The sequence below is a fragment of the Pseudoalteromonas sp. 120-MNA-CIBAN-0494 genome (genome assembly GCF_040308885.1).
Classification (GTDB): Bacteria; Pseudomonadota; Gammaproteobacteria; order Enterobacterales; family Alteromonadaceae; genus Pseudoalteromonas; species Pseudoalteromonas nigrifaciens.
Map to the genome: position 1 here is coordinate 57,672 of NZ_JBEOOE010000010.1, position 57,671 is coordinate 115,342.

The following is a 57,671-nucleotide window of genomic DNA, read 5'->3' on the forward strand; positions in this document are numbered from 1 at the left end:
AAAGCGCTAAAGGCTCAAGGTTTGGTGAGGCAAATGCATCAAATCCATCGGCATGGGCTTTAGTGGCTCGATTACCACGAAACAACTGATTATTAAAAAATAAGCTTACTTCAGCAATAGGGTAGTTTGCTGCTAAGTACATAGCATTGAGTAAATTCACTTGCCCGTCTGAGCGCAATTGCGACAAGGGAATTTGTGAGCCGGTAACGATTACAGGCTTAGTTAAGTTTTCAAACATAAAAGATAAGGCGGCGGCGGTATACGCCATAGTGTCGGTGCCGTGGAGGACAACAAAGCCATCATAGTCTTGATATTTGTTTTTTATATCATCTGCTATTAACTGCCAGTGAGCAGGCGTCATATCAGAGGAATCAATTAAAGGGCAATACTCGTGAATATCAAAAAGTGGCATTTCTTCACGGTTAAATTCTGCATTATTGACCACAGTCTGAGTTAAGAACCCTTCTGCAGGAATATAGCCGCGACTCGATTTTTTCATCCCAATTGTACCGCCAGTGTAAGCGATGTAAATGCGTTTACGTTTCATAAAAAAAGCCCAGTAAAATAACTGGGCTTAGTATAACTTTAAATACAACTGCTTATAAAGGCAGATGCACTTTTATTGTGCGACAGAGCAAGCTAAACAGCGCGCATAAACACCTTGTGGATCGTTATAATCTTTAAGGTTATCTATTTCACTACTTAAACGCTTAACCACACTTTGTAAGTTAGCTTGCGTTGCAAGCACCGAGGTTGTTGCGTTGTTACTGCCAAGCATAGATTTAACCGACGCATTACCTAAAATATCTTGAATCATTTTTTGTTGCGGGCTCAAGCTTTGTTTAATCGTTTTAACATCGTAATGATTTAGTTTAGCAAGTGCTGCTGCCGCTTTAATTGCGTCTTGCTTATCACCTAGTTTATCGATTAAGCCTAGCTCTTGTGCTTTTGCTGCGATCCATACACGGCCTTGCGCAATATTATCAACTTGCTCAGGTGTCATGTTACGTGCATCTGCAACCACATCTAAAAAGCGTCCGTAGGCCTCCTCAACACTCATTTGAATTACTTGCGCCATTTTGTCATCAAGCGGGCGAGTAATAGAAAACCCAGCCATGTCGGTTGTTGCCACGCCATCTGAGTAAACACCAAGGTTAGATAAGGTGTTTTCAAAGGTCATAAAGGTGCCAAATACGCCAATAGAGCCGGTAATTGTGCTTGGCGCAGCCCAAATTTCATTCGCTGCTGAAGCAATCCAATAACCGCCAGAAGCTGCAACAGAGCTCATTGAAGCAATAACAGGTTTACCTGCTGCTTTAAGTGCTAACACCTCAGCGCGAATAACTTCAGAGGCAAACATACTGCCGCCACCCGAATCAATGCGCAGTACTACGGCTTTAACTTTGTCATCTAAACGTGCATTACGCAGTAGTGCAGCTGTAGAGTCGCCGCCAATTTCGCCGGCTTTGCGCTCACCATCTACAATTGTACCTCTAGCAACAACTACCGCGACTTTTTCTGTCATTGGGTTATCAAATACAACAGGGGGCTTAACTAGGCTTAAATATTGACGAAATGAAACTTGTTTAAAAGTTTTGCCTTTTTCATCAGCGCCAACTAAATCAATTAACTGTTGGCGAACTTGTTGATTGGTTTTTAATGTGTCGACCCATTGATTATCTAGCGCATATTGACCCGCGTCGCCATTTGCAGCTGTCATTTTTGCTAAAAATACATCCATGGTTTCGTCAAAATTTGATTCATCAAAAGGACGTACTGCAGCAACATCTTGTTTGTATTCATTCCAAAGTGCAGTTAACCATACGCGATTAGCTTCTTTAGCTGCATCCGACATGTCATTGCGAATAAACGGCTCAACTGCCGATTTAAACGTACCAACACGGAATATATGCTGCGTTACTTTTAACTTTTCAAGTGCTTCTTTAAAGTACAGTGGGTACATACCAAAGCCTTCAATTGCTACACTGCCATAAGGGTGCATAGCGACTTCATCTGCATGTGCTGCAATGTAGTATTGAGCTTGAGTGTAGTAATAACCAGAGGCAATAACCTTTTTACCCGTTTGTTTAAATGCTTCAAGTGCCTTGGTAATTTGTTTTAATTTATTTAAATGCGCTTTTGGCATTTCTTGTAAATCTAACAGTATTACGCTGATACGGTCGTCTTTTGCGGCTTCGTTAATAACCTCAACTATATCATCGAGTAAAATTTCACCCGGTGATTCAGCGTTTGAAGTAGCATCACTAATTGCTGCTTCAATAGGATCTATATAGGTTTTTTCTTCAACAATAGGGCCGTTAAGGTTTAGTCTAAGTACTGAGCCATTTTCTACAATTATTTTATCGCCGTCACTTGAAAGAGACACAATAAAAACAATAACCAGTAATAAAAATAAAATGTTGAGTATTAAACGACGAGAAAAATTTATCCCAGTCCAAATACCTTTAAATACTTTTGCAATCAAAATAGATCCTTAATTTGGTACAACTAATACATTACAAGCATCTTAGCTCAGAATATAAATAAATTTAACTGCTAAATCGTAACGAAGTATTTATAAAGCTAATTATGCCACTGTTGCTATTCACATTTTTATCAATATAAACTTCAGTTGCACTTTTTGAAATTAAAAAAGTAGGCTTGTAATAGCCGAAAAATGGGTATTGTTAGCCTAATGTGCAACAGTTTATTAAAATACTAAGTTCAGATATTGCTTATTGGTCGGTATTAAAGCAGAATTGATCAATGCACACAGGTTAGACCAGTTAATGGGGCACAGGATGTTAGAACAACAATTACAATTAAAACACACACAATTACGTAACCGCTTAGTAATGGGCTCAATGCACACCGGTCTTGAAGAAGGTTGGCATAACCGCAAACGCCTACGTGCTTTTTACGAAGCACGTGCTAAAGGTGGTACTGCCATGTTAATTACCGGGGGCTATAGCCCAAATTTGCGCGGTAAATTAACGCCTATTTCGTCATCCTTTAATAGCTATTACGATGTTTTTAAACATCGTGCTTACACCAATGCAGTACACAAGCATGGTGGTAAAATATGTTTGCAACTACTTCATGCCGGGCGTTATGCGTATCACCCTTTTAATCAAGCTCCGAGCGCAATTAAAGCACCTATAAGTCCTTATAAGCCAAAGGCAATGTCGTTAAGCTCAATTAAAAAAACTATTAAAGACTTTGCACATTCAGCCTACATGGCTGAAAAAGCAGGCTACGATGGCGTAGAAGTAATGGGCTCTGAAGGGTATTTAATTAATGAGTTTATGGCACCGCATACGAATAAACGAAATGATGAGTTTGGTGGCAGTTTAGAAAATAGAATGCGTTTAGCCGTTGAAATAGTTAAAGCGGTTAGGGCTAAGGTATCGGAGCAGTTTTTAATTATTTTTAGACTGTCGGTAATGGATTTAATTCCTAATGGTTCTACCCCTGAAGAAGTAACTATTCAAGCGCTTGAACTTGAAAAAGCGGGTGTTGATATTTTTAATACAGGAATAGGGTGGCACGAAGCGCGCATTCCTACAATTGCAAGTATGGTTCCGCCTGGGGCGTTTAAAGAAGCATCAAAACGGTTAAAAGATGTAATTAAAGTACCCGTTATCGCGGTAAACCGTATTAACACCCCAGAAATAGCTAACGAAATACTAAACGCAGGCGATGCCGACTTAATTTCGATGGCGCGGCCATTACTGGCTGATCCGGAGTTTTTTAATAAATATAATAATCAGTTATCAAAGCATATTAATATTTGTATAGGGTGTAACCAAGGGTGTCTGGATCACGTATTTAAAGGCAAGCGTGCTACTTGTTTAGTTAACCCACAAGCTGCTTTTGAACTCGACTACCCACTAGAAAAAATTACTAAAGCTAAAAAGGTATTAGTAGTTGGTGCAGGGCCTGCGGGTTTATCATCAAGTTGTTATTTGGCAGAAAAAGGCCATACGGTAACGCTGATAGATCAAAAAATGCAAATGGGTGGGCAATTCAATTTAGCCATGCAAATACCTGGTAAAGAAGACTTTAATCATACCTTAGCGTATTACACTAATGAGCTTGAACGTTTAAACGTAACGGTTGAGTTAGGTAAAGCATACGACGACAGCATGCTTGCACACTATGATGACATTGTATTTGCCACAGGGGTAAGGCCGCGTGAGGCAAGTATTGAATGCAGTGATGGTAAACGCGTATTTGCCTACGATGAAGTTATTCGTGGTGAAGTAGAGTTAGGTAAGTCAATTGCTATATTAGGCGCCGGTGGAATCGGGTTTGATATGGTGGCTTTTTTAAGCGAGCAAAAGTCGCAAAGTATTAGTGACTTTAAAAGCCAGTGGGGTATTGAGTGCGAACCTAAACCCCATAAAGATGATCGCCAACTGTACATGCTAAAACGCAGTGCAGGTCGCTTTGGTAGTGATTTGGGTAAAACAACAGGCTGGATCCATCGCCAAGTAGCTAAACAACATAGCGTTAAACAAATTGCTGATTGTCAGTATCATAGTTTTGATAAAAATGGTTTAACCATTACGGTTGCAGGAGATAAGCAAGTATTAGCAGTAGATACTGTGATTGCCTGTATTGGTCAGGTTTCTAATAATGAAGTATTGGCAAAGCAAAGCGACAACGCCAAAGTGCATGTTATTGGGGGCGCTAAGCTTGCCACCGCAATTGATGCTAAACGTGCTATTTATGAAGCGCTGCAAATTGCCAGAGAAATATAACATTTTGGCTTAGCCAATAGGCTAGTCTAACTTGTTATAACCAATTGGCTACTGCATACTATACCCCGCTATTTAGGCGGGGTATAAGTTTATCCCGCCTGTTAATATACAGCTTAGGCTGTTTATCTATTATTCTCGCTAAAATAAGCACTGATATTACAGCGCTTTATTTTTCTATGTTAAATCAATGCTATGCTAGCTTTTATTTTGAGAGATGGTTATGAACGCGATTGAATTATTATTGACCCGTCAATCTGACGCCAAATTAACAGAGCCAGGCCCAAATGAAGAACAACTCGCGGTGATCCAGCAAGCCGCGCTACGTGTTCCCGACCATGGTTGTATTGCACCTTGGCAATTTATTGTTGTAGAGGGTGATGCGCGCCATAAATTAGGCGACATTTTTCAGCAAAGTGCAATTGCAGAGCAACAAGCCGAAAAAATGATTGAGCGCACTAAAGAGCACCCGTTGCGCGCGCCTATGATTATTATTGCTATAGCAAAGTATCAAGAACACCCAAAAGTACCGCGAATTGAGCAAATACAAAGCGCAGGGTGTAGCGTATTTGCTATGCAACAAGCGGCTTTTGTACAAGGGCTTAGTGGTATTTGGCGAACTGGTTTTTTTGCGCAAAGCCCTGCAGTTAAACAGGCATTAAAATTAAATGAGCAAGACGAAATAGTGGGCTATTTGTATTTAGGCACACCGGCTGTTGATTGTAAAAAGTCGCCTCGTCATAAAGCTGTTGATTTTTTCAGCTACTTATAAAATAAGATGAACTTTTTGCCCTACTTATACTCATACACCATTAACGCTTGTATGTTAGAGTGGATGTGTAAGTAACCAGAACTCTTGATAATAAATCTATCTCTAGCAGCTATTTTCAACGCTAGAGAAAATAAGTTTAAATATCATTATTATTAAATGTGTTAGTAAATACCTTAACCAGAGTTCAGGTTAAGTAGTTTAGCTGTGAGAAGTGCTAGGATGCGTAATCTATAAAACTCCTTCTGCAGTTTGTTTTTTAATCGATTGTTTTTTGATAAAGTATGGAAAGTCTTAATAAAAACAAAGATAAAGAAGACGAAATTAATGGGAAATTTATTTTTACGTGAAAAAGAAAGTTGGCTAGCCTGGTCTTTTTGGGGCGCCATAGGTGCTTTTATAACCCTTTATGTTGCAATGAGTACCAGTAAAGCACATTTTATTGTTGCCTCATCAATGGGGGTGTTAGTTGTTTTAACCTGGTGGATGCAACAATCTAAACGCTATGACTTTGGTCGTGCATTTAAAATATGTTGTTATGTGTTATTACTCACCGTATTGCCTGCATTTTTGGTTGTAGTAGTGCCTAGTGATGATTTAAATCGATTTGATTTAATATTTCAAAGTGCAACATTTTTAACTTTAAGTTTATTTGTGTGTTTGCTTTGTTCTTGGATTGCACGCAGGCCAAAGCAATATTACTAAAATAAACTCCTTTGTTAAATTTAGCAGTCGCTAAATTAATAACCGTTGGTATTTTAATAGATTGCTTTAATTTTAAGCATAAAATTATTTTTAACGATTTTATGCTTTTAAGCCTTTACAAGTTTGTCATTTACCCCTATTATTCGCGCCGTGCGGAGAGATGGCAGAGTGGTCGAATGCACCGGTCTTGAAAACCGGCATGGGTTTATAGCCCATCTAGGGTTCAAATCCCTATCTCTCCACCATTATTTAAAAAAACCGCCTTATTGGCGGTTTTTTGCTTTGTGGAACTTGTATGTCAAAATCAACTAACCTTTCAACCTCACAGCAATTAATTAAACACGTTTTATTATGGATTGTGTTTGCTTATTGTTATCAAAGTGCAATAAGTTTATTAGTCAAAATGGCACTTGATGCGCAACCAAATAACCCTGTTATTACCGCCTTTGTTTATGCCCTCGGTTTTAATATTTTAGTGGCTCATTTAATTACTAAATACGATAAATTTTGGCCAGTTATTGGCTCAGTATTTATAGGTTTAGTTGGGCTTGTGGTAATTCCATTTTTATTATTTGGTGCTAGTGGATTACTCACTTTAGCGCTACTTGCTGGAATTTTATGCAGTTTACCAGTGAGTACCTATATTGTTGGCCTAATTAAAGTAAAACACAGCAAAAACTAGCCCCAAAGCGGGTTTATTTTGTGATAGCATAGTCGCGTCTTTTAACTAACAAAACGTGAAAAACACATTATGTCAGATAATTTTACTACAGATGCTGAAAAAGCAAGTTACGGTATTGGCTTACAAATGGGTGAGCAACTTAAGTCTAATCCTTTTGAAGGCTTAAACCTAAATTCAGTGTTTGAAGGCATGAAAGATGCGTACGCAGGTAGCGCTTTTCAAGTTGAGATCCCTGAGATCCAAGCTGCTTTTGAAAAAATCAATGAAGAAATTCAAGCTCGTCGCGAGCAAGAATCACAAGTACTTGCTGCTGAAGGCATTGCATTTCTAGAAGAAAATGCAAAACGTCCTGAAATCACAGTGACTGAATCAGGTCTTCAATACGAAGTAATTACTACAGGTGAAGGCGACAAGCCAACAGCTGAGTCTACAGTACGTGTTGATTACCACGGTACATTAATTAACGGTACTGTTTTTGATAGCTCATACGAGCGCGGTCAACCTGCTGAATTCCCAGTAGGTGGCGTGATCAAAGGCTGGACTGAAGCATTACAAATGATGCCAGCGGGTACTAAATGGCGTCTTTACGTTCCTCATGACCTTGCTTATGGTGAACGTGGTGCCGGTGCTGCAATCGCACCTTACTCAACACTAGTATTTGATGTTGAGTTACACGAAATTATTGCTTAAGTATTCTTAAGCAATAAATAAAAAACCGCATTCATTAAATTGAATGCGGTTTTTTTGTGTCTTACCGGTATATTTAACTTTTTATCTGCTCATTTATGCTTCTTCTTTTCTTTTTGTGAAAAGTATTTAAAGTGAGATATGTATAAAGAGGATATAAAACACTGCACTTTAGCAAGCAATAAATACGCCCCAGCATAGCAAGGGGCTTATTAATGATTAGCGGTAATTAAAGTATATTGTTAAAAGTAGCCGCGAATACCAAAGCGGAAGTTTCTACCTGGTAATGGGGCGGTGTCTTTAATAAATGAGCTATGTACAAAGCCAAGCTCATCAGTAATATTATCAACGTTGATGTACAGTTGTGTATCAAGGTTACCTAAATCTAGCTGATAGTTAGCTTGTGCATCAAATAAAGTATAACCATCGGTTTTAGTCTCATAGGCGGTAATATCGGTTTGTGAAAAATAATGGGTACCGGTTAATGCGAATTGCCAATTACCTAAGTTGTATTGCAACTCAGAGCCTAATTTATTAGCAGGGATACGAGGTAAGTTTTCATCGTCTTGCTTGAGTTTTGCTCGCGTAGAGTCACCAAATACTTTAACCAAGGTGCTTGCGTTAACTTTATAATGCGCATCAAACTCTAAGCCATACAGCTCAGCGTCTTTACTGGTAAACTGATACACCGCCACACCATGGTCGTGGCCGTTATCAGCCGCTTCTAAACCATGTTCTTCATCAAATACTAAGCCAGTATTTTCTTGAAAGTAAAAGTTTTTAATATCATTATAAAAAAAGTTTACAGAGTAACCAAAGTCACCGCTAAAGCGTCTAAAACCTAAATCAATATTGGTTGAGGTTTCTTGTTTGATATTCTCGGGTTCAAAATGCGCTTCACCGTCTTCAATATGATAGCCTAGGCCAAGCTCATAGGTACCAGTTGCAATGTGTAAGCCATTAGATAATAGCTCTGCAGAGAGCGGGGCACGTTCTGAGTGTGAAAGACTCATTGCCATACTATATCCAGGGGTATATTGCCAAATAGCACCCATTGAAGCGCTAAGGTTAGTAAAGCTTTTAGTGTAGTCAAGTACTTCAGCATTGCTTGTTTGCGTGTCATCATGGCTATGCTGATGCGTTGCTATTTGGCTTTTTATTTTATAGTCTTCAACTCGCGCACCTAACTCAATAGTTACATCACCAAACTCACGTTCTTCTAATAAATATAAAGCATTAGTGGTCGTTACACTGGCTGGCGTAAATGCTTCTTCGCCGTTGGCATCATAATCAGAATCACTGTAGTGATAACCCACCATGCCGTGCCAATCAGCTAATTTATGTTCTATGTTTAAGCGTGCTTCAGTGGTTTTGTTTTTAAATGTAGTGCCTATTTCACCATTTTCAATTTCACTGTGTAAGTAATCTGTATAGCCTAAGCGCAAATTAATGGTTTCAATCCAATTATTATGTAGCGCATAGCTTAATAGACCTTGCCAGCGATCTTGCTCTAACTGGGCAAAAACAGGTGTTTCTTCATGTGCTTCATCACTATGGGCATCGCCGTCGGCTGCATGATCGTGTTCATGTCCGTGATCATGCTCATGACCTGGAATACCATAATCCGTTTTTATTTTACCGTAAGAAAACCCAACCGTTAAATGCTCACCTACGTAGCTAGTACCAAAGTTAACGGTTTCACTGTCGATAAAGGTGTTTTCTACAGAATCTTTACTTTCAACATCACCATCTTCGTGAAGCTGGTTAAATCGTGGTGTTTGATAGTCATCGCCGCTGCGTTTAGTGCCATCAAAATGAAAGTTAAAATTATTATAACCCGTCTCTAACTTTGCAGCGTAGGTATTCGCGTTGGATACCGAATCGTGACTGTATTCTACTGCACCGGTTAATTCATCTATATTACTCGTAGGAATGCGGTTATCAACTACGTTTACCACACCACCAATAGCACCAGAGCCATACAGTAGGGTACTTGGGCCACGTAGTACTTCTATTTGTTCAGCAGCTAAGCTGTCGCTAGAAGTAGCATGATCAGGGCCAATACGCGATGCATCACTGCTGTCTAAGCCATTTTGCATAATTTTAACCCGAGGGCCATCTAAGCCACGAATAATTGGGCTTGATGAAACAGGGCCAAAATAACTCGCGTTAACTCCCGGTAAGCCTTTTAGGGTTTCGCCAAGCGTTGGCTTTGACTTGTTTCTTAGCTCATCACCAGAGAGTACATTTACCGGAGAAATCATTTCTAAGCTACTTTTGTGCAAGGCTGATGCAAACACAACTACAGTTTCAATAGAGGTTGGCTTTAAAGCAATTGCAATATTGTTTGATGACTCGGTTACCGTAATGCGTGAATCGCTATAGTTATCTTTGCTAATATGCAGCTGGCCGCTCGCATCAAGCTCAATGGCAAACTCGCCAAGCTTGTTAGTTTTAACGCTTTGAGATTTACCGTGTACATGAATAGTGGCGTTTTCAATAGGTTGATTTTTTTCATCTGTTACTTTGCCATTAACAGTAGCAGCAAGTGCAGAGTGAGAGCATAAAACAGAAAAAATTGCAGAAGAAATTAATGTTAGCTTAGTCATGAGTCTTTAAGTTCGTGGTTGTTATGTTGTGATATAATATAACACTACAAAAGCGACGGTTCAATGATGTTATAGTATAACCTTATCGATTTTAGTAATTAATTAGCAGGGAAATCTGCAAGGCTTTGATTGTTAACAATTTATAAAGGTTAATTAATTTGGTTTATGAATATGCTTTTTATAAAGGGCTAAAAAGTACTTTTAAACTAAGTGGTTTAAAAGTACTTAAAACTGATTAGAGAGTGATTTTTAGACTGTTTGGTTTAAATGAAGTTAAAGTTTAATATGTATGTCGCCATTAGGTTTGCAGCAGCACAACAGTATTTCGCCGTCGCGTACAAACGCTAGAGGCTCTTCATTATAATCAACTTTACCTGACACTAAAGTCGCTCTACAGGCACCGCAATAGCCTTCGCGGCATTGAAAGGCCACTTCTATCTGTTGAGATTCTAGGCAGTGTAAAACAGAAGGGCAGCCAGTGCTAAATTCTATGCACTGGCTGTTATCTGCAAGCGTAATGCTTGCAGTAGGTCGATCAGTCATTATAAATCAAAGTCACCAAATTCAGAGGCATCAACTTGCGAGTCTATTTGACCAACAAGGTAGGAGCTAATTTCAGCTTCTTGTGGTGCTACTTGCACGTTATCTGACACCAACCAAGAGTTTATCCATGGGATAGGATTACTGTTGTTTTTAAACTGTGCAGGAAAACCAATGGCTGTCATTCGAGCGTTGGTAATGTATTCAACGTACTGACATAAAATGTGTTTATTTAAGCCAATCATTGAGCCATCTTTGAATAAGTACTCGGCCCATTCTTTTTCTTGCTCTGCAGCGTCCACAAACATTTTAATTGCTTCGTCGCGGCACTGCGCGGCAACAATCGCCATTTCTGGATCGTCTTTACCGTCTTGCATAATATTTAAAATATGCTGAGTGCCAGATAAATGTAGCGCTTCATCGCGGGCAATAAGCTTGATTATTTTAGCGTTACCTTCCATCAATTCACGCTCAGCAAACGCAAACGAGCAGGCAAAGCTGACATAAAAACGAATCGCTTCTAAAATATTTACCGACATCATTGCCAGGTAAAGTTTCTTTTTCAGCTCAAATAAATTAACAACAACAGATTTACCGTTAATCTCATGTTTGCCTTCACCGTATAAATTGTAAAGCGACACTGAGTTAATTAAATCATCGTAGTATTTTGTTACCGCATCGGCACGTTCACTAATTTTGTCATTGCTAACTATGTCATCAAAAATAAGTTCAGGTGCTTGGGTAACATTACGAATAATATGCGTGTACGAGCGGCTATGAATCGTTTCACTAAACGCCCACGTTTCTATCCATGTTTCTAACTCTGGTAGCGATACAATAGGTAGTAGGGCCACGTTTGGTGAACGCCCTTGTACGCTATCAAGCAATGTTTGATATTTTAAGTTACTTAAAAATATATGCTTTTCATGATCAGGTAATGCTTGAAAGTCTAAGCGGTCTTTGCTTACGTCTACTTCTTCTGGGCGCCAAAAAAACGAAAGCTGCTTTTCAATTAGTTTTTCAAAAATAGGGTATTTTTGTTGATCATAACGAGATACGTTAACGGTTTGGCCAAAAAACATTGGCTCTTCCATTTGGTTATTATGTTTACGACTAAAGGTAGTATAAGACATGTTTATCACTCAAAAAACTATCAGAATAAAGCGGGCTTAGTGCCCGCTTAAAATAAAAACTCAAAAATTAAATTTTACACGCGCCGCCTGCGCAATCATCATCTTCAAGATCCGGTGTATCTTCTTGTGCATCAGATGCACCATCGCGGGTATTGTGATAGTACAAGGTTTTAACACCCAGTTTGTAGGCGCTAAGCAAATCTTTTAATAAGACTTTCATCGGTACGCGACCGCCTTCAAACTTACCAGGATCATAATTTGTATTGGCCGAAATAGACTGGTCAATAAATTTTTGCATTATACCCACAAGTTGTAAGTAACCATCGTTTGAAGGAATATCCCACAGTAACTCGTAGTTATCTTTTAAACGTTCATATTCAGGTACAACTTGCTTTAAAATACCGTCTTTACTTGCTTTAACGCTAATATGACCACGTGGTGGCTCAATACCGTTTGTTGCGTTAGAAATTTGCGACGATGTTTCTGATGGCATTAGCGCACTTACTGTTGAGTTACGCATACCGTGCTCTTTAATGCTGGCACGTAATGCATCCCAATCAAGGTGTAGTGGCTCATCACAAATTTTGTCAAGATCTCGCTTGTACGTATCTGTTGGCATTATACCTTGAGAGTAGGTTGTTTCGTTAAACTTAGGACATGCACCACGCTCTTTAGCAAGCTCGTTTGATGCTTTCATTAAGTAGTATTGAATCGCTTCAAATGTTTTGTGCGTTAGTGCATTTGCGCTGCCATCTGAATAACGCTTACCGTTTTTAGCTAGGTAGTATGCGTAGTTAATTACGCCTATTCCTAGAGTACGACGACCCATAGTGGCATTTTTTGCAGCCGGTACTGGGTAGTCTTGAAAATCAAGTAAGTTATCTAAAGCGCGTACAGCAAGCTCAGCCAATTCTTCAAGTTCATCTAGTGACTCAATAGCCCCTAAGTTAAATGCAGAGAGTGTACATAGCGCAATTTCGCCTTCTTCGTCGTTTACGTTATCCAACGGCTTAGTTGGTAATGCAATTTCTAAACATAAATTAGATTGGCGAATAGGTGCCACTTTAGCAATGAACGGGCTGTGCGTATTACAGTGGTCAACGTTTTGTAAGTAAATACGACCGGTACTTGCACGTTCTTGCGCAAACATTGAGAACAGTTCAATAGCTTTAATGCGTTTTTTACGAATTGATTCGTCTTGCTCGTATTTTACGTAAAGCGCGTCAAACTCGTCTTGGTCTTCAAAAAATGCATCGTAAAGGCCTGGCACATCAGAGGGGCTAAACAAGGTAATGTAGTCGTCTTTAATTAAACGCGAGTACATTAGTTTATTAAACTGTACGCCGTAATCTAAATGACGCACGCGGTTGTCATCAACCCCGCGGTTATTTTTAAGTACTAACAGGTTTTCTACTTCTAAATGCCAAAGCGGGTAGAACAAGGTTGCTGCGCCGCCACGTACACCGCCTTGCGAACAGCTTTTAACCGCTGTTTGAAAGTGCTTATAAAAAGGAATACAACCCGTATGGTACGCTTCGCCATTGCGAATGTGGCTACCCAGTGCACGAATGCGACCTGCGTTAATGCCAATGCCGGCACGTTGCGATACGTATTTAACAATTGCAGACGAGGTGGCGTTAATTGAATCAAGGCTGTCACCACATTCAATTAATACACACGAGCTAAACTGGCGTGTTGGCGTACGAACACCTGCCATAATTGGCGTAGGCAGTGAAATTTTAAACAATGAAATCGCATCGTAAAAACGTTTTATATACGCAATCCGTGTATCGCGAGGGTAGTCAGCAAACAAGCTAGCTGCGACTAAAATATATAAAAACTGCGCGCTTTCATAAATCTCACCGGTTACACGGTTTTGAACTAAGTATTTACCTTCAAGCTGTTTAACCGCAGCATAACTAAAGTTAAGGTCACGGCTGTGATCTAGGTATTCGTCTAATTCGTCAAGCTCTTGCTCGGTGTAATCTACCAGTAGGTGAGCGTCGTAGCGTTTGTCGCCAACCATTTTTGTTACATGATCAAATAAACGTGGTGGCTCAAATTGGCCATACGCTTTTTTACGTAAATGGAATACAGCTAAACGTGCTGACAAATACTGATAATCAGGAGATTCTTTTGAAATCTGATCGGCTGCAGCTTTAATGATGGTTTCGTGAATATCTTTAGTACGAATACCGTCGTAAAATTGAATGTGTGATTTTAATTCAACTTGCGAAACCGAAACGTTATTTAACCCTTCGGCGGCCCATTCAATAACGCGATGGATCTTGTCAAGATCAAGTGGCTCTTTACGGCCGTCACGTTTGCTTACAGATAACTGTTGGTTCATAGTTTTGCCTGTATTCCTTGGAAATTAAGTATTTTGACCAATGATTAATACTCCAAAATAACAGAGTATCTATTCATTTATTATTGTTTACACCAATTCAGGCGATTTTATTGAATAACATTTAGCCACAATATCTGGTGTTGTTCAAATTAGAGATCACAAGATAGTGTGGTCCGCGTTGTTTTGCAAGGGACAGAATTGCCCCTAATTGTGGATAACGTCGGGATAACACATTTGTGTTAGTAAGCATTAACCTTCGAACATTCGGTTAAGTTGAAATTTACAAAAATCAACTAAGGATCTACTAAATTTACGCTTTTTAAAAATATATTTTGACTGCTTTTTTTATCAGCAGGCTTTGTGTGAAAACTAACACAATCACAATATATAGTGTTTAATAATTAACATAGCACTATATATGGTTAAAACCTTCAATAGGGCTTTGCCAATTAAAATCGGCCTGCCAGCTCAAAACTTCGGTTAAGTTAGGCACGTAACCCCAAAGTGCGGTTGCGGTGTGCATACCTGCCGCTTTACCTGCTTGAATGTCACGCAAAGCATCGCCAATGTACAAGCAACGATTAGGCGCAACGCCCATTAGCTTGGCACAATGTAGTAAAGGTAAAGGCGAAGGTTTAGCTTCAGCTAAAGTATCGCCACTGATAACCACGCAGGCATTTTTTAAAGCAGGGATCGCGGCTACTAAAGGGGCGGTTAAAAATCCGGGTTTGTTAGTCATGATCCCCCATTTGATGTTTTTTCGCTCCAGTTCGATAAGTAGTGGCTCAATACCAGCAAAGCACCTGGTGTGTTTGGCTATGTTAGCCGCGTAGGCATCAATTAATTGCTTAACGAGTTGTGCTTGCGGTTGCTCACCCCATTTATCTTTAAAACCGACCTCTAACAAGGCTGCTGCGCCATTAGATGCAGCAGCGCGATATACCTCACGACTTACTGTATCTAATTGCTGCGAACGCAGTACGGTATTTAAAGCTGTACCTAAGTCATCAGCGGTATCGAGTAAAGTGCCATCTAAGTCAAATAAAAAAGCATCGTACTCTATAGTAGGTGACGTTGATTGAGAGCTGACCATTACGCTAACTTCTCAAAATGCAGAATATAATTTACGCTTACGTCGGTATTAAGCGAGTACTGCTTAGATAATGGATTATAAGATAACCCAGCACTGGCGCGCACTTTTAAACCCGCTTGTTCAGCCCAGGCAATTAACTGTGCTGGTTTAATAAACTTTTTGTGATCGTGAGTGCCTTCAGGCACCATTTTCAATAACTTTTCTGCACCAATAATGGCGTACAAATAGGCTTTAGGGGTTTTATTAAGTGTTGAAAAAAACACATCAGCACCGGGTTTTGCAAGCTCTGCAACAGCATGAATAATAGAAGCCGGATCGGGTACATGCTCCAGCATTTCCATACAGGTTACTACATCAAAGCGAGCAGGGTGCTCGGATGCATATTGTTCAGCAGGTACTTTAATATACTCTACATGTACGCCTGTCTCTAGGCTGTGTAATTTGGCAACAGTTAAAGGCTCTTGGCCCATATCTATGCCGGTTACCTTTGCCCCCATGCGCGCCATGCTTTGGCTTAAAATACCGCCGCCACAACCTACGTCTAGTGTTTCTTTGTCAAATAGACCGCCAGTTTTATTGGCTATAAAGTCTAAACGTAAGGGGTTTATTTCGTGAAGCGGTTTAAATTCCCCGTCTAAATCCCACCACCGCTCTGCGATGGCCTCAAATTTTGCAATTTCTGCGTGATCTACATTTTGATGTTCGGTCATAAAATACTTCCTCGTCAATCTGGGGGCATTATATAGGGCTAAATTGGTAAATCGCAAAGTTTTGCGCCTGTAAATCTAAATAAATTGTGGTAGCATGTTTCTTTAGCAATAATAACAAATTCTCTTGATACCTAATAGTGGGTGTTTAAGAGCTGATACTGAAGGAATGTGATATCAATGACTGATCTCGCCCATGGCATTCTGCCAGTCAATATTGAAGACGAGTTAAAAAACTCCTACTTAGATTACGCAATGAGCGTAATTGTAGGACGTGCATTACCAGACGTGCGTGATGGCTTAAAACCTGTTCACCGCCGCGTTTTGTTTGCAATGAACGAGCTTAGTAATGATTGGAACAAGCCTTACAAAAAATCGGCACGTGTTGTCGGTGACGTAATCGGTAAATACCACCCACACGGCGATAGTGCTGTTTACGACACTATAGTACGTATGGCACAGCCATTCTCACTGCGTTATATGCTAGTAGATGGTCAAGGTAACTTCGGTTCGGTTGATGGTGATTCAGCAGCGGCAATGCGTTATACAGAAGTACGTATGGCAAAAATGTCGCATGAATTATTAGCCGATCTTGAAAAAGAAACGGTTGATTTCGTTCCTAACTACGACGGCACTGAGCAAATCCCTGACGTTTTACCAACCAGAGTTCCTAACTTATTAGTAAACGGTTCATCGGGTATTGCGGTAGGTATGGCAACAAACATTCCACCTCATAACTTAACTGAAGTGGTAAATGGCTGTTTAGCACTCATTCAAAACCCTGAATTATCTATTTTAGAGTTAATGGATTATATCCCGGGCCCAGATTTTCCAACTGCTGCAATTATCAACGGTAAAAAAGGCATAGAGCAAGCCTATTTAACTGGCCGTGGTAAAGTGTACATGCGTGCCCGCGCTGAAATAGAAGTAGATGAAAAAACGCATCGTGAAACTATCATTGTTCACGAAATACCTTATCAAGTTAACAAAGCGCGCCTAATTGAAAAAATTGCCGAGCTGGTTAAAGATAAAAAAATTGAAGGTATTAGTGCGCTACGTGATGAATCAGATAAAGACGGTATGCGTATCGTTATTGAGATTAAACGTGGTGACGTAGGCGAAGTTATTTTAAATAATTTATATGCGCAAACGCAGTTACAAACTGTGTTTGGTATGAATATGGTTGCGTTAATTAACAACCAGCCTAAGTGCTTTAATTTAAAAGAAATGCTTGAAGAGTTTATTATTCATCGCCGTGAAGTAGTAACTCGTCGTACTGTTTTTGATTTACGCAAAGCGCGTGACCGTGCACATATGCTAGAAGGTTTAGCAATTGCACTGGCAAACATCGACCCAATTATTGAGCTTATTCGTAATTCACCAACACCTGCTGAAGCAAAAGTTGCTTTAACAGCGCGTTCGTGGGAATTAGGTAACGTAAAAGCCATGCTTGATAAAGCAGGCGAAGACAACGTTGCCCGCCCAGATTGGTTAGCTGCTGAGTTAGGTATTCGCGATGGTCAATACTTTATTTCTGAGCAACAAGCTCAAGCAATCCTAGATTTACGCTTACATAAGCTAACGGGTTTAGAACACGAAAAGATTCTAACTGAATACCAATCGTTATTAGATTTAATTGCTGAGCTTTTACATATTTTGGCAACACCAGAGCGTTTAATGGAAGTTATTCGCGATGAGTTAGTTGAAATTAAAGCGCAATATGGTGATGAGCGTCGTACTGAAATAAATGCCGCAGCACACGATATCAGCCTTGAAGATTTAATTACCGAAGAAAACGTAGTAGTAACGCTTTCTCACGAAGGTTATGTTAAGTATCAGGCTCTGTCTGATTACGAAGCGCAGCGTCGTGGTGGTAAAGGTAAATCGGCAACGAAGATGAAAGATGAAGATTTCATTGAACGTTTATTAGTTGCTAATACGCACGATACTATATTGTGTTTCTCAACGGCTGGTCGTTTATATTGGCTTAAAGTGTATCAGTTACCACTTGCAAGTCGTGCAGCGCGCGGCAAACCAATTGTTAACTTATTACCACTTGAGGCAGATGAACGTATTACCGCTATATTACCAGTACGCGAGTATGCAGAAGATAAATACATCTTTATGGCAACCGCATTTGGTACAGTGAAGAAAACACCACTAACGGCATACAGTCGTCAACGTGCAAGCGGTATTATTGCGGTTAACCTAAATGAAGGCGATAGCCTAATTGGTGTTGATGTTACCGATGGCAGCAACGAAATTATGTTGTTTACCGATGCAGGTAAAGTAGTACGCTTTAAAGAAGCAGAAGAAACAACGGTTGTTGATGAAAACGGTAACCCAGTACTAGACGAAGAAGGTAACCCTGAGATTCGCTTCAAAGGTGTTCGTCCTATGGGCCGTACAGCTACAGGTGTTCGTGGTATTAAAATGCCTGAAGGACAACGCGTAGTATCGTTAATTGTGCCTAAAACAGATGGTGCTATTTTAACCGTGACTGAAAACGGCTACGGTAAACGTACTTTACTTGAAGACTACCCAGCGAAGAGTCGTGCGACTCAAGGTGTAGTGTCTATTAAAGTAAGTGAGCGTAATGGTGCGGTTGTAGGTGCTGTACAAGTTGACGATAACGATGAAATAATGATTATTTCAAATCGTGGTACCTTAGTACGAACTCGCGTTAATGAAGTTTCTACGGTTGGACGTAACACGCAAGGTGTTATTTTGATCAGAACTATTGACGAAGAGCAAGTAGTTGGTTTACAACGTATAGAAGAGATTGAAGTCACCGAAAGTGACTTAATTGATATCGAAGACGTCGAAACAGTTGATACGGTTATTGATGAAGTAGCGGATGATAATCCTCCTTCAGAATAATTGAGATTAAAAAAGCGGCCTTGGCCGCTTTTTTTAATGGTGTTGAATAAAATTAATATTAATAATACTGCGCAATAAAATAATTTTTACAATAGCAAAAAGACTCAATTGAAAGACGTTAATTTATATATATAGTTGTTCTCAGTAATTGTTTTATATTGCTCTGTTTGCTGCATTAATGCAGCCTTATAGGTAATGAAGGCTTTAATACTATGAGTGAGGCTACAGCCCACTTAATGATCACAGCTTTAATTTAATGTGTATAACTTGATTGAATGGTAATTGGGTGTTTAATTTTTTAATTACTGGAATGAGGAAAAGGTAATGAGTAAGTATAATTTTTGTGCGGGGCCGGCCATGTTACCGCCAGCAGTAATGAAAAAAGCACAACAAGAATTTATAGATTGGCAAGGTTTGGGTGTATCGGTGATGGAAATGAGTCACCGTAGTAAAGAGTTTTTAGCGCTCACTAAAAAATGTGAAGCGAGCCTGCGTCGTTTAATGAATATTAGCGATGAATTTGAAGTGCTGTTTATGCATGGTGGCGGTCGCGGTCAATTTAGTGCTGTGCCATTAAATTTACATCAGGAAAATAAATCAGCGGTTTACTGCGAAAACGGCGTATGGTCAAAAAGTGCAACGGATGAAGCAAATAAGTTTACCCAAACTACTGCTATCGATGTTCGTAACGATACCGATGGTCAATTTTCGATTAAAGCAGTGGCAGACTGGCAGTTGCCAGCAGATGCGTCGTACATTCACTATTGCCCTAACGAAACCGTTGATGGCTTAGAGATTTTTGATGTACCGAGTCATCCAACAGCGCCAATTATTGCAGATATGTCGTCAACTATTTTATCGCGTGAAATTGACGTTAATCAATTTGATTTAATTTACGCTGGCGCACAAAAAAATATAGGTCCTTCGGGCATTGCAATCGTTATCGTACGTAAAACATTACTAGCACGTGAAGGGCTTCCTAAACCAGGTATTTTAGATTATGCACTAGAGGCCAAGCAGGGCAGTATGTTTAATACGCCACCAACATTTGCATGGTATTTAGCGGCTGAAGTATTCCAATGGCTTGAGCAAAATGGTGGTGTAAAAGCCATGGAAGCACAAAATATTGCAAAAGCTGAACTACTTTATAATTTTATCGATAATTCTGATTTTTATTCTAATAAAGTAGCTAAGCATAGTCGCTCGCGTATGAACGTCCCTTTTTGGTTAAATGATGAAAGCTTAAACAGTAAGTTTGTTGCTCAATCAAACAAAGCGGGCTTGCTAGCACTCGAAGGCCATAGAATTGTAGGTGGAATGCGCGCCAGTATTTACAACGCAATGCCACTTGAGGGCGTGCAAGCGCTTGTTGATTTTATGGCTGCTTTTGCAAAGGAAAATAGCTAATGGAACAATTACGCTTAGAACCTATTTCGCGTGTTAATGGCAGCGTCACTCTGCCGGGTTCAAAAAGCTTATCAAACCGTATATTGTTATTAGCGGCATTAGCAAATGGCACTACTGTTGTTGAAAACTTACTTGATAGCGACGATATACGCCATATGTTGGGCGCGTTACAATTATTAGGTGTTAACGTTAGCTTAAACCAAGAGCGAACAGTTGCTACAGTACAAGGTGTTGGTGGGGTATTTAAAACCCCAAGAGAGCCTTTGTTTTTAGGTAATGCAGGCACAGCTTACCGTCCTTTAACCGCTGTACTTGCTGCGGTTGCAGGTGAGTACGAACTGATTGGCGAGCCACGCATGGAAGAGCGCCCAATAGGGCATTTAGTCGATGCGCTGCAAGCACTTGGCGGTGATATTACTTACAGCAAAAATAAAGATTACCCACCGCTTAAAATTATAGGTGGGCAAATTAACGGTGGTGAAGTTGCAATTGACGGCAGTATATCAAGTCAATTTTTAACTGCATTACTAATGGCTGCACCACTGTTTAATGGTGATACCAAAATAACGATTAAAGGCACTTTAGTATCTAAACCCTACATTGATATTACCCTTGATGTAATGGCACGCTTTGGAATAGAAGTTGAGCATAGTAATTATGCAACTTTTACCGTAAAAGGTGGTCAACAGTACCAGTCACTTGAACGTATTATGGTTGAAGGCGATGCGTCTTCTGCATCTTACTTTGTAGCTGCAGCTGCAATTGCCGGTGGCGAAATTGAAATTAAAGGTGTCGGTGCTAAATCGGTGCAAGGCGATATTGGCTTTGCTAAAGTAATGGAACAAGTGGGCGCTAAAATAGATTGGTATGATGAGCGTTTAGTTGTTCGTAAAGGCCAATTAAACGGTGTTGATATTGACGCAAATGCCATACCTGATGCAGCAATGACATTAGCCACTGTGGCTCTGTTCGCTAAAGGGCCAACGGCTATTCGTAATATTTATAATTGGCGCGTAAAAGAAACCGATCGACTACACGCTATGGCAACTGAGCTCAGAAAAGTGGGCGCAGAAGTTGTAGAAGGGCACGATTTTATAGAAATCACTCCCCCGAAACACTTTAACGATGTGGCAATTGATACTTACGATGACCATCGCATTGCCATGTGTTTTGCTATGGTTGCCGTAGGTGGAAAGCCAATCACGATTAATGATCCTAAGTGTACTTATAAAACATTTCCGACATTTTTCAATGTATTAGCATCAGTTAGTGAGTAGGTTTTTGATGTTAATTAATAAAAAGTTACACACTAATAGCGATCTATTTAAATAACTGACGTATAATATTGCGGTTTACTTAGGTGTGCATTGTAGGAGGTTTAAATGCAGGCGTTATTAATGCCCGTGATCACCGTAGATGGCCCAAGTGGTTCAGGTAAAGGAACTGTTTGTCGCTTGTTAGCCGAAAAGTTGGGATGGGATGTACTTGATAGTGGCGCAATTTACCGCGTTTTATCTCTAGCGGCACTTCACCATCAAATCGCATTAGATAACGAAGATGCATTAGTTCCCTTAGCTGCTAACTTAGATGTGCAGTTTTTGGTAGATAGTCAAACTAATGCAGCAAAGGTTGTTTTAGAAGGTGAGGATGTAACCACCACAATCCGTAACGAAGAAGTAGGGGCTGCAGCATCAAAAGTAGCAGCACTACCTCGCGTACGCGAAGCGTTATTACGTCGCCAACGCGCATTTAGAACTGAACGAGGTCTAATTGCTGATGGTCGTGATATGGGTACTGTGGTTTTTAAAGATGCACCGCTAAAAATATTTTTAACCGCCAGTGCACAAGAACGCGCCAAACGACGTTTTGTTGAGTTGAATGCTCGCGGTCTTAATGTTACACTGAGTGGTCTATTAAAAGACATTCAAGAGCGTGATGATCGCGATATGAATCGTGCCGTTGCGCCACTTGTGCCTGCAGAGGATGCTATTGAGCTTGATACTAGCGAGCTTAATGCACAGCAAGTATATGATAAGGTATTAACTTTATTGGATACGGCTATCTCTGAAGGTCGGCTTCCTAAACGAAGCTAAACACATTTTATGCACCAGCAGGATGCCAGTGCTATTTTAACAACCCCATGCAGCATGGTTGCTTATTGGTATAATATATAGAGACGTATATTCGTATGTCAGAAAATTTTGCGCAGTTATTTGAAGAAAGCTTAAAGGGTTTTGAAGCAGAGCAAGGCTCTATCGTTAAAGGTACAGTAATCTCAATCGAGAACAACATTGTACTTGTAGATGCTGGTCTTAAATCAGAAAGTGCTATCCCTGCTGAGCAGTTCAAAAATGCTGCTGGTGAACTTGAAGTTGCTGTTGGCGACGAAGTAGATGTTGCACTAGATGCAATTGAAGACGGTTTCGGTGAAACTATCCTTTCTCGTGAGAAAGCGAAGCGTCACGAAGCGTGGATCCGTCTTGAGAAAGCATGTGAAGAGCAAGAAACTGTTACTGGTGTTATCAACGGTAAAGTTAAAGGCGGTTTCACAGTTGAAGTTGATTCAATCCGTGCTTTCCTACCTGGTTCACTTGTTGATGTTCGTCCAGTACGTGACACAACTCACCTTGAAGGCAAAGAGCTTGAATTTAAAGTAATCAAGCTTGATCAAAAACGTAACAACGTTGTTGTTTCACGTCGTGCAGTTATCGAATCTGAAAACTCACAAGAACGTGAAGAGCTTCTTGCTAACCTTGTTGAAGGCCAAGAAGTTAAAGGTATCGTTAAGAACCTTACTGACTACGGTGCATTCGTTGACCTTGGTGGTGTTGATGGTCTACTACACATTACTGATATGGCGTGGAAGCGTGTTAAGCACCCTTCAGAAATCGTTAATGTTGGCGACGAAATCGCAGTTAAAGTTCTTAAATTCGACAAAGATAAAACTCGTGTATCTCTAGGCCTTAAACAGCTTGGCGAAGATCCATGGGCAGCTATCGCTGGTCGTTACCCAGAAGGTTCTAAACTTTCTGGTCGTGTTACTAACCTTACAGATTACGGCTGTTTCGTGGAAATCGAAGAAGGCGTTGAAGGTTTAGTTCACGTTTCTGAAATGGATTGGACTAACAAGAACATCCATCCTTCAAAAGTTGTTAGCCTTGGCGACAGCGTTGAAGTTATGGTTCTTGAAATCGACGAAGAACGTCGTCGTATTTCTCTTGGTCTTAAGCAATGTATTGCTAATCCTTGGCAGGAATTTGCTCGTCTACAAAACAAAGGCGACCAAGTTACTGGTAAGATCAAATCAATCACTGACTTCGGTATCTTTATCGGTCTTGACGGTGGTATTGATGGTCTTGTACACCTTTCAGACATTTCTTGGAATACACCTGGCGAAGACGCTGTACGTGAATTCAAGAAAGGCGACGAAATCACTGCTATCGTATTGCAAGTTGACCCAGAGCGCGAACGTATCTCTCTAGGTGTTAAGCAAATCGAAGCTGACCCATTCAATAACTACCTTGATGCAAACAAAAAAGGTGCTATTGTTAAAGGTAAAGTGACTGAAGTTGATGCTAAAGGCGCAACTATTGAACTTATCGAAGGCGTTGAAGGTTACATCCGTGTAGCTGATATCGCTCAAGAGCGCGTTGAAGATGCAACTACTGTTGTTTCTGTAGGCGACGAAATTGAAGTTAAATATGTTGGTGTTGATCGCAAGAACCGCACTTTAAGCTTATCTGTTAAAGCTCTTTTCGAAGCTGAAGAGAAAGAAGTAATAGAAAAGCTTAAGAAAGACGAGCCAGTGTTTGAAAACGCAATGGCTGCTGCTTTCGCAAATGCACAAAAAGACTAATTAATCAGTCTTTAATTGGAAGGGCAGTTTATGCCCTTCCATTATTTCTTTTAAGGAAATGCTATGACTAAGTCAGAACTGATAGAAACACTTGCACAGCAACACGCACACGTTCCAGTGAAAGATGTTGAAAATGCAGTAAAAGAAATTCTTGAACAAATGGCCGGCTCATTATCTTCTTCAGATCGTATTGAGATCAGAGGTTTTGGTAGTTTTTCTTTGCATTATCGCGCTCCACGTACCGGTCGTAACCCTAAGACTGGCGAAACAGTAGAGCTAGATGGTAAACATGTACCACATTTTAAACCAGGTAAAGAATTACGTGATCGTGTAAACGAGAGCATTGCCTAGTTAACTTATTGGAGTAGGGTACTTGTTTAAGGTATTAAAAATTATTCTGGTTGCACTTTGCTTGATCAGTGCATTTGTATTGGGTTCTCAAAATCCACAATTAGTACAAATAAACTATATTATAGCCAGCAATACATTGCCTTTAGCCGTTATAATAAGTATTTGCTTTTTATTAGGTGTTGTAATTGGTTGTTTTGTAAGCTTTAAATTGTTTTCACAACTTAAGTGGCAAAATTATCGTTTAAAAAAACAGTTAGCACCTGAACAAAATAAAAAAAAGCCTGCTGCTGATAAAGACTCATAATTATGATTGAGCTGTTATTTTTACTACTTCCTGTGGCTGCCGGTTACGGCTGGATAATGGGAAAAAACAGTGCTAAAAATCAAGCTCATCAATTTAATCGGCAGATCACCTCTGAATATAGTAAAGGCTTAAAGTTTTTACTCGACAGGGAAGAAGATCAAGGCCTTGAACATTTAATTAATTTACTAGAAGTTGCAGCTGACTCGGTTGAACATTATTCAACGCTTGCAACTATGTTTCGCCGCAGAGGCGAGCTAGACCGCGCAATAAAAATTCACGAACTCCTTTTAAAACATCCAAGCCTTAATGAGCAACAAGCTGCTGCTAGTCGTTTAGAATTAGCAGAAGATTATGTTATGGCTGGGCTATTAGATAGTGCCGAAGAGCATTTAGTTTGGCTTGTTAAAATGGACCACAGTGAAGCATTAGATCCTATTATCACTCTATATTCGCAAACCCGAGAGTGGCAAAAAGGGATTAATATGTTTGAAGCGCATAGTGAATTATTTTCAAAAGAACAACACTTTAAAGCCATAGCTAACTTTTACTGTGAGCTGGCGTTAAGTGATAATAACCCCTCATTAATGCGCAAAGCCATTAGTTTGAATCATAAAGCGATACGTCCTTTATATGAACTTGGTTTGTCTGCATATACTAAAGAAGACTACGTAAAGGCAATTTACTATTGGCGCGAATTAATTTGCCAATTTACATTTTTTGCTCCTTTATTTGTCGATAAATTAGCACATTGTTATAAGCATCTAAATTTAACTCATCAATTTCATCAGCTGATCAGTGAGTTACTCGACAAAGGTGGAGTGCTAATAAAAATACAACATTGCCAAGCTTTATTAGAGCAAGGTAATACAGAGCAAGCTTTTGAGTTTTTAACTGATAGCTTAAAGCGCCAACCAACCATACGCGGGTTTAGTTTTTTATTACAACTAATGGGCGCTCAAGATAAAAATACTAAAGAGGTGCTCGACCAAATAGATAAACTGGTCACTTCTTATATTGCCACAAAACCAGACTTTCAATGTCAGCATTGTGGCTTTACTAGTTATACAATTTATTGGAATTGTCCTTCTTGTAAGCATTGGGAAACTACTGTACCAAGCAAGGGCTTAGACGGATTTTAATCTTTTAGTTTTCAAATAACACTTTCGCTATAAAGTAGGATAGTTATGCCTTTCGAAAAATCAAAAAAAATTCTTATTGCACTCGATTACGATGATCAGCAAGCCGCTTTAGACTTTGTAAAACAGCTATCACCCGATTCATGTCGCCTTAAAGTAGGCAAAGAAATGTTTACTTACTTTGGCCCTGCATTTGTAAAAGAGTTAATTGATTTAGGTTTTGATGTATTTTTAGATTTAAAATTTCATGATATTCCTAACACAGTGGCAAAAGCAGTGACTGCGGCGGCAAAAATGGGTGTATGGATGGTTAATGTGCATGCAAGTGGTGGTTTTGAGATGATGAGCAAAGCTAAACAAGCACTAGCTCCATTTGGCGATAAAGCCCCATTATTAATTGCTGTTACCGTGCTAACGAGTATGGATGAGACAGAGTTAAAGCGTTTAGGCGTAGAAAAAACACCACAAGAGCAAGTTATTTATTTAGCGAAGCTGGCAAAAGAAGCAGGACTTGATGGTGTTGTTTGCTCTGCTCAAGAAGCACAACAATTAAAAGCAGAGTTAGGCGCAGGCTTTAAGCTAGTAACGCCTGGTATTCGCCCAGTAGGGAGTGATGCTGGCGATCAGAAACGCATTATGACTCCTAAACAAGCTATAGATGCAGGCAGCGATTACTTGGTGATCGGACGTCCAATTACTCAAGCAGACAATCCTGTTGCTGTTTTGGAAGATGTTAATAAATCTATAGAGTAATTTAACAAAAGTTCAGACTTTATTGCCAGAACCCTTGCGAGATGTTTGTTTTATGTTACATTAATAAAATCAAAATGCAGTAAGGGTTTTATTTTGAGACTAATGTTAGGTTCTATAGTGATTATTGTTGCTGGATTTTCAGTAAACAAATATGTTTTTTCTAGTAAAGTGTATGATGGAGTAACGACAGTTACGGATATTGTTGCTATATATCCCGTAAATATATTCGATTTTAAACAAACATTGCAAAATTACGCTTATCACCTTTGTTATAAAAATGAGGATAGGTTAAGTCAACAGCATGTAACTTCACACTAATGTGTAGATAGCCATGATAGCCTTAAACGAGAATGTGAAGATAAAGTATTTCGTTTAGCGCCATTAAATTTGCAAAATAAAGAAGAAGTGCTCAATTACGCTAAGCAATATACACAATGTACTTTGCCGTATAAATATATTATTGGGTAGTGAAAGGTTAGTTATAAGCGCTAAGTGCAGCACTTAGGCTACACTCAACGCATAATAATAAATTGTTATTTTAAGCGAATGGATTTCGCTTCAATTTCTATTAATCCTAGTTTAAATAATCCACCAATTGCCTTTTTATAATTAGCTTTACTGGTCGAAAATATTTTCTTAATTGTTTCAGGATCAGACTTATCACCTAAAGCAATAACGCCACCTTCCTCTTTTAGCTTTTCCATTATAATATCGCCAAGATTACTAACTTTAGCCATACCTGGTTTTTCTAATACAACGTCAATTTTGCCATCTTCACGCACTTTTTGAATAAAGCCTTTTAGTTTTTGACCTACAAATAAGCTTTTAAATACCATATTGTAAAAAATAACACCAAAGTGAGATTCTTCAATAAGGACTTTGTAACCAATGTCAGTTTTACCCGCTATGATCAAATCGACTTCTTGTAAATGGGTGTATTGCGGCTCATCTTTAGATAAAAAACGATTAAAGTTATTTGATGCACAAATACGCTTACTGGCATTGTCTAGGTACAAACGCACTAAATACGAATGACCTTCTTGCATACGCGGTTTTTGCTCATTAAACGGCGCTAGTACATCTTTTTCTAAGCCCCAATCTAAAAAGGCACCAATACTATTAATTTCTTTAACACGCAGTAGGGCATATTCACCTACTTGTGCATGAGGCTTTTTAATTGTTGCTGTAGGTAAATTAGCATTATCTAAAAATATAAATACGCTAATGCTATCTCCAGCTTCAAGCTCATGTTTTATTTCTTGTTTTGGTAAAAATACTTCGCCTAAATCGTGGCCGTCTAGGTAAGCACCTTCGTTACTAACTTCTTTTACAAATAAGGTTTGTGTGGTTCCAAGGTAACTCATAATTATTCCTGTTCAGGCTTTTTTCTGCGGCGCATAGGAGTATCGCCATCAATATTAATAGGGGCTTTAATGGGAGCTGATGGTTTTTTAGGCTTAGCTTTGCGTTTAAACACTGGCTTTTTAGCTGCTACTGTTTTTTCTGTGGCTAAAACTGCAACTGGTTTCTTTTCTTTAATCCCTTTAAATTTAGCTTTTAAACCATCAACGCTATCAAACTTTAATTCATCATTTAAGAATGCTTTAATTGCTAAATAACTTGGCCAATCTTTAGGGCCTACTAACGACAGTGCGCTGCCTTTAAAACCAGCTCGACCTGTTCGCCCAATTCGGTGAACATATTCTTCAGCGTGTTTAGGTAAATCAAAATTTATAACATGGGTAACACTGAGTAAATCTAAGCCACGTGACGCAACATCTGTGGTTATTAATATTTTGAAGTTTTCGCGGCTAAATGCATCCATAATATCGAGACGCTTATTTTGTGCTAAATCACCTGCTAATGGCTGTGCTTTAAAACCTTTAGCGCAAAGCGCTTCGCTCAAACGGCTGGTATCTGCACGGGTAGCTGTAAATATAATACATTGGCCAACATCGTCTTGATTCAAAAAGTGCTCAAGTAAGGCTTCTTTATGATCAAGATGATCAGCAAGATATAAGCTTTGTTTAATATCTGAGTGTTGCTCGTTTGCAGCGCTGAGCATTATTTGCTTAGGCTTTTTTAATAAGTTGCGTGATAGTGCATCTACTTGTGCATGATCTAGTGTAGCCGAAAACAATAATGTTTGGCGCAGGCGATGATCGGCCAAGTCATTAATCATTTTAAGTTGTTCGGTAAAGCCTAAATCTAGGATACGGTCTGCTTCATCAAAAATAAGCAGCTCAAGACCGCTCAATTGTAACGTACGCTTTGTAAGGTGATCGGCTAGACGACCTGGTGTTGCAACTACAAACTGCGGATCGTTTCTAAGCGCTTTAATTTGGTCATTAAAATTTTCGCCGCCGAGTATTTTTACGGCTTTAATGTTTGTACCTGCGATTAATAAACGCAGTTGTGTAAATACTTGCGTAGCAAGCTCACGTGTTGGAGCAACAATAAGTACCCGAGGATCGCGTTTACTGAGTGCTTTTTGTTTCATTACTCGTTGAACAGCGGGTAATAAAAACGCCAAGGTTTTGCCTGACCCTGTTTTAGACTGGGCGAAAATGTCATGCCCTGCAAGTGCTGTAGGCACTGCATGTGCTTGAATGTCGGTAGGCTGGGTGATCCCTTGATGTGCTAGTTGTGTTTCAAGGCGATTATCAATCCCAAGATCAGTAAAGTGCAAGGTGTGTTTCTCCAAAATGAGCAAGTTATATCTTAATTCTATCGGCGCATTATAGCCCACAGAGGCGTATGGCTAACAGTAAAATGCAAATTATAAGGCTAATTTTTGCATTTAATCACAAAAAGCGTAAAATACGCGCCCAAGATGCGCCGGATTTACGATTCGGTATATATTAAAAAGCAAAATAGGAATAAATATGACGGCTGTTCATAAAGACAATTTAACCAGCGAGCACTTTATAGTGTGTGCACTGTATAAATTTGTAGCATTACCTGAGTTTGAAGCGCTTAGAAAACCATTACTAGATGTAATGGAGGCAAATGAAGTTCGCGGTACTTTACTAATCGCCTCTGAGGGTATTAATGGTACGGTTTCAGCTAAACGTGCTGGCATAGATAATCTTCTTAAATGGCTTGAACAACAGCCAAGCCTTAATAACATTGTTACTAAAGAATCTTACGATGACGAATGCCCATTTTACCGCACCAAAGTAAAACTAAAAAAAGAAATTGTGACTATGGGGGTTGAGGGCATCGATCCGCTAAAAGTAGTGGGTAGTTATGTTAAGCCAAATGAATGGAACGCATTAATTTCAGACCCAGAAGTGATACTTATAGATACCCGCAACGATTACGAAATTGAAATAGGCACCTTTCAAAACGCAGTTGATCCTAACACCAAAACATTCCGTGAATTTCCGCAGTGGGCTAAAGAAAACCTTGATCCAAGCAAGCATAAAAAAGTAGCTATGTTTTGTACTGGCGGTATCCGCTGTGAAAAATCAACAGCGTATATGAAAGAGCAAGGCTTTGATGAAGTGTACCATCTTGAAGGCGGTATTTTAAAATACCTTGAAGAAGTACCAAAAGATGAAACCATGTGGGAAGGCGAATGTTTTGTATTTGATAATCGTGTAGCGGTTAATCACGACTTACAAAAAGGCTCGTATGACCAATGTCATGCGTGTCGTATGCCAATCACCGAAGACGAAAAGTTAAAAGCTGAATATATGGAAGGCGTGTCGTGTCACCATTGTATTGATAATGTAAGCGATGAGCAGAGAGAACGTTTTGCTGAGCGACAAAAGCAAATAGAGCTTGCACAAGCGCGTGGCGAAGGCCACATTGGTAATGAAGCACAAGCTATTTTACAGCAACGTAAAGAGGCTAAAAACGCTAAAAAACAAGCCCAACGTAGTAAATAATATTTTATTAAATTAATTTAAAAAGAGTCATTATTGACTCTTTTTTTGTATCCACTATATGTTTTAACCTAAGATTGGTAATGTTAGTCTTTAGGTAATACCAATTGCATTAAATTAGTATAAAACACATCATAATATCGCTATGTAGGAAGCAACTATGCAAGCCGAACAAATAGAAATAGCGCAGTTTTTAGCACAGCATCCCCCTTTTAACGATTTACCCATTAAAGCGCTTAACGAGCTGGCGCAACAAGTTGAAGTTGCATACTTTAGAGCGCAAACAGAGATTTTACAGTTAGGCCAAGATATTGCCGACTTGTACGTTATAAGAAGCGGCTCGGTAGAAATGTATCGCCGTAATGGCGAGCTTTATAATCGTTTAGCCGTGGGTGGAATATTTGGCCAAATGGGCCTATTGATGAACCGCAAAGTGCGTTTTCCGGCCACTGCACTAGAAGACACATTGGTTTACTGCATTAATGTTGAACTGTTTAATCGTTATTGCGATGAGTTTGATGCATTTGCTGATTACTTTGAAACCGATGGCAATGTACGTTTGCACCAAGCTATTGTTGAGCAAGCCGACAGTAACGATTTAACGACAGCAAAAGTAAAGTCGCTTATTCATCGTGATGTAGTGACGGTATTAACCACTTCTACGGTGCAAGATGTTGCTAAATTAATGAGCGAAGAAGCGGTTTCATCAGTACTGGTTACAGATATAAATAAGCCCGTTAACGACGACCCGGAAGAGGATGATGGCCAAGTAGTTGGCATAATTACCGACCGAGATTTACGTAATAAAGTGGTTGCGCCAGGGCTGTCGTTTGATACTCAAGCACAGCATATTATGTCTACTAACTTAGTGATTTTAGATGCTAATGCCTACGTTTTCGAAGCTGTATTAGCTATGTTAAGAGACAGCCTGCATCATTTGCCGGTAGTGCAAAAACGCAGGCCGATTGGGGTAATATCACTGTCTGATATTTTACGTTACGAGTCGCAAAGTAGCTTGTTATTAGTGCGTGGTATTTTGGCCCAGCAATCAGTGGAAGACTTAACCCATTATGCCCGCCAGTTACCTAATGTATTTGTGCGTATGGTTAACGAAGATGCAAACTCTCATATGGTTGGTACAGCCATGGCAGTGATTGGCCGTACTTTTAAGCAAAGGTTATTAATATTAGCTGAAGAAAAGTATGGGCCAGCTCCCGTGCCTTATTGTTTTATTGCTTTAGGCTCCATGGCGCGCGATGAGCAACTTATAGTAACGGATCAAGATAATGCGCTTATTTTAGATGACAGTTACAACGATGAGTTACATAACGAGTACTTTCAAAACATTGCTGATTTTGTTTGTGATGGTTTAGCACAATGCGGCTACACCTATTGTGATGGCGAAATTATGGCGTCATTTAAAAAGTGGCGTAAAACTCGCTCTCAATGGTTTGAGCAATTTGCAGATTGGATAGCAAAACCAAAACCACAAACGTTATTACACAGCTCTATATTTTTTGATTTGGACGGCGTTTGGGGTAAAACAAAATGGGCCGATGAGCTCAAAGTCTTTGTTGCTAAACAAAGTAAAGCAAATAGGGTGTTTTTGGCAAATATGGCTGCTAATGCGCGTAATCGAACGCCGCCTCTTGGGTTCTTCAAAGGTTTTGTTTTAGAGCATAACGGCCAGCATAAGCACTCAATGAACTTAAAACGCCGTGGAACCGCACCACTTTCGGATGTTATACGGGTGCATGCATTAGCGATTGGTTCACGCAAACAAAACTCGTTTGACCGCCTTGAGGATATAATTGCCGCAAAAAGTTTACCCGAGGGTAAAGCACAAGATTTACGAGATGCGCTGGAGTATATAGCTATGATGCGAATTCGTCATCAAGCATTACAAATAGAGCAAGGTGAAGAGCCCGATAATAATTTAGATCCGCATCAACTTTCACCGTTTGAGCAGCGTAATTTAAAAGAGGCATTTGCGATTCTTGAAAAAGCGCAAAACTATCTAAAATTTAGCTTTATTTCAAATACAAATGTGAAGTGATTTTTCTATGAGCAAGCAAAAGCAAGCAATAGTTGACTGGTCGCTTAGGTATCAGCACTTAGCAAATAGCAGTGAAAATGCCTTGTTACAGCAGTTTTATGCATCGGCTTTTAATCAGCCTGCTGCAGCAATAGCTGATGTGCCATTTGTAGCGATGGATTTTGAAACCACCGGCTTAGATAGCGAAGCAGATGACATAGTGAGTGTGGGTTTAGTGCCTTTTAACTTACAGCGAATATACTGCAAGCACAGCCGCCATTGGGTAGTACAACCGCGCAGAAACTTACATGAAGAATCAATAATCATTCATGGTATTACGCACTCAGAGGTTGATGATGCACCAGACTTTAATCGTATTATTGAGCCTTTGCTTGCCGCGCTAAGCGGTAAAGTAGTAGTGGTACATTATGCAGCAATTGAGCGGCCATTTTTAAATAATGCGTTGTTACTTAGGCTGCACGAAGGCATAGAGTTTGCGTTAGTTGACACTATGGATATTGAAAAAAGAGCATTAACAGCACGCCAGGGTTTAATAGGGCGGTTATTTAACTCTAAAATAGGCTCGTTGCGATTAAATGATTGTCGTAAGCGCTACTCACTTCCTGCGTATAATAACCATAATGCCCTAACCGATGCATTGGCCACAGCTGAGTTGTTACAAGCGCAGCTGAGTCATCATTATCGCTTAGATACGCCGATAGATGATTTGTGGATATAAACTTTATTTTATAGCTATAAAAAACGCCGCATAATTTGCGGCGTTTTTATTAGTACTTTTTATAATTACCAGTAAGGGTAATAAGTACGGTTACTTTTTAGTACGAGGCTCAGTACGTAAGCCCAACAGTAAGCTTAAACACATAAACAACAATACAATAGTAAAAGGTAACCCGGCAGATATAGCGCCAGCTTGCAGCGCTTGTATAGCTTCAGTTCCACCTATCCAAAGTAGTGCGGCAGCTACCGCACCTTGGGTTACAGCCCAAAAGATACGTTGTGGTACAGGTGCATCAATTTTGCCACCAGCCGTGATCGAATCAATTACCAATGAACCAGAATCCGATGACGTAATAAAAAACACCAATACTAAAATAATCGCTACAAACGATAAAATGTTAGACAAAGGTAATGCATCAAACATTTGGAACATAGCAAGTGGTACTTCAGTAAGGCCGTTAGTACCTAGCTCACCTACATTATTAACCACCTGATCAATAGCAATACCGCCGTATATAGACATCCATAAAATAGTAACAGCAGTAGGCACTAGTAATACCGCAATTAAAAATTCACGTATAGTACGACCACGAGAAACACGCGCAATAAACATACCTACAAACGGTGACCAGGAAATCCACCACGCCCAGTACGATACAGTCCAGCCATGCATCCAGGTTTCATCTTCACGACCATGAGGATTACTTAAGGGAATAATATTTTCTACATAGCCCATTATGGTAGTAGGAACATTACCTATAGCAACAGCAAAGCCAACTAAAAATACAAACACAAGTAAAACCAAGGCAATTAACATATTGGCATTACTAAGTACTTTTACTCCGCCATCAATCCCTCTAACTACCGAAATAATAGCTAAAAGTGAAACCCCAATAATAACTAAAATTTGTGAACCAACACCACCAGAGGTACCAAATACATGATCTATACCTGCAGAGGCTTGTTGTGCTCCTAGCCCTAGTGAAGTTGCAAGACCAAAGAGTGTTGCAAGCACAGCTAAAATGTCGATAAGGTGGCCAGGCCATCCCCACGCTCTATCACCTAAAATAGGATAAAAAATAGAACGGATAGACAGTGGTAAGCCTTTGTTATAAGTAAAGAACGCAAGTGAAAGTGCGACAACTGCATAAATAGCCCACGGATGTAGACCCCAATGGAACATAGTTGCGCCCATTGCTAGTTTTGCTGCCTCTGGTGTATTAGGAGCTACATTTAAAGGTGTTTCAAACCAGCCAGTATAATATGCAAGCGGTTCTGCAACACCCCAAAACATTAAGCCAATACCCATACCTGCAGCAAATAACATAGCTAACCATGAAAGGCGAGAGTGAGTAGGTACTGCATCATCTCCCCCTAAACGTATTTTACCGTAAGGCGATACAATAAGTGCTAAACAAAAAATAACGAAAAAGTTAGCAGCCCACATAAATAAGGCGTCAAAGTTATTAATAATATCTGTTTTTATACTATCAAGTGCAGACTTAGCTGTTTGTGGATCGGTAACTAAAATAGCGATCAAAAAGATGACAATCAGACCAGCACTTATGCCGAAAACAGAGTTATGTATATCTAACCCCCATTTTTGTACGTTGTCTTGACCTACGGTATAGTCCGTACTATCAATACTATATTTGTCATGCTCTTCGCTCATGCAATACCTCATTTGTTGTTCTAACCCTGGATGTTACCCAGTGTCGTAATTAATTATATTAGTCTTGTAATTATATTAGTTTAAACACAAATAATTAGAAGACTAACTAATCTGATTTTTGATCATTAACTTTACTAGTGTATGAGTTAAATACTAAATGTAAATGATTTTGTATTTAGACTGCTGATATTATAGTCAAAATGATGATATTTGTTGCTTTTAAGTATAAAAAACAAACACTCTCTAACTTGTTAAATTAGTTTACTATTTACTAATACATATACGAGAACACTTATAAATCAGCGCATATTATCCGAAATCAGAATTATAAAAATACATAGGTAAATAATTACTGTCACGGAGTATGTAAATACTAATAAGCTGCTAATTAAAGGTGCCTAATATAAACGCCCCTTTAATCTAGGAATACTTAGTATATGATTTAACATTAGGTTATATTTTAACAGTAAAGTAGTTAAAGGAGTAAATTGCGACTATGACTAATGATATTAAACATTTAGTTGGAAAAAATGAGCTTAGTGAGCATTTTAAATCGGTACGTAAATATAGCCTAGCACTCATTAGTGCGTTAAGTGCAGAAGACTGTCAATTACAAGCAATGGCCGACGTAAGCCCAAGTAAATGGCATCTTGCGCATACCAGTTGGTTTTTTGAAACATTTTTACTCTGCATTCATAGCCGTAATTACAAAGTATTTAATCCTGAGTTTAAAATATTATTTAATTCTTACTACAACGGAATTGGTGAGCAATTTAAGCGGGGCAACAGAGGCAGCCTATCGAGGCCGAGTCTTGATGACGTAATAGCATACAGACGATATATTGATGAAGCTGTTATAAGCGTGTTAAATACTGCAATAACCCCAGAAATAGAGCAAATAATTACTCTTGGCCTAAATCACGAGCAACAACACCAAGAGCTAATGTTGATGGATATTAAGTATAACTTTTCTATTAACCCAATATTTCCTGCGTACCAACCACTAAAGCCAACTCAAGTACCAAACCAGCAATCCAGTGCCGCTATAAAATTTATAAACTTTGACCAAGCAATTATAAACATAGGGAGCAATGCTGAAAACCAATTTGCCTACGATAACGAACAACCTAAGCACTCTGTGCTGGTTCATCCATTTAGCTTTGCTAATAGATTAGTGACTAATGCAGAGTATTTAGGCTTTATTAATAGCTCAGGCTATAGCAACCCGCAACATTGGCTAAGTGACGGCTGGGCACATATACAGGCTAATAATTTAACACAGCCATTGTATTGGCATTATATAAACGGGGAGTGGTTTGAGTTTACCCATTACGGATTATTACCCCTTAACTTAGCCGCGCCGGTTTGTCATGTTAGTTATTATGAGGCCAGCGCTTATGCAAGTTTTGTTAATGCACGCCTGCCCACAGAGTTTGAATGGGAATATGCAGCCCAGCAACACGCACCAAGTAACACAGCGCACACGTCACTTTTATTACCAAATATGGCCGATAGTAGCGCTGCTATTGTGCAGCTTACAGATAGCTGCTGGCAATGGACAAACAGTGCTTATTTACCTTACCCAGGTTTTAAGCCAATTGCAGGCGTGGCAGGAGAGTACAATGGTAAGTTTATGAGCAATCAAATGGTATTACGTGGCGGTTGTGTGTTAACTCCTGCTAATCATTTACGTACAACCTACAGAAACTTTTATTATCCCCATCAAGCCTGGATGTGTAGTGGTATAAGACTCGCTAAGGATAAAACATGAGCCAAATGACAACAATAAAGCAGTGCAGTATAAATACCTCTATAAGCAACTGTGAGTTTTTAACAGATGTAATAAGTGGCTTAACCCAGCAACAAAAATCACTCCCCTGTAAATATTTTTATGACGACAAGGGGGCTGCATTATTTGAGCAAATAACAAGGCTGCAAGAGTATTACGTAACCCGTACTGAGCTGGCTATTTTAGAAAGGTACTCAAAAGAGATTGCACAAATCCTACCTGAAAGCTTATCAATAATAGAACCCGGTTGTGGTTCAGGCAAAAAAATTGCCCACTTATTAGCTCATATGAGCAAAGTAAAAACGTTTGTACCGTTCGAAATATCTACAGAAATGCTTAACTATTCATTAGCGCATTTATCGCCATTATTCCCTGAACTGGTTATTGCTCCGTTATTAGGCGACTTTACCGATAGCGCAATGGTTAAACAGCTTATTAAAGAAACCGCCCTCGATAGCCAAACTAATTTAGTGTATTTCCCGGGCTCCACCTTAGGTAATTTTAACACGCTTAAAGCCATTGAAATAATGAGAAACTTTCAGCATTTATGTGGTGTAAATGGCTATGTTTTAATCGGGATTGACTTGGTAAAACAGCGCCAAGTACTGTTAGATGCATACGACGATAAACTCGGTGTAACCGCTGCATTTAATAAAAACTTATTACAACGAATCAATGACGAACTAAATGGATCATTTAATTTAGCCAATTTTAACCATGAATCACGTTATAACGAGCAGCATAACCGCATAGAAATGCACTTAGTGAGCCTTTGCGAGCAAACAGTGATAATTAATAACCAACAAATTAATTTTAAACAAGGTGAAAGTATTCATACCGAAAATTCTCATAAGTACACCCTAGAATCGTTTAAACAGCTTGCGGCACAAGCTAATTTAAGTTTAGAGCAAACATGGCAAGACGATAATAATTACTTTGCCTTATGCCTATTAAGGCCGCTATAAATTATTAGTAAATAACAACTTGGCCGTTGTTAAGTTCATAGTTTAACAACGCGCCATTAGGCGATTGCTGTATAAGCGTAACCTTATTTAAACCGTATAGTCTAAATAATAAGGGTGCAATAACCGATACTGCTGAACCCGTTGCGGTATCTTCGTTTACACCAAACTGCGGGGCAAAGTATCTAAAATGTGCAATGGCATTTTGTGCTTGAGTATTTTGTACTGTTAGCGCAATAACCGCATTTTTATGCAGGTGACTTAGGGCTTTAAAATCAACTTGTAAGCGTGTTAAATCGTCTTGTGCATTGAACAATAACAAGGTGTAACCGTTTTTATTGGCACTGCTGTACGCGGCTTTTATTGATAATGAAAATACTCGCTGTAATTTACAGTAGCAGGGGGACTTTATCGACTCAATACTTGCTAATACCAACTGAGCTTGTTGCCTGTTAATTTTTATTTTAAAACGCTCATTACAGCTTGTAATAAATACCTGTGGGCAATAAGAAAAATAATGAAGTAAAAAGTTAGCTGCAGCCAAAGTGCCATGCCCACAGCGCTTAATTTCACTTGTTTGGTTAAACCAGCGAATTTTACAATAAGGTTGAGTTATCTCATTTTGATTTAAAAATACAGTCGCAGGATGATTCGATTTTGACGCAATATCTTGCATTAATTTAGAGGTTAAGCCCTTTTTATAAATAACAATTAAAGCACTTGAACCGGCTAAGTTAGCTGTGTGGTTATAAAAAACAGCTTGGGACGATGCGAGTGTTATAAAGCGCCACACAAGCCATGCTGGCTTGTGTGGCGCTAAGCAAATTCGCTTAGCTTTTGCTAGCATACGCATCGTTATGAATAAGCGCGGCACGTCCAGAAGGGTCAGCATTATTTTGAAACGACGCATCCCATGCCAGCGCTTCGGGCGTAGAGCACGCTACCGATTTGCCATAAGGCACACATTTAGCAGCGGCATCACCAGGAAAGTGAGATTCAAAAATAGCGCGGTAATAATATGCTTCTTTAGAATCGGGGGTATTTATAGGGTATTTAAACTTTGCATTGGCAAGCTCTTGATCGCTCACTTGCTCGTTTACAAACACTTTTAAGGTATCAATCCAGTTATAACCTACACCGTCTGAAAACTGCTCCTTTTGACGCCATAATACTTCCTCTGGTAAATAATCTGCAAAGCCTTCGCGTAAAATATGCTTTTCTATTTTTCCCTCTGTACACATTTTAGCTTGTGGGTTAATACGCATTGCCACATCCACAAACTCTTTATCTAAAAATGGTACGCGTGCTTCAACTCCCCATGCTGCCATCGACTTATTGGCACGTAGGCAATCAAACATATGCAGTTTAGATACTTTACGGTTAAGCTCTTCATGAAACTCTTGTGCATTCGGCGCTTTATGAAAATACAAATAGCCACCAAACAGTTCATCTGCCCCTTCGCCCGATAGCACCATTTTAATACCCATGGCTTTAATTTGTCGGGCCATTAAATACATAGGAGTAGAGGCACGAATAGTGGTTACATCGTATGTTTCTATGTGATAAATCACTTCGCGCAGGGCATCTATACCTTGCTCAATAGTAAATATAATAGGGTGATGAATAGTGCCTATCATATCGGCTACTTTTTTAGCCGCGGCTAAATCAGGTGAGCCCTCAAGGCCAACAGAAAAAGAATGCAATTTAGGCCACCATGCATCGCTTTCGTCGTTATCTTCAATTCGTTTTGCCGCAAAACGCTGGGTTATAGCCGATATAAGCGACGAATCTAAGCCACCAGAGAGTAATACGCCATAAGGCACGTCGCACATAAGCTGGCGTTTAACGGCAGCCTCTAGTGCGCTTTTAACATCTTCGGCCTTTGCGCTGTTATTTTTAACGGCGTCAAAGCTTTGCCAATCGCGTTTGTAATACGCTTTAAGCTCGCCATCTTTACTGCTTAGGTAATGCCCAGGCGGAAATTCTTCAATGTGCTTACAAATTGGTGAAAGGGCTTTTAGCTCTGAAGCCACGTAAAAGTTACCGTGTTCATCGTGACCGGTGTAAAGCGGAATAATACCAATATGATCGCGGCCAATAAGGTAACTGTCATTTTCTTCATCGTATAAACAAAATGCAAAAATGCCATTTAAATCATCTAAAAAGTCGGCACCTTTTTGTTTGTAAAGCGCTAAAATAACTTCGCAGTCAGATTCTGTTTGAAAGGTAAAATCGGTGGTTAAATTTGCCGCTAATTCTTTATGATTATAAATTTCACCGTTTACCGCTAAAATATGTGTTTTTTCTGGATTATATAAAGGCTGTGCACCGCTAGAAACCCCTACAATAGCTAAGCGTTCATGTACTAAAATTGCTTTTTTCGATGCATAAACACCCGACCAATCAGGGCCGCGGTGCCTTAATAACTTCGACATTTCGATGGCTTGCGTACGCAACTGTACGGGATCAGATTTTATATCTAACACCCCAAAAATTGAACACATAGACTACCCCTCATTCTTGTTTTTATGTGTATTGCAGAGCAAAAAAACTCTGCGACTCACCTTTGTTTTAGCAGAATTAATAACGTAAGTCACACCGCATTTACAAAATAATAAGAATAATTTATGCACCAACATAGCTCGTATTGCACCAAAATGATTAATGTGTGGTGCCGGCTGCTATTTTTACATCGCGCTCATTGCTCAAAGCTTCAGCTATCATTACTTTTAGCGCATTTATTACCACTTCTTCACTCATGCTTGGTGCGCCATTATGGTGCACTGCTTGGCTTGGTAAATAAGGAATATGAATAAAGCCGCCTTTCATTTTTGTATAGTTTTCGTTTATATAATGCAGCAAACCATACATCACATGGTTACACACATAAGTACCGGCAGTATTAGAAATGGCCGCAGGAATATCACTTTCATGTAAGGCGCTTAGCATACGTTTTATTGGTAAATTGCTAAAATAAGCATCGGGGCCATTTTTTGCAATTGGGGTATCAATAGGTTGCTTACCGGCATTATCTTTAATGCGAGCGTCATCTATATTAATCGCAATACGCTCTATAGATATTTCGCTACGTCCACCAGCTTGGCCAACACATAAAACTATCGCCGGGTTATGGGCCTCTATCGCTTGGTGTAATTGTGCAATAGAAGTATTAAACTCACACGATAACTCAATAGCACATACTCTATGTTTCATTATTATATGGTCGTCGAGCTTTTGCACTGCTTGCCAAGAGGGGTTAATGGTTTCGCCATCAAAAGGAGTAAAACCGGTAATTAATACGCACGCCATAGGGTAAGTTGATTTAGTCATTGAACACCACGCTATACATTAAAACAATATTAACGGCGAGTAAGGTTACTGCCGAAGGAGTTTGTACTTTTATTACACTATGCTTCTATTTATATTTAAATCGAGCATAACCGTCCTATTTTTTATTATTGCTATTATTGAGTGCTAAACTGAGCTGATATAAATGAGCATTTTGTTTATGTTGGGCTCTGCGTGCTTGCTCTAGGGTTACATATTCAAATTCTATATTATCGGCTGCTCTAAACTGTGCAAATTGATGTAAGTCAGCACTGATCACTGTACCTAGTAGCGGATAGCCGCCGGTAGTTTGGCCATCATTAAGTAATACTATGGGCTCTCCGTTGGGGGGCAATTGTATGCTCCCTGGGTTCACAGCCACAGAAGGTAATGAATGTGTGTGCATCAGATTATCTGTATTATTTACTAACCTTACGCCCATTCTATTACTGTTAGGGCTGGCTTTAAATTTACCCGAAGTAAAGCTATGCAAAAGTGTTTTACCTAATAACTTTGCGTGTGGGCTAGGGTGCAAGCGGATAATTTTACGTTGCGGCGGAGCAAGAGCCCCCATTTTTATAAAAGGGCCATTAAAAGGCTTAATTGGGATGCAGTCACCACTGCTGAGTGCTTTGCCATCGAGCCCACCAAAGCATGCATTTAAATCAGTTGCTCGAGAGCCCATTATTAGCGGGCACTGCACGCCACCTTTTACTGCAATATATGCCCTCAAACCGGCTCGTCCTGTAGCAAAGCTTAATACTTGTTTATTTTTAATAGCGTATGTCCAACCAGGGTAAATAGGTTGATCATCAAGCTTTGCTTGCAAATCTGCGCCTTGAATGGCAATGACAGTATCGCAGTTAAATTCAAGCTCACATAAGCCCACAGTTACTTCAAGCACCGCATCGTTGTCGTTATTACCAAGGAGTCGATTAGCTATTAATTGTGCACAGGGGTCTAAGCTGCCAGCTTTACTTACTCCTAAATGACGATAGCCAATTCGGCCAAAATCTTGAATAGTGAGTTGTACGCCTGGTTTTAGTACTTTTATCATGCGCCTGCTCCCTGATTTTTTAGCGCTACAAACTCAAGGGTATCGCCTGGTTGCATTAAGCAAGGTTGCGAACGAGTGCTGTTAAATAATGTGGTATTGGTATGGCCAATAATATGCCAGCCACCGGGAGTGTCGCTAGGGTAAATACCGGTTTGGGCAGCGCCAATAGCCACCGCACCTTTAGGTACTTTAATGCGAGGCTCAGCGCGCCTTGGGGTATGTAGGCGTGTATCTAAACCATGTAAATAGGCAAATCCGGGCTGAAAGCCTAAAAACAAAACGTGATACTGAGCTTTGCTATGTATACTAATTACCTCTTCAATACTTAAATTATGAAAGCGGGCTACATAAGCAAGATCTTCACCCTCGTATAGGGTCTCTATTAAATGGTGTTTACCAGTAAAAGTACTGCTTTTAAGCTCATCCCATAATAATGGTAATGCCTCTAGCCATTTAGTTAAGCCCGCCGATGACTTTAAATACAAAGTGAGGGAGTTCATTCCTGCAACTAAGTCGGTAAACTCTGCGGTGTTTTTACAGTGCGCAGCTAAAGCCCAAATCTTTTTTTGTATAGTTAATACATTGTTTGCGTCTAAATGTGCTGCATCTATCAATAAGCTATTGTTACTAAGTGCATAAATTATAGGAGCCGAACTCATAAAACAAACCTGTTAATACAACATGTTTCAAAGCTAACATAGTTCTATTGATTTATTTACACCATTGCGACCAGCAAAATGGATTAAGAGATAAAATATAAACCTTATAGGCCGCTCACTCGTATTTAATTACTTACCAAGTTGAAATAATAATTCAACAGGTAAGGTCTTTATTAAAGCCTGTTACTATTTTTTGTTCAAAATACATTCGCAACAGTAACCGGCCTTAGCATTTATTTAAGAGGTAGTTTATGTCGTATCAGGGTTTAATTTATTTATCTAGCGTTGCTATTTTATTTAGTGCAAGCAGTGTTGCTTTATCAATGGAAAAAGTAGTGCAAAGTAATGTTCAAGCGACTATGCACGTAGAAACACTAGTACTTGGCTCAGGTTGCTTTTGGGGCGCTGAAAAACGCTACGAAGCACTTAATGGTGTTATTGATGCTGAGTCAGGTTATGCCGATGGAAACGGCTTTAAAGCCACTTACAGCAATATAACCAATCAATCACGTCGCTTTGACGAGGACAATTACGCCGAAGTTGTGCAAGTTACCTATAACAGCAATATTATTAGCGCAAAGGAGCTACTCGAAAACTACTTTGAAAGCCACGACCCAACACAAAAAAATCGCCAAGGTAACGATGTAGGCACTCAGTATCGCTCAATTATTTTAATTACCACCACTGAGCAAGCGAAAGTAGCAAAGCAAGTTAAATCGCAATATCAACAACTGCTTACGCAAGCAGAGTACGGCACTATAGCCACTATTATTAAGCCACTTGACACTTTTTATGCAGCTGAAGAATATCATCAAAATTATTTAGAAAAAAATCCAAATGGCTATTGCCCTGATCACTCAACTGGCGTGGTGTTTAACAAAAAACCGCCCGAACAAGTAGATAACTCCGCTTTATTAATGGGTAAACAAATAGTGGTATTAGACTCACGCGAATACTGTCCATACTGTGAAAAATTTAAAAGCGCTGTAGCTAACGACTACAAAGGCAGTATTGCTATGAGCTTTCGCCACGCCGATCAACTCCAAGGTTTAACCATTAAGTCGGCAACCTGGGCAACCCCCACTATTTTATTTTTAGAAAATGGCACTGAAGTATACGGACGTCAAGGCTATGCAAGCCCAGAGGCGTTTTACAAAGCCCTTGGCGCATTTAAACTAGGCGATAGTGAAGCCTATAAAGTTGCATTTAATTCAAAAACCGATCGCGCTTATTGCAAAGAATACAAAATTTTTAAAAATACACCCGATGGCACCTTTGTCGATAAGCTCAGTGGCGAGCCGCTATTTGATACCCGCGATAGGTTTAACTCTGGAACTGGGTGGTTATCGTTTACGCATCCAATAAAAAGTAGCGTTACTGAACATGACGACAGTAGCTGGGGAATGACTCGTATTGAGCTGCGCTCTAAAAGTACTGGCATACACTTAGGGCATTTATTCCCCGGGGAAGGCCCACGCGGTACAGACCGTTATTGTATAAATGCTACGGTTCTTGAATTTATACCAAGGGATTAAAAATACGTGAGATATACAAAGCCCAGTAAACTTAACTTTTACTGGGCTTTTTAATTAAGGCTTTAGCTAAAAAGCAGTATTAAAGCCTAATTTATTTTTAGTAAATATTATGTGGATTGCCTAAAAATAAAAACAGTTCAAGCCAAGTCACCACCTAACTTGAACCGTTTTTGACACTGACAACATCTTACACACACAATATAAGATTCTTTTACTAGCTTAATTATCAAACCTTAAATTAAGCTGCGATACTTTCGATAGGTGAACTTTAGATTTATTGAGCATTAATCACAAACGATAAAAATACACCCAATGAGTGAAATAAATTAATCTATAGGTTTGGTTTGTGTATTTTTAAAAGTAGCTATAACCCACTTAGCAAATAAATCAAGCGGATGATTTACATTACTTGGCTCGTGTTGCACTAAATAGTACTTGTCTTTAGTGGTCAGTGGGCGCTCGAATAGCTTATATAACCAGAGTTCGTCTAGCCAGCTTTGGCTAATAGGCAGAGGTATAAGCGCAATCCCCATACCTTGCTGCGCTGCTCGTGCTACACCAAACATGCTGTCAATTTGTATAATTTGGGTTGGCGAAAAGTCAACTATTCCGGCTTTCTCGGCCCACTGATGCCATGCCCAAGGGCGTGCTTTGTGTAATATAAGCGGCACTTGATTAAGAGCTTTACAATGGTCATCCTTCCATTGTGCTAACAAATTTTTATTGCAAGCAGGTATATACTCTAAGTTAAACAGCTCTGTTACAACGCCTTCGGTTGGCTTATTCGAGGACAGCACTATTGATAAGTCACTATGTCGGGTTAGCTCTTTACGGGTTTTAAGCGTATCCATTTGTAAATTAATATTAGGGTGCGCCGACGTCCATTCGCGCAATCTAGGCATTAGCAACTCGCTTGCAAAAAACTCAGGCAAGGTAATCGTTAAATTTGTATTTTGCTGCATTTGGCTAAATTCATTAATTGTGCTTTCAAGCGTACTAACTATTGGCGATATAGCTTCAAAAAAGTCCTTTCCAGCTGTAGTTAAACTAATCGAGCGGGTTTTACGCACAAAAAGCTCAATGCCAAGTTGTTCTTCTAGTTGTTTAATTTGATGGCTTACAGCCGAAGGCGTTAAATACAGCTCATTTGCTGCATGCTTAAAGCTTAAACTTCGTGCCGCGAAGCAAAATGAACGAAGACCACGTATAGGAGTTTGCATGTTTTCCAATATAAAGTTGTTTGAGTCGCCTATATAAGGCAATAACTGAACCAATTATTAAAATCAATAATATCAGAAGGTTGAAACTTTTACTGCATTAAGTTCACAATAATGGTGCAACAAGGTAACAAGGTGGTGCAGGGCAGTTACAAGTTAGCGTAAAATTTCAGCTTCTTAAAATAATAATAAAACTTAGAAAAATAGGCAAAAAAAATCCCTCGTTAGAGGGATTTTGGGTAACTCAGCGCCATTGGCACTGGGAATGAGGTCGGTACAAGGTAAAGTTTAAATCTAGGACTTAAAACACCATTTCTGGTACTTCACCGTCAACAAGTAATTTACCTGCTGTTTTACTAATAATTTCATCTACAGATACGCCCGGAGCGCGCTCTAACAGATGAAATGCGCCGTCTTTAACTTCTAGTACGGCTAAATCTGTGACTATTTTTTTAACGCAATTAACGCCTGTAAGCGGTAATGTGCAGGCCTCTAATAGCTTTGAGTCGCCGTGCTTACTAGCGTGGGTCATGGTTACAATTATATTTTGTGCGCCTGCAACTAAGTCCATTGCGCCGCCCATGCCTTTAATTAGCTTTTTAGGGATCATCCACGACGCTATGCTACCGTTTTGATCTACCTCAAAAGCACCCAGAACTGTTAAGTCTACATGACCACCGCGTATCATGGCAAAACTATCTGCACTATTAAATATGGCTGCACCTTTCGCAGCTGTCACGGTTTCTTTACCCGCGTTAATCATATCGGCGTCTAGCTCTGCTTTAGTCGGGTATGGTCCCATGCCTAACAAGCCATTTTCGGACTGTAACATAACTTCAATATCGTCTGGAACATAGTTTGCGACGAGTGTCGGAATTCCTATGCCTAAATTAACGTAATAGCCATCTTTAAGCTCTTGTGCAACGCGCATTGCTACTTGTTCACGTGATAATGCCATAATATTAATGCTCCTGCTTAATCTCGTGTAGTAACACGCTCAATGCGTTTTTCAAAGTTACCTTTAATAACGCGGTTTACATAAATGCCTGGGGTATGAATTTGGCTTGGCTCAAGTTCACCCGGCTCTACAATTTCTTCTACTTCGGCTACCGTAATTTTACCAGCAGTTGCAGCAAGTGGGTTAAAGTTCATTGCTGTGTGGCGAAATACTAAATTACCAAAGCGGTCGGCTTTCCATGCTTTAACAATAGCAAACTCACCGGTTATCGACTCTTCTAAAATATAAGGGCGACCATTAAATTCTTTTACATCTTTACCTTCGGCAACGGGCGTACCGTAACCTGTTGCGGTGTAAAACGCCGGAATACCCGCACCACCAGCACGCATTTTTTCTGCCAATGTACCTTGTGGTGTAAGCTCTACGTCAATTTCACCATTGAGTAACTGTTGCTCAAATAGGGCGTTTTCACCAACGTATGAGGCAATTACTTTTTTAATTTGTTTGTCTTGTAATAAAATACCCAAACCAAAGTCATCAACGCCGCAGTTATTAGACACCACAGTGAGCTCTTTGGTTTTCATTTGCTTAATTTGTTTAATTAAGCCCTCAGGAATACCACATAAACCAAAACCACCGGCAATTACGGTATCGCCGTCTTTTAATCCTGCCATTGCAGCTTCGTAACTAGAAACTACTTTATCAAATCCGGCCATGAGTCACTCCTCATTGTGTGCTTAAATTGTTTAACTAACTACATGATAGTTAGTTTATAAGTACTTTGTATAAAAATTATTTGGGATGTTATTTCGCTTGCAATGCAATCGACACTTTACTTACGGGTTGTTTGCCAAGCGCTTTTGTTATTTGCCATCCTGCATCACTAAGCCTTTGTAAATCAATTGCGTGCTCAATGCCAAGCCCTTGCAGTAAGTAAACTACATCTTCGGTGGCAACATTTCCTGACGCCCCTTTAGCGTAAGGGCAACCACCAAGGCCTGCTACTGCCGCGTCAACCGTTGCTATACCTAAGTTTAGTGCCGCGTAAATATTTGTGAGCGCTTGGCCGTAAGTGTCATGAAAATGCACTGCAAGCTGCGACTTATCAATGTGCTGTAATAGCAAAGTAAGTAACTCAGTTACCTTTTTGGCTGTGCCTACACCTATGGTATCGCCAAGGCTTATTTCATAACAGCCCAGTGCGAGTAGCTTTTGGCTAACATAAAGTACAGCTTGAGGGTCTATTTCGCCTTCATACGGGCAACCTAAAACACAACTTACATAGCCGCGTACACGAATGTTATGCGCTTTGGCAAATTCCATAACTTCGCTAAAACGCTCAATACTTTGCTCAATACTGCAGTTAATGTTTTTTTGACAAAACGATTCGCTAGCTGCTGTAAATATGGCAAATTCTTTAATTCCAGCGGCATGCGCTGCTTGTGCGCCTTTTAAGTTAGGTGTTAACGCACTTAAGTTTACATCGGGCAAATTAAGAGCCGATATCACATCAGCTGAGTCTGCCATTTGCGGCACCCATTTAGGGGATACAAAAGCACCGGCTTCAATGTCTTTTAAACCCGCAGCAGCAAGCGCGTTAATAAGCGCTACTTTGTCGGCAGTGGTTACTGCTTTTTCGTTTTGTAGGCCATCGCGCGCGCCTACTTCAACAATACGTACTTTTTGCGGAAAAACGCTCATTATGCGCCTCCCTCAGTAGGGTCACTTGCAGCTGTCGTATCTTCAACAATAGCCAATAACGCGCCATGGCTTACCAGTTCACCTTCGGCAAAACAATAGCTTTGTAAAATACCATCGTGCGGGGCATTGAGCGTATATTCCATTTTCATCGCTTCAATAATAACCACAGGATCACCTTTGGTAATGCTACTGCCCAGCTTAACTAAGTGTTTTACTACCGTACCATTAAGTGGTGCAGCTAAAGGCAGAGCATCGCTTTGGTGATCGCTAATATAGTGTTTATTTACTAGCTCTAGGCGAGTTTGCAGTGCTTTGTGCATTACGGTGATCACGTTATTAACGCGACTTACGTGGGCTGTGTGTTTTTCGCCATTAATAAATACACTACAAAGGCCATTATTTAAACTGCCTTGAATATTAAATACGTGCTCATTATGGGTAATACTGTAGCCATTTTTCGTTTTAACCGCATTAAGGGTTAAATCAACAAACGCAATTTTAACGCTTTGCGGCGCATTAAGGGCAAAGCCACTTAGTTGTTGCCAAGGGCTTGCATTTGGCGCTTCTTGGGTGCTAACTAGCTGCTCTAAATAAGTAAAGGCTGCAATAAGCTGGCTTGCTTGGCGCAGAGATTGATCAACCGCCACTAACGAATCGCCTTGCTCGGCAATAAAGTGAGTGCTAGGCGCGCCTTGTTTAAAGCTAGGGTGTACAGCTAAGTTATGTAAAAAGCCAATGTTAGTACTAAAGCCCGCTAAGTGAAATTGCTCAAGCGCGTGTTGTAAACGGCTCAGCGCTTGTTCGCGATTATCATCATGCACAATTAACTTGGCTATCATAGGGTCGTAGTATGGGCTAATTTCGTCACCGGCTGCAATGCCAGTATCAATGCGCACAAACTCACTGTTTAGCGGAGTATAAAGTGCTTCAATTGTGCCTGAGCACGGAATAAACTCATTAGCAGGGTCTTCAGCGTAAATACGCGCTTCAAAGCTGTGGCCTTGCAATTTAATATCAGCTTGTTTGAGTGGCAGTGTTTGCCCGCCCGCAATATTAATTTGCCACGTAACTAAGTCAACACCAGTAACCATTTCGGTAACCGGGTGCTCTACTTGCAGACGCGTGTTCATTTCCATAAAGAAGAACTCATCGCCACACAGTAAAAACTCAACTGTACCTGCACCGCGATAGTTTATTGCAAGAGCGCAACGCACCGCGGCTTCACCCATTTCTTTGCGCAACTCGTCTGATAAACCCGGGGCAGGGGCTTCTTCAATTACTTTTTGATGACGACGTTGCAACGAGCAGTCACGATCGCCTAAATAAACACAGTTACCGTGGTTATCGGCAAACACTTGTACTTCTACGTGGCGTGGTTGGTTAACGTAACGCTCTAGCAATACTAGGTCATTACCAAAACCAGCAACGGCTTCACGCTGTGCGCCTTCAAGTGCGCTAATAAATTCATTAGCATGATTTACCACGCGCATGCCTTTACCACCGCCACCAAATGCTGCTTTGATCAGTACCGGGTAGCCAATTTTTTCGGCCTCTGCTTGTAAAAAAGCAGGATCTTGCTTGTCGCCATAATAACCAGGTACTAATGGCACATTAGCCGCGGCCATAATTTCTTTAGCACGCGTTTTAGAGCCCATAGCTTCAATGCTGCTTGCTGGTGGTCCAACAAATACAATATTATTTGCTTCACATGCGTTGGCAAACGTGCTGTTTTCAGACAAAAACCCATAACCAGGGTGAATACAATCTGCGCCGCTGTCTTTTGCTACTTGCAGTATTTTATCGGCAACTAAATACGAGTCTTTACTTGGCGCTGGGCCAATATGGTAGGCTTCGTCAGCCATTTTTACATGCTGCGCGTGTTTATCAGCATCGGAATACACAGCAACTGTGGTTAAGCCCATTAATTTAGCACTGCGCATTATTCTGCACGCTATTTCACCACGGTTAGCAATGAGTATTTTTTGTAATTTATTTACGTTCATAATTGATCCTACAGTTGCCATTGTGGTGGACGTTTGTCAAAAAAAGCGCTTAAGCCTTCTTGGCCTTCATCCGATACACGAATTTTGGCAATACGATGAGCGGTAAGCTCAATTAGCTCATCGGTTATTTCTTTATTTGCTACATCGTTAATAAGTGCTTTTGCCGCTTTTACTGCAACCGGGCCATTATCAATCAATGTTTGCAGCATAGCGTCGAGCGCACATTCTAAATTACCGGTTACTTGATGAATTAACCCAAGTTGCTTAGCGGTATGCGCATCAAACACCTCAGCAGTTAAAAAGTATCTACGCGCTGCACGCTCACCAGTGGCTTTAATTACATAAGGGCTAATAACCGCAGGAATAAGCCCCAGCTTTACTTCGCTTAAGCAAAATTGTGCATTGTCTTGGCATATTGCAATGTCGCAACAGGCAATTAAACCCAAAGCGCCACCAAACGCAGCACCTTGCACGGCACAAATAGTAGGGTGCGGGCTTGTTGCTAACACTTGCATTAATTTAGCTAACTGCATTGAATCGGCTAAATTATCGTTAACATTGTTATCTGCCATCGATTTCATCCAGGCTAAATCGGCACCGGCTGAAAAATGTTTGCCCTCAGTTTTTAACACCAAGGCGCGTATATCGAGCGTATTAGCATGTTCAATACATTTTATAAGCTCTTGAATGACTTCGCTGTTAAATGCATTGCGTTTTTCTGGGCGGCTTAAAACGAGTACCGCCACATTTGATTTTGTTATTTGTAGAGTAACTGACATTTTACGCTCCGTTTACATTCTAAATACGCCAAATTTTGACTCTTGCACAGGTGCATTACTAGCGGCACTTAAGGCAAGTCCTAAAACGCTGCGTGTGTCGGCAGGATCAATAATGCCGTCATCCCATAAGCGGGCGCTGGCATAATACGGATGTCCTTGCTCTTCGTACTGATCAATTATTGGCTGTTTAAAGTCACTTACTTCTTGCTCGCTCATGCTTTGGCCTTTACGGGCTAAACCGTCTTGCTTAACTTGCGTCATTACACCGGCTGCTTGCTCGCCGCCCATTACAGAAATACGCGCATTGGGCCACATCCACATCATGGTAGGTTCAAATGCACGGCCACACATGCCGTAGTTACCTGCGCCATATGAGCCACCAATCAGTACGGTAAATTTAGGCACATCGGCACACGATACCGCCATAACCATTTTAGCGCCGTGTTTAGCTATACCTTCGGCTTCGTATTTTTTACCTACCATAAAGCCGGTTACGTTTTGTAAAAATACTAAAGGAATGTTGCGCTGCGTACATAGCTGAATAAAGTGCGCGCCTTTTTGCGCCGACTCACTAAACAAAATACCGTTGTTAGCGACTATGCCCACTGGGTGGCCATAAATACTCGCAAACCCCGTTACTAGGGTTTCGCCAAAGTAGCGTTTAAATTCGTCAAACGATGAGTCATCAACTGTGCGCGCTATTACTTCGCGTACATCAAATGGCTTTTTAAGATCGGTGCCAACAATGCCGTAAAGCTCGTTAATATCAAAACGAGGTGGTTTAACTTCCTCTAGCAACGGCGCAGTAGGGCGGGTGTAATTAATACGCGCTATACATTGGCGCGCAATCGACAACGCATGTTCGTCATTTTGCGCGTAATGATCGGCAACTCCCGATGTTTTACAGTGCACGTCGGCACCACCAAGCTCTTCGGCGGTTACTACTTCACCGGTTGCAGCTTTAACAAGAGGCGGACCCGCTAAAAATATAGTGCCTTGATCTTTTACAATTATGCTTTCATCGGCCATGGCCGGTACATAGGCACCGCCTGCGGTACATAAACCCATAACCACAGCAATTTGTGGAATACCTTTACCCGACATACGGGCTTGGTTGTAAAATATACGGCCAAAATGCAGTTTATCGGGAAATACATCATCTTGCTCTGGCAAGTTTGCACCGCCCGAATCAACTAAATAAATGCAAGGTAAATGGCAACGTTCAGCAATATCTTGCGCGCGTAAATGCTTTTTAACCGTTAGCGGAAAGTAAGTACCGCCTTTAACCGTGGCATCGTTTGCAATAATCATGCATTCAACACCTTTAACACGGCCAATACCGGCTACTACACCGGCACACGCAATTTCTTGCTCGTAAACACCAAAGGCGGCAAATTGCGAAATTTCTAAAAATGGCGAACCTTCGTCAATTAAAGTGCTAATACGGTCGCGTACAAATAATTTACCGCGGCCTGCGTGGCGCTCTTTTAATGCAGCGCCGCCACCTTGGCTAATGGTTGCCACTTTATTACGTAAATCATCTACCAACGCCGACATATTTTTATGGTTTTGTACAAACGTTGGATCGTGAGGATTAACGCTCGATGTTAAAATCGTCATTATTTAATCCTTAACGGCTTTCAGTGAAAAGTTCGCGGCCAATTAGCATACGGCGTATTTCTGAGGTACCTGCACCAATTTCATATAATTTGGCATCACGTAGTAGGCGGCCCGTTGCGTATTCGTTTATATAACCATTGCCACCTAAAATTTGAATGGCATCTAGCGCCATTTTAGTTGCCAGCTCGGCTGCATATAAAATAGCACCGGCAGCATCTTTACGGGTGGTTTCACCGCGATCACACGAGCGAGCCACTGTATATACATACGAGCGTGCGGCGTTCATTTGCGTATACATGTCGGCTACTTTACCTTGAATTAACTGAAACTGACCAATAGGCGTATCAAACTGTTTGCGCTCATGAATATAAGGTACAACAATATCCATACACGCTTGCATAATACCCAGTGGGCCTGCTGCAAGTACTACGCGCTCGTAGTCTAGGCCGCTCATTAATACCTTAACGCCTTCGTTTAAGTTACCTAAAATGTTTTCTTCGGGTACTTCGCAGTTTTCAAATACCAGTTCACAGGTATTTGAGCCACGCATACCAAGTTTGTCGAGCTTTTGCGCGGTTGAAAAACCAGGAAAGTCGCTCTCTACAATAAATGCAGTAATACCTTTTGCGCCAGCAGTTAAATCGGTTTTAGCGTAAATAACTAAAGTATGCGCATCTGGGCCATTGGTGATCCACATTTTATTACCGTTTAAAATGTACTTATCACCTTTTTTCTCGGCTTTAAGTTTCATTGAAACTACGTCTGAACCTGCATTTGGCTCGCTCATAGCAAGGGCACCAATGTGCTCACCGCTAATAAGCTTAGGCAAGTATTTTTCTTTTTGGGCTTGCGTGCCGTTACGATTAATTTGGTTTACACACAGGTTTGAATGCGCACCATAGCTTAGGCCAATAGAAGCACTTGCACGGCTAATTTCTTCCATGGCAATAACATGCTCTAAATAACCTAAACCAGCACCGCCAAATTCTTCAGCTACTGTCATTCCCAATAAACCCATTTCGCCCATTTGTGGCCAAAGTTGATTTGGGAAAGCGTTATCAAGGTCAGTTTTTTCGGCTAGTGGGGCAATTTCTTGGCTGGCAAAGCTGTTTACATGTCCGCGGATCATATCGGCGGTTTCGCCAAGGCCAAAGTTCATTTCTTTATATAGTGAAATAGTGCTCATGATTCATTCCTGTGTGATTGATTAAGTTAATACCGCGTATTACTCATCTATTTTATTAAGTGTGTCGCGGCAACGGCGCTCGGCTGTTACCAATTCCATAAGAACAACTTTAATGTCGTCCATTTGTTGTGATAGGTCGGCTTTTTTCTCGCTAATAAGGTCAAGCATAGTTACCAGCTGCTTAGCACTTGATTTGTCGGCGTCGTAAAGTTCAAACAAACGTCCTGTTTCTGCCAGCGTAAAACCTAAGCGTTTACCACGTAAAATTAACTTTAAGCGTACTTTATCGCGTTTAGAGTAAATACGGGTTTGGCCATTTCTACTTGGCGTAACAAGCCCTTGGTCTTCATAAAAGCGGATAGAGCGGGTGGTAATGTCAAACTCCTTTGCGAGTTCGCTAATACTAAAAGTTTGTTCATTATTGGCAGGCACAGTGGCCGACGTTGCAAAGCTTGATTGATTATCTGGTTTCATAATAGTGTTTTACCTCATTCGAATAAGTCCAATATAAGTGAAGTTTACGTAAAGGTAAAGCAAGATGTTTGTGTAATACTTTAGACTAATGAAAATGGCGAGTAAACTTTCATTAAAGTTAGGCTTTAAAGCCTGCGCAGGTGTTTTTACTGAAGTGTAATGAAACATAATACAAATAAGTTTACAGTTTTTACAGTCAACTAAAAGTTGATTTTAGATTTACGTTGGCGTAAACGTAAATATTATGTATGCTCGTAAACAGATTATAAATAAATTGTTTGGTTCAGCGCATTAAATTGCACGGGGCCAATTACTAAATGGAGCCTTTTTATGACTACTGAAGCCGTTGTTATTGTAGCAGCAAAACGCACCCCAATGGGTGGATTTATGGGCGCACTTAATGATGCGCAATCAACTGAGCTGGGGGCAACCGCTATTGCTAGTGCATTGGCAGAAACAGGCCTAAGCACAGATGCTATTGATGAAGTAATTATGGGCTGTGTATTACCTGCTGGTGTAGGCCAAGCGCCTGCTCGTCAAGCAATGTTAAAAGCAGGCCTAGCACTTAGCACGGGCGCTACCACTATAAATAAAGTGTGTGGCTCTGGCTTAAAAGCGGCAATGTTGGCACATGATCTAATTAAAGCGGGCTCTATAAACTCAGCAGTTGCTGGTGGCATGGAAAGTATGAGTAATGCACCGTACTTTATTCCCAAAGCTCGCGGCGGCATGCGCATGGGGCATGGCGAAATTAAAGATCACATGATGAGCGATGGCCTTGAAGATGCTTACGACAACAAAGCTATGGGTTGTTTTGCACAAGACACCGCCGATGAATACGGTATAGGCCGTGAACAAATGGATAACTTTGCACTAAGCTCGCTAACCAAAGCAAAAGCCGCAATTGAAAACGGCAGCTTTAATAACGAAGTTGCACCGCACACTATGCAAACACGCAAAGGCGACGTTACCGTTGCCATTGACGAGCAGCCAGGTAATGCCCGCCCAGAAAAAATTCCGAGCCTACGTGCTGCATTTAAAAAAGACGGCACTATTACAGCCGCTAACTCATCGTCAATTTCAGACGGTGGCGCAGCACTTATTTTAATGAGCGAGTCAAAAGCCAAAGAGCAGGGCTTAACCCCGCTTTGTAAAATTGTAGCGCACAGCACGCATTCTCAAAAACCAAGCGAATTTACAGTAGCGCCAGTGGGCGCAATGAACAAGGTACTAGAAAAAGCCGGTTGGACTACAGCCGATGTTGACCTGTGGGAAATTAACGAAGCGTTTGCCATGGTTACTATGCTTGCTATTAACGAGCTTAAACTAGATGAAAACAAAGTAAACGTAAACGGCGGTGCATGTGCATTGGGCCATCCAATTGGTGCAAGCGGCGCACGTATTTTAGTAACGCTTATTCATGCACTTAAAGATCGTGGCCTTAAAAAAGGCGTAGCGTCTTTATGTATTGGTGGCGGTGAAGCCGTGGCCATGGCAGTAGAAACACTTTAATTTTTCATCACAAAATAATAATCAATGCAGCGCTAATTATAATAATAAAGCTGCACTAACACTCTTATAAAACAGGATTTAATTATGCACCAAGTACCACTACTGATTAATGGCGAATTTATTCAATCAAGCTCAAAAGAACTTATTGACGTAATAAACCCAGCCAACCAAGAAGTGCTAGCCCAAGTACCTTGCACCACAGACGCAGAAATGGATGCAGCTATTGCCTCGGCTTCAGAAACGTTTAAAACGTGGAAAGATGTGCCAATTACTGAGCGCGCGCGCATTATGATGAAATACGCTGCGCTATTAAAAGAGCACCACGACGAGCTTGCCACTATTATTTGTCATGAGCTTGGTAAAACCTTTGAAGACGCTAAAGGCGATGTATGGCGTGGTATTGAAGTAGTTGAGCAAGCGGCTAACGCACCGTCATTAATGATGGGCGAAACCATGGAAAACGTAGCGCGTAAAATCGATACTTATTCTTACATGCAACCCTTAGGTGTGTGTGCGGGTATTACGCCGTTTAACTTTCCGGCAATGATCCCATTATGGATGTTTCCGCTGGCAATTGTGTGTGGTAACACCTTTATTTTAAAACCGTCTGAGCAAGATCCACTTACGCCAATGCGCTTAGCTGAGTTATTTATGGAAGCTGGCGCGCCAAAAGGCGTGTTACAAGTAGTACATGGTACAAAACCACAAGTAGATCGCATACTAGAGGACAAAGCAGTACGCGCTATTTCGTTTGTTGGCTCGTGTGGCGTTGGCGCTTATATTTATTCAAAAGGCACAGCAAATCTTAAACGCGTACAAGCGTGTGTGGGTGCTAAAAACCACATGGTTATTATGCCAGATGCCAGCAAATCGCATGTGGTAAATAACTTAGTTGGCGCGTCGGTTGGTGCCGCTGGTCAGCGTTGTATGGGTATTTCGGTTGCGGTATTTGTTGGCCAAGCAAAAGACTGGGTTGATGAAATTAAAGCGGGTTTTGAAGGTGTACGCCCAGGCGTATGGGATGATGCAGGCGCAGCGTATGGTCCGCAAACATCACCGGCTGCAAAAGCACGTATTTTATCGCTTATTGCCGGTGGTAAAGAGCAAGGCGCTAAGTGTTTAATTGACGGCTCAAACTTTACGGTTGAAGGCTACGAGCAAGGTAATTGGGTAGGCCCAACGTTGTTTACCGATGTAACTAAAGACATGGACTTATATAAAGAAGAAATTTTTGGTCCCGTACTGGCGTGTATGTTTGTAGATACATTAGATGAAGCCATTGCGCTAATAAACGACAGCCCATACGGTAACGGCACATCGCTGTTTACCTCAAGCGGCGCAGTTGCACGTAAGTTCCAACACGAAATTGAAGTAGGCCAAGTAGGTATTAACGTGCCAATTCCGGTGCCACTGCCGTTCTTTTCGTTTACTGGTTGGAAAGGCTCGTTTTATGGCGACACTCACACTTACGGTAAGCAAGGTATTCGTTTTTATACCGAAACTAAAACCATTACTTCACGTTGGTTTGAAGACGACATAGCGTCGGGTCCAAATATGAGCATTAACTTAAAGTAATTACTCATAATAAATAGTTTATAAAAAGCATAATTAATAATAAAGAAGGGCACGAAGGTAACTCCTATTACCTTCGTTGCTCTTCACTAATCACCTAGACAACACATAACTAATTGAAGAGGTCTATATGGACTTTAATTTATCAGATGATCAGCAAGCATTTGCTCAAACAGCACGTCAGTTTGCTGACTCAGAACTCGCACCGTACGCCGCTAAGTGGGATCGCGAACATATTTTCCCTAAAGACACGATTAAAGCTG

48 protein-coding genes, 1 tRNA gene and 1 pseudogene (2 of these 50 cut by a window edge) are annotated in these 57,671 nt (G+C 40.4%); 25 read left to right on the forward strand and 25 right to left on the reverse strand.

The genetic code is table 11. The features are described from left to right. Together ansA and sppA are read right to left on the reverse strand one after the other, a co-directional pair. On the reverse strand, positions 1–547 hold the 5' portion of the coding sequence (gene ansA / locus AAEY55_RS08665) for an asparaginase (protein WP_011328088.1). The gene continues 464 nt to the left of window position 1, outside the view; only the first 547 of its 1,011 coding nucleotides appear in the window; it begins with the start codon at positions 545–547; its stop codon lies off the left edge, out of view. A gap of 72 nt (positions 548–619) precedes the next feature. Continuing rightward, the gene (gene sppA / locus AAEY55_RS08670) at positions 620–2,485 is read right to left on the reverse strand and encodes a signal peptide peptidase SppA (RefSeq protein ID WP_011328089.1); all 1,866 of its coding nucleotides are present in this window, start codon (positions 2,483–2,485) and stop codon (positions 620–622) included. A 316-nt stretch (positions 2,486–2,801) separates the two neighbouring features. On the opposite strand from sppA, the gene AAEY55_RS08675 reads away from it, so the two are divergent. The 6 genes from AAEY55_RS08675 to AAEY55_RS08700 all read left to right on the forward strand — a co-directional run bounded on the left by AAEY55_RS08675 (position 2,802) and on the right by AAEY55_RS08700 (position 7,606). Then, positions 2,802–4,763 carry an NADPH-dependent 2,4-dienoyl-CoA reductase gene (locus tag AAEY55_RS08675; RefSeq protein ID WP_350550863.1) on the forward strand — a complete coding sequence of 654 codons (1,962 nt, stop codon included), beginning with the start codon at positions 2,802–2,804 and terminating at the stop codon, positions 4,761–4,763. A gap of 220 nt (positions 4,764–4,983) precedes the next feature. Next, a complete protein-coding gene (locus tag AAEY55_RS08680; protein ID WP_350550866.1) occupies positions 4,984–5,532 on the forward strand; it encodes an NAD(P)H nitroreductase in 549 nt (182 codons plus the stop codon). A gap of 324 nt (positions 5,533–5,856) precedes the next feature. Next, on the forward strand, positions 5,857–6,234 hold the full coding sequence (locus AAEY55_RS08685) for a hypothetical protein (RefSeq protein ID WP_011328092.1): 378 nt from the start codon (positions 5,857–5,859) through the stop codon (positions 6,232–6,234). 154 nt (positions 6,235–6,388) lie between these two features. Continuing rightward, positions 6,389–6,479, forward strand: a tRNA-Ser gene (locus tag AAEY55_RS08690). 50 nt (positions 6,480–6,529) lie between these two features. Further along, a complete protein-coding gene (locus AAEY55_RS08695) occupies positions 6,530–6,916 on the forward strand; it encodes a hypothetical protein (RefSeq protein WP_011328093.1) in 387 nt (128 codons plus the stop codon). Between the two features lie 69 nt (positions 6,917–6,985). After that, positions 6,986–7,606, forward strand: a complete 621-nt coding sequence (locus tag AAEY55_RS08700) for an FKBP-type peptidyl-prolyl cis-trans isomerase (RefSeq protein ID WP_011328094.1) — start codon at positions 6,986–6,988, stop codon at positions 7,604–7,606. A gap of 239 nt (positions 7,607–7,845) precedes the next feature. Here the strand turns inward: AAEY55_RS08700 and AAEY55_RS08705 are convergent, their stop codons facing one another. The 6 genes from AAEY55_RS08705 to ubiG form a co-directional block, all read right to left on the reverse strand. After that, positions 7,846–10,212, reverse strand: a complete 2,367-nt coding sequence (locus AAEY55_RS08705; RefSeq protein ID WP_179806587.1) for a TonB-dependent receptor domain-containing protein — start codon at positions 10,210–10,212, stop codon at positions 7,846–7,848. A 273-nt stretch (positions 10,213–10,485) separates the two neighbouring features. Beyond that, positions 10,486–10,755, reverse strand: a complete 270-nt coding sequence (gene yfaE / locus AAEY55_RS08710) for a class I ribonucleotide reductase maintenance protein YfaE (protein ID WP_011328096.1) — start codon at positions 10,753–10,755, stop codon at positions 10,486–10,488. Beyond that, complete coding sequence (nrdB, locus tag AAEY55_RS08715) at positions 10,755–11,885, reverse strand: class Ia ribonucleoside-diphosphate reductase subunit beta (RefSeq protein ID WP_011328097.1); 1,131 nt, start codon at positions 11,883–11,885, stop codon at positions 10,755–10,757. Before nrdB ends, yfaE begins: the two co-directional genes overlap by 1 nt. Before the next feature lie 67 nt (positions 11,886–11,952). Beyond that, on the reverse strand, positions 11,953–14,235 hold the full coding sequence (gene nrdA, locus AAEY55_RS08720; RefSeq protein WP_011328098.1) for a class 1a ribonucleoside-diphosphate reductase subunit alpha: 2,283 nt from the start codon (positions 14,233–14,235) through the stop codon (positions 11,953–11,955). Positions 14,236–14,647: 412 nt separating this feature from the next. After that, a complete protein-coding gene (locus AAEY55_RS08725; protein ID WP_350550869.1) occupies positions 14,648–15,328 on the reverse strand; it encodes an HAD-IA family hydrolase in 681 nt (226 codons plus the stop codon). Beyond that, the gene (gene ubiG / locus AAEY55_RS08730; RefSeq protein WP_086996055.1) at positions 15,328–16,038 is read right to left on the reverse strand and encodes a bifunctional 2-polyprenyl-6-hydroxyphenol methylase/3-demethylubiquinol 3-O-methyltransferase UbiG; all 711 of its coding nucleotides are present in this window, start codon (positions 16,036–16,038) and stop codon (positions 15,328–15,330) included. Before ubiG ends, AAEY55_RS08725 begins: the two co-directional genes overlap by 1 nt. 177 nt (positions 16,039–16,215) lie before the next feature. On the opposite strand from ubiG, the gene gyrA reads away from it, so the two are divergent. The 10 genes and pseudogenes from gyrA to AAEY55_RS08780 all read left to right on the forward strand — a co-directional run bounded on the left by gyrA (position 16,216) and on the right by AAEY55_RS08780 (position 27,190). Beyond that, complete coding sequence (gene gyrA / locus AAEY55_RS08735; RefSeq protein ID WP_011328101.1) at positions 16,216–18,915, forward strand: DNA topoisomerase (ATP-hydrolyzing) subunit A; 2,700 nt, start codon at positions 16,216–16,218, stop codon at positions 18,913–18,915. 324 nt (positions 18,916–19,239) lie between these two features. Further along, positions 19,240–20,322, forward strand: coding sequence for a 3-phosphoserine/phosphohydroxythreonine transaminase (gene serC / locus AAEY55_RS08740; protein WP_350550873.1), 1,083 nt, complete (start codon positions 19,240–19,242; stop codon positions 20,320–20,322). Beyond that, the gene (gene aroA, locus AAEY55_RS08745; protein ID WP_011328103.1) at positions 20,322–21,599 is read left to right on the forward strand and encodes a 3-phosphoshikimate 1-carboxyvinyltransferase; all 1,278 of its coding nucleotides are present in this window, start codon (positions 20,322–20,324) and stop codon (positions 21,597–21,599) included. Before serC ends, aroA begins: the two co-directional genes overlap by 1 nt. Before the next feature lie 105 nt (positions 21,600–21,704). Continuing rightward, the gene (gene cmk / locus AAEY55_RS08750; protein WP_011328104.1) at positions 21,705–22,415 is read left to right on the forward strand and encodes a (d)CMP kinase; all 711 of its coding nucleotides are present in this window, start codon (positions 21,705–21,707) and stop codon (positions 22,413–22,415) included. A 95-nt stretch (positions 22,416–22,510) separates the two neighbouring features. Next, entirely contained in the window at positions 22,511–24,178 is a 1,668-nt protein-coding gene (gene rpsA / locus AAEY55_RS08755; RefSeq protein ID WP_011328105.1) for a 30S ribosomal protein S1, read from the forward strand. 63 nt (positions 24,179–24,241) lie between these two features. Next, complete coding sequence (gene ihfB, locus AAEY55_RS08760) at positions 24,242–24,529, forward strand: integration host factor subunit beta (RefSeq protein ID WP_011328106.1); 288 nt, start codon at positions 24,242–24,244, stop codon at positions 24,527–24,529. Between the two features lie 22 nt (positions 24,530–24,551). Further along, the gene (locus AAEY55_RS08765; protein WP_011328107.1) at positions 24,552–24,833 is read left to right on the forward strand and encodes a lipopolysaccharide assembly protein LapA domain-containing protein; all 282 of its coding nucleotides are present in this window, start codon (positions 24,552–24,554) and stop codon (positions 24,831–24,833) included. A gap of 2 nt (positions 24,834–24,835) precedes the next feature. Next, complete coding sequence (gene lapB / locus AAEY55_RS08770) at positions 24,836–25,972, forward strand: lipopolysaccharide assembly protein LapB (RefSeq protein WP_086996072.1); 1,137 nt, start codon at positions 24,836–24,838, stop codon at positions 25,970–25,972. 45 nt (positions 25,973–26,017) lie between these two features. After that, positions 26,018–26,722, forward strand: a complete 705-nt coding sequence (gene pyrF / locus AAEY55_RS08775; RefSeq protein ID WP_197182035.1) for an orotidine-5'-phosphate decarboxylase — start codon at positions 26,018–26,020, stop codon at positions 26,720–26,722. A gap of 93 nt (positions 26,723–26,815) precedes the next feature. Then, positions 26,816–27,190: pseudogene (locus AAEY55_RS08780) on the forward strand (hypothetical protein). Between the two features lie 65 nt (positions 27,191–27,255). On the opposite strand, the gene AAEY55_RS08785 reads toward AAEY55_RS08780, so the two are convergent. Next, entirely contained in the window at positions 27,256–28,086 is an 831-nt protein-coding gene (locus AAEY55_RS08785; RefSeq protein WP_086996083.1) for a S1 RNA-binding domain-containing protein, read from the reverse strand. Between the two features lie 2 nt (positions 28,087–28,088). Continuing rightward, positions 28,089–29,411, reverse strand: a complete 1,323-nt coding sequence (locus AAEY55_RS08790; protein WP_011328112.1) for a DEAD/DEAH box helicase — start codon at positions 29,409–29,411, stop codon at positions 28,089–28,091. A 196-nt stretch (positions 29,412–29,607) separates the two neighbouring features. Here AAEY55_RS08790 and AAEY55_RS08795 point away from each other — a divergent pair, with 196 nt between their 5' ends. The 3 genes from AAEY55_RS08795 to AAEY55_RS08805 all read left to right on the forward strand — a co-directional run bounded on the left by AAEY55_RS08795 (position 29,608) and on the right by AAEY55_RS08805 (position 33,386). Continuing rightward, positions 29,608–30,615 (forward strand): rhodanese-related sulfurtransferase, encoded by a 1,008-nt coding sequence (locus AAEY55_RS08795; protein ID WP_011328113.1) that lies wholly within the window; start codon positions 29,608–29,610, stop codon positions 30,613–30,615. A gap of 157 nt (positions 30,616–30,772) precedes the next feature. Further along, entirely contained in the window at positions 30,773–32,668 is a 1,896-nt protein-coding gene (locus AAEY55_RS08800; RefSeq protein WP_011328114.1) for a putative nucleotidyltransferase substrate binding domain-containing protein, read from the forward strand. Positions 32,669–32,675: 7 nt separating this feature from the next. Beyond that, on the forward strand, positions 32,676–33,386 hold the full coding sequence (locus AAEY55_RS08805; protein WP_350550878.1) for a 3'-5' exonuclease: 711 nt from the start codon (positions 32,676–32,678) through the stop codon (positions 33,384–33,386). A 90-nt stretch (positions 33,387–33,476) separates the two neighbouring features. Here AAEY55_RS08805 and AAEY55_RS08810 read toward each other — a convergent pair whose 3' ends face one another. Beyond that, positions 33,477–35,057 (reverse strand): BCCT family transporter, encoded by a 1,581-nt coding sequence (locus AAEY55_RS08810; RefSeq protein WP_011328116.1) that lies wholly within the window; start codon positions 35,055–35,057, stop codon positions 33,477–33,479. A gap of 496 nt (positions 35,058–35,553) precedes the next feature. On the opposite strand from AAEY55_RS08810, the gene egtB reads away from it, so the two are divergent. Next, a complete protein-coding gene (gene egtB, locus AAEY55_RS08815; protein WP_350550881.1) occupies positions 35,554–36,828 on the forward strand; it encodes an ergothioneine biosynthesis protein EgtB in 1,275 nt (424 codons plus the stop codon). Then, on the forward strand, positions 36,825–37,811 hold the full coding sequence (egtD, locus tag AAEY55_RS08820) for an L-histidine N(alpha)-methyltransferase (protein WP_086996097.1): 987 nt from the start codon (positions 36,825–36,827) through the stop codon (positions 37,809–37,811). The genes egtB and egtD overlap by 4 nt, the downstream gene beginning before the upstream one ends. Before the next feature lie 4 nt (positions 37,812–37,815). Here egtD and AAEY55_RS08825 read toward each other — a convergent pair whose 3' ends face one another. The 5 genes from AAEY55_RS08825 to pxpB all read right to left on the reverse strand — a co-directional run bounded on the left by AAEY55_RS08825 (position 37,816) and on the right by pxpB (position 42,851). Continuing rightward, positions 37,816–38,655 carry a PhzF family phenazine biosynthesis protein gene (locus AAEY55_RS08825; protein WP_350550885.1) on the reverse strand — a complete coding sequence of 280 codons (840 nt, stop codon included), beginning with the start codon at positions 38,653–38,655 and terminating at the stop codon, positions 37,816–37,818. Further along, on the reverse strand, positions 38,639–40,312 hold the full coding sequence (gene asnB / locus AAEY55_RS08830; protein ID WP_086996100.1) for an asparagine synthase B: 1,674 nt from the start codon (positions 40,310–40,312) through the stop codon (positions 38,639–38,641). Before asnB ends, AAEY55_RS08825 begins: the two co-directional genes overlap by 17 nt. Before the next feature lie 157 nt (positions 40,313–40,469). After that, the gene (gene pcp, locus AAEY55_RS08835) at positions 40,470–41,138 is read right to left on the reverse strand and encodes a pyroglutamyl-peptidase I (RefSeq protein ID WP_011328121.1); all 669 of its coding nucleotides are present in this window, start codon (positions 41,136–41,138) and stop codon (positions 40,470–40,472) included. Positions 41,139–41,253: 115 nt separating this feature from the next. Next, positions 41,254–42,192 (reverse strand): biotin-dependent carboxyltransferase family protein, encoded by a 939-nt coding sequence (locus AAEY55_RS08840; protein WP_350550888.1) that lies wholly within the window; start codon positions 42,190–42,192, stop codon positions 41,254–41,256. Further along, the gene (gene pxpB, locus AAEY55_RS08845) at positions 42,189–42,851 is read right to left on the reverse strand and encodes a 5-oxoprolinase subunit PxpB (protein WP_350550891.1); all 663 of its coding nucleotides are present in this window, start codon (positions 42,849–42,851) and stop codon (positions 42,189–42,191) included. The genes AAEY55_RS08840 and pxpB overlap by 4 nt, the downstream gene beginning before the upstream one ends. 251 nt (positions 42,852–43,102) lie before the next feature. On the opposite strand from pxpB, the gene msrA reads away from it, so the two are divergent. After that, positions 43,103–44,386, forward strand: a complete 1,284-nt coding sequence (msrA, locus tag AAEY55_RS08850; RefSeq protein ID WP_350550894.1) for a peptide-methionine (S)-S-oxide reductase MsrA — start codon at positions 43,103–43,105, stop codon at positions 44,384–44,386. A gap of 326 nt (positions 44,387–44,712) precedes the next feature. On the opposite strand, the gene AAEY55_RS08855 is transcribed toward msrA, so the two are convergent. From AAEY55_RS08855 to AAEY55_RS08895, 9 genes are all read right to left on the reverse strand, one after another. Further along, positions 44,713–45,606, reverse strand: a complete 894-nt coding sequence (locus tag AAEY55_RS08855; protein WP_011328125.1) for a LysR substrate-binding domain-containing protein — start codon at positions 45,604–45,606, stop codon at positions 44,713–44,715. A 298-nt stretch (positions 45,607–45,904) separates the two neighbouring features. After that, positions 45,905–46,561 (reverse strand): 3-oxoacid CoA-transferase subunit B, encoded by a 657-nt coding sequence (locus AAEY55_RS08860; protein WP_011328126.1) that lies wholly within the window; start codon positions 46,559–46,561, stop codon positions 45,905–45,907. A gap of 17 nt (positions 46,562–46,578) precedes the next feature. Beyond that, on the reverse strand, positions 46,579–47,277 hold the full coding sequence (locus tag AAEY55_RS08865) for a CoA transferase subunit A (protein WP_350550897.1): 699 nt from the start codon (positions 47,275–47,277) through the stop codon (positions 46,579–46,581). 88 nt (positions 47,278–47,365) lie between these two features. Beyond that, positions 47,366–48,262, reverse strand: a complete 897-nt coding sequence (locus AAEY55_RS08870; RefSeq protein WP_350550900.1) for a hydroxymethylglutaryl-CoA lyase — start codon at positions 48,260–48,262, stop codon at positions 47,366–47,368. Next, the gene (locus AAEY55_RS08875; protein ID WP_350550903.1) at positions 48,262–50,265 is read right to left on the reverse strand and encodes an acetyl/propionyl/methylcrotonyl-CoA carboxylase subunit alpha; all 2,004 of its coding nucleotides are present in this window, start codon (positions 50,263–50,265) and stop codon (positions 48,262–48,264) included. Before AAEY55_RS08875 ends, AAEY55_RS08870 begins: the two co-directional genes overlap by 1 nt. An 8-nt stretch (positions 50,266–50,273) precedes the next feature. Further along, positions 50,274–51,044, reverse strand: a complete 771-nt coding sequence (locus AAEY55_RS08880) for an enoyl-CoA hydratase/isomerase family protein (protein ID WP_350550906.1) — start codon at positions 51,042–51,044, stop codon at positions 50,274–50,276. A gap of 12 nt (positions 51,045–51,056) precedes the next feature. Beyond that, on the reverse strand, positions 51,057–52,664 hold the full coding sequence (locus tag AAEY55_RS08885) for a carboxyl transferase domain-containing protein (RefSeq protein WP_350550909.1): 1,608 nt from the start codon (positions 52,662–52,664) through the stop codon (positions 51,057–51,059). 10 nt (positions 52,665–52,674) lie between these two features. Next, the gene (locus AAEY55_RS08890; protein WP_011328132.1) at positions 52,675–53,850 is read right to left on the reverse strand and encodes an isovaleryl-CoA dehydrogenase; all 1,176 of its coding nucleotides are present in this window, start codon (positions 53,848–53,850) and stop codon (positions 52,675–52,677) included. Between the two features lie 39 nt (positions 53,851–53,889). After that, positions 53,890–54,324 carry a MerR family DNA-binding transcriptional regulator gene (locus AAEY55_RS08895; protein WP_182677687.1) on the reverse strand — a complete coding sequence of 145 codons (435 nt, stop codon included), beginning with the start codon at positions 54,322–54,324 and terminating at the stop codon, positions 53,890–53,892. 330 nt (positions 54,325–54,654) lie between these two features. Between AAEY55_RS08895 and AAEY55_RS08900 the strand changes: the two genes are divergently transcribed. From AAEY55_RS08900 to AAEY55_RS08910, 3 genes are all read left to right on the forward strand, one after another. Next, positions 54,655–55,836: an acetyl-CoA C-acyltransferase gene (locus AAEY55_RS08900; protein WP_350550912.1), complete on the forward strand. Its 1,182-nt coding sequence runs from the start codon at positions 54,655–54,657 to the stop codon at positions 55,834–55,836. An 84-nt stretch (positions 55,837–55,920) separates the two neighbouring features. Then, entirely contained in the window at positions 55,921–57,411 is a 1,491-nt protein-coding gene (locus AAEY55_RS08905; protein WP_011328135.1) for a CoA-acylating methylmalonate-semialdehyde dehydrogenase, read from the forward strand. 127 nt (positions 57,412–57,538) lie between these two features. Then, positions 57,539–57,671: the 5' portion of an acyl-CoA dehydrogenase family protein gene (locus tag AAEY55_RS08910; protein WP_011328136.1), read on the forward strand. 1,025 nt of this gene lie beyond the right edge of the window; only the first 133 of its 1,158 coding nucleotides appear in the window; its start codon is at positions 57,539–57,541; the stop codon falls past the right edge of the window.

What these genes read in the sequence shown, in the direction of transcription:
- AAEY55_RS08675 (WP_350550863.1), top strand. Translation starts at nt 2,802, where the DNA reads ATGTTAGAACAACAATTACAATTAAAACACACACAATTACGTAACCGC.
- AAEY55_RS08680 (WP_350550866.1), top strand. Translation starts at nt 4,984, where the DNA reads ATGAACGCGATTGAATTATTATTGACCCGTCAATCTGACGCCAAATTA.
- AAEY55_RS08685 (WP_011328092.1), top strand. Translation starts at nt 5,857, where the DNA reads ATGGGAAATTTATTTTTACGTGAAAAAGAAAGTTGGCTAGCCTGGTCT.
- AAEY55_RS08695 (WP_011328093.1), top strand. Translation starts at nt 6,530, where the DNA reads ATGTCAAAATCAACTAACCTTTCAACCTCACAGCAATTAATTAAACAC.
- AAEY55_RS08700 (WP_011328094.1), top strand. Translation starts at nt 6,986, where the DNA reads ATGTCAGATAATTTTACTACAGATGCTGAAAAAGCAAGTTACGGTATT.
- AAEY55_RS08705 (WP_179806587.1), bottom strand. Translation starts at nt 10,212, where the DNA reads ATGACTAAGCTAACATTAATTTCTTCTGCAATTTTTTCTGTTTTATGC.
- yfaE (WP_011328096.1), bottom strand. Translation starts at nt 10,755, where the DNA reads ATGACTGATCGACCTACTGCAAGCATTACGCTTGCAGATAACAGCCAG.
- nrdB (WP_011328097.1), bottom strand. Translation starts at nt 11,885, where the DNA reads ATGTCTTATACTACCTTTAGTCGTAAACATAATAACCAAATGGAAGAG.
- nrdA (WP_011328098.1), bottom strand. Translation starts at nt 14,235, where the DNA reads ATGAACCAACAGTTATCTGTAAGCAAACGTGACGGCCGTAAAGAGCCA.
- AAEY55_RS08725 (WP_350550869.1), bottom strand. Translation starts at nt 15,328, where the DNA reads ATGGTCAGCTCTCAATCAACGTCACCTACTATAGAGTACGATGCTTTT.
- ubiG (WP_086996055.1), bottom strand. Translation starts at nt 16,038, where the DNA reads ATGACCGAACATCAAAATGTAGATCACGCAGAAATTGCAAAATTTGAG.
- gyrA (WP_011328101.1), top strand. Translation starts at nt 16,216, where the DNA reads ATGACTGATCTCGCCCATGGCATTCTGCCAGTCAATATTGAAGACGAG.
- serC (WP_350550873.1), top strand. Translation starts at nt 19,240, where the DNA reads ATGAGTAAGTATAATTTTTGTGCGGGGCCGGCCATGTTACCGCCAGCA.
- aroA (WP_011328103.1), top strand. Translation starts at nt 20,322, where the DNA reads ATGGAACAATTACGCTTAGAACCTATTTCGCGTGTTAATGGCAGCGTC.
- cmk (WP_011328104.1), top strand. Translation starts at nt 21,705, where the DNA reads ATGCAGGCGTTATTAATGCCCGTGATCACCGTAGATGGCCCAAGTGGT.
- rpsA (WP_011328105.1), top strand. Translation starts at nt 22,511, where the DNA reads ATGTCAGAAAATTTTGCGCAGTTATTTGAAGAAAGCTTAAAGGGTTTT.
- ihfB (WP_011328106.1), top strand. Translation starts at nt 24,242, where the DNA reads ATGACTAAGTCAGAACTGATAGAAACACTTGCACAGCAACACGCACAC.
- lapB (WP_086996072.1), top strand. Translation starts at nt 24,836, where the DNA reads ATGATTGAGCTGTTATTTTTACTACTTCCTGTGGCTGCCGGTTACGGC.
- pyrF (WP_197182035.1), top strand. Translation starts at nt 26,018, where the DNA reads ATGCCTTTCGAAAAATCAAAAAAAATTCTTATTGCACTCGATTACGAT.
- AAEY55_RS08785 (WP_086996083.1), bottom strand. Translation starts at nt 28,086, where the DNA reads ATGAGTTACCTTGGAACCACACAAACCTTATTTGTAAAAGAAGTTAGT.
- AAEY55_RS08795 (WP_011328113.1), top strand. Translation starts at nt 29,608, where the DNA reads ATGACGGCTGTTCATAAAGACAATTTAACCAGCGAGCACTTTATAGTG.
- AAEY55_RS08800 (WP_011328114.1), top strand. Translation starts at nt 30,773, where the DNA reads ATGCAAGCCGAACAAATAGAAATAGCGCAGTTTTTAGCACAGCATCCC.
- AAEY55_RS08805 (WP_350550878.1), top strand. Translation starts at nt 32,676, where the DNA reads ATGAGCAAGCAAAAGCAAGCAATAGTTGACTGGTCGCTTAGGTATCAG.
- AAEY55_RS08810 (WP_011328116.1), bottom strand. Translation starts at nt 35,057, where the DNA reads ATGAGCGAAGAGCATGACAAATATAGTATTGATAGTACGGACTATACC.
- egtB (WP_350550881.1), top strand. Translation starts at nt 35,554, where the DNA reads ATGACTAATGATATTAAACATTTAGTTGGAAAAAATGAGCTTAGTGAG.
- egtD (WP_086996097.1), top strand. Translation starts at nt 36,825, where the DNA reads ATGAGCCAAATGACAACAATAAAGCAGTGCAGTATAAATACCTCTATA.
- AAEY55_RS08825 (WP_350550885.1), bottom strand. Translation starts at nt 38,655, where the DNA reads ATGCTAGCAAAAGCTAAGCGAATTTGCTTAGCGCCACACAAGCCAGCA.
- asnB (WP_086996100.1), bottom strand. Translation starts at nt 40,312, where the DNA reads ATGTGTTCAATTTTTGGGGTGTTAGATATAAAATCTGATCCCGTACAG.
- pcp (WP_011328121.1), bottom strand. Translation starts at nt 41,138, where the DNA reads ATGACTAAATCAACTTACCCTATGGCGTGCGTATTAATTACCGGTTTT.
- AAEY55_RS08840 (WP_350550888.1), bottom strand. Translation starts at nt 42,192, where the DNA reads ATGATAAAAGTACTAAAACCAGGCGTACAACTCACTATTCAAGATTTT.
- pxpB (WP_350550891.1), bottom strand. Translation starts at nt 42,851, where the DNA reads ATGAGTTCGGCTCCTATAATTTATGCACTTAGTAACAATAGCTTATTG.
- msrA (WP_350550894.1), top strand. Translation starts at nt 43,103, where the DNA reads ATGTCGTATCAGGGTTTAATTTATTTATCTAGCGTTGCTATTTTATTT.
- AAEY55_RS08855 (WP_011328125.1), bottom strand. Translation starts at nt 45,606, where the DNA reads ATGCAAACTCCTATACGTGGTCTTCGTTCATTTTGCTTCGCGGCACGA.
- AAEY55_RS08860 (WP_011328126.1), bottom strand. Translation starts at nt 46,561, where the DNA reads ATGGCATTATCACGTGAACAAGTAGCAATGCGCGTTGCACAAGAGCTT.
- AAEY55_RS08865 (WP_350550897.1), bottom strand. Translation starts at nt 47,277, where the DNA reads ATGGCCGGATTTGATAAAGTAGTTTCTAGTTACGAAGCTGCAATGGCA.
- AAEY55_RS08870 (WP_350550900.1), bottom strand. Translation starts at nt 48,262, where the DNA reads ATGAGCGTTTTTCCGCAAAAAGTACGTATTGTTGAAGTAGGCGCGCGC.
- AAEY55_RS08875 (WP_350550903.1), bottom strand. Translation starts at nt 50,265, where the DNA reads ATGAACGTAAATAAATTACAAAAAATACTCATTGCTAACCGTGGTGAA.
- AAEY55_RS08880 (WP_350550906.1), bottom strand. Translation starts at nt 51,044, where the DNA reads ATGTCAGTTACTCTACAAATAACAAAATCAAATGTGGCGGTACTCGTT.
- AAEY55_RS08885 (WP_350550909.1), bottom strand. Translation starts at nt 52,664, where the DNA reads ATGACGATTTTAACATCGAGCGTTAATCCTCACGATCCAACGTTTGTA.
- AAEY55_RS08890 (WP_011328132.1), bottom strand. Translation starts at nt 53,850, where the DNA reads ATGAGCACTATTTCACTATATAAAGAAATGAACTTTGGCCTTGGCGAA.
- AAEY55_RS08895 (WP_182677687.1), bottom strand. Translation starts at nt 54,324, where the DNA reads ATGAAACCAGATAATCAATCAAGCTTTGCAACGTCGGCCACTGTGCCT.
- AAEY55_RS08900 (WP_350550912.1), top strand. Translation starts at nt 54,655, where the DNA reads ATGACTACTGAAGCCGTTGTTATTGTAGCAGCAAAACGCACCCCAATG.
- AAEY55_RS08905 (WP_011328135.1), top strand. Translation starts at nt 55,921, where the DNA reads ATGCACCAAGTACCACTACTGATTAATGGCGAATTTATTCAATCAAGC.